This window comes from Paracoccus sp. NIOT.M2S5SZ12, from assembly GCF_057748165.1.
The window spans coordinates 1-52,572 of the sequence record NZ_JBYLFR010000013.1 but is presented as its reverse complement, the minus strand read 5'-3'; the positions used below and the strand labels follow the sequence as shown (position 1 = coordinate 52,572).

General features: G+C 67.3%; 64 protein-coding genes and 1 tRNA gene (1 of these 65 only partly in view). 50 read left to right on the top strand and 15 right to left on the bottom strand.

Annotated elements, in window-relative coordinates:
* The 5 genes from AC2SGK_RS12850 to AC2SGK_RS12830 form a co-directional block, all read right to left on the bottom strand.
* Window positions 1-50, bottom strand: partial view of a DNA recombination protein RmuC gene (locus tag AC2SGK_RS12850; RefSeq protein ID WP_488323945.1) — the 5' portion only. It extends 1,342 nt beyond the left edge of the window; 50 of the gene's 1,392 nt are visible here — the first part of the coding sequence; it begins with the start codon at window positions 48-50; its stop codon lies off the left edge, out of view.
* A 66-nt stretch (window positions 51-116) separates the two neighbouring features.
* Entirely contained in the window at window positions 117-542 is a 426-nt protein-coding gene (locus AC2SGK_RS12845) for a BLUF domain-containing protein (protein WP_488323921.1), read from the bottom strand.
* The gene (rpoD, locus tag AC2SGK_RS12840; protein ID WP_488323920.1) at window positions 532-2,505 is read right to left on the bottom strand and encodes an RNA polymerase sigma factor RpoD; all 1,974 of its coding nucleotides are present in this window, start codon (window positions 2,503-2,505) and stop codon (window positions 532-534) included. Before rpoD ends, AC2SGK_RS12845 begins: the two co-directional genes overlap by 11 nt.
* A 151-nt stretch (window positions 2,506-2,656) precedes the next feature.
* A complete protein-coding gene (gene dnaG, locus AC2SGK_RS12835; RefSeq protein ID WP_488323919.1) occupies window positions 2,657-4,564 on the bottom strand; it encodes a DNA primase in 1,908 nt (635 codons plus the stop codon).
* Between the two features lie 40 nt (window positions 4,565-4,604).
* A complete protein-coding gene (locus AC2SGK_RS12830; RefSeq protein ID WP_411838926.1) occupies window positions 4,605-5,189 on the bottom strand; it encodes a TetR/AcrR family transcriptional regulator in 585 nt (194 codons plus the stop codon).
* Between the two features lie 73 nt (window positions 5,190-5,262).
* Between AC2SGK_RS12830 and AC2SGK_RS12825 the strand changes: the two genes are divergently transcribed.
* Both AC2SGK_RS12825 and AC2SGK_RS12820 read left to right on the top strand, forming a co-directional pair.
* Window positions 5,263-5,523, top strand: a complete 261-nt coding sequence (locus AC2SGK_RS12825) for a hypothetical protein (protein WP_488323918.1) — start codon at window positions 5,263-5,265, stop codon at window positions 5,521-5,523.
* A gap of 59 nt (window positions 5,524-5,582) precedes the next feature.
* Window positions 5,583-6,752 carry an alpha-hydroxy acid oxidase gene (locus AC2SGK_RS12820; protein WP_488323917.1) on the top strand — a complete coding sequence of 390 codons (1,170 nt, stop codon included), beginning with the start codon at window positions 5,583-5,585 and terminating at the stop codon, window positions 6,750-6,752.
* Here AC2SGK_RS12820 and AC2SGK_RS12815 read toward each other — a convergent pair.
* Window positions 6,749-7,720 (bottom strand): acyltransferase family protein, encoded by a 972-nt coding sequence (locus tag AC2SGK_RS12815; protein ID WP_488323916.1) that lies wholly within the window; start codon window positions 7,718-7,720, stop codon window positions 6,749-6,751. The two genes, AC2SGK_RS12820 and AC2SGK_RS12815, sit on opposite strands and share 4 nt — an antisense overlap.
* Before the next feature lie 212 nt (window positions 7,721-7,932).
* On the opposite strand from AC2SGK_RS12815, the gene AC2SGK_RS12810 reads away from it, so the two are divergent.
* The 3 genes from AC2SGK_RS12810 (at window position 7,933) to gluQRS (ending at window position 10,810) form a co-directional block, all read left to right on the top strand.
* Window positions 7,933-8,565 (top strand): 50S ribosomal protein L25/general stress protein Ctc, encoded by a 633-nt coding sequence (locus tag AC2SGK_RS12810; RefSeq protein ID WP_488323915.1) that lies wholly within the window; start codon window positions 7,933-7,935, stop codon window positions 8,563-8,565.
* Between the two features lie 101 nt (window positions 8,566-8,666).
* Window positions 8,667-10,004: a methylenetetrahydrofolate--tRNA-(uracil(54)-C(5))-methyltransferase (FADH(2)-oxidizing) TrmFO gene (gene trmFO / locus AC2SGK_RS12805; RefSeq protein WP_488323914.1), complete on the top strand. Its 1,338-nt coding sequence runs from the start codon at window positions 8,667-8,669 to the stop codon at window positions 10,002-10,004.
* The gene (gluQRS, locus tag AC2SGK_RS12800; RefSeq protein ID WP_488323913.1) at window positions 9,986-10,810 is read left to right on the top strand and encodes a tRNA glutamyl-Q(34) synthetase GluQRS; all 825 of its coding nucleotides are present in this window, start codon (window positions 9,986-9,988) and stop codon (window positions 10,808-10,810) included. The genes trmFO and gluQRS overlap by 19 nt, the downstream gene beginning before the upstream one ends.
* Here gluQRS and hisI read toward each other — a convergent pair.
* Window positions 10,807-11,163, bottom strand: coding sequence for a phosphoribosyl-AMP cyclohydrolase (hisI, locus tag AC2SGK_RS12795; RefSeq protein WP_488323912.1), 357 nt, complete (start codon window positions 11,161-11,163; stop codon window positions 10,807-10,809). The genes gluQRS and hisI overlap by 4 nt on opposite strands.
* A 71-nt stretch (window positions 11,164-11,234) precedes the next feature.
* Here hisI and AC2SGK_RS12790 point away from each other — a divergent pair, with 71 nt between their 5' ends.
* Complete coding sequence (locus tag AC2SGK_RS12790; protein ID WP_488323911.1) at window positions 11,235-11,669, top strand: iron-sulfur cluster assembly scaffold protein; 435 nt, start codon at window positions 11,235-11,237, stop codon at window positions 11,667-11,669.
* A 286-nt stretch (window positions 11,670-11,955) separates the two neighbouring features.
* On the opposite strand, the gene recG is transcribed toward AC2SGK_RS12790, so the two are convergent.
* The 4 genes from recG to sciP form a co-directional block, all read right to left on the bottom strand.
* Window positions 11,956-14,079, bottom strand: coding sequence for an ATP-dependent DNA helicase RecG (gene recG, locus AC2SGK_RS12785; RefSeq protein ID WP_488323910.1), 2,124 nt, complete (start codon window positions 14,077-14,079; stop codon window positions 11,956-11,958).
* Window positions 14,052-16,229 (bottom strand): NAD-dependent DNA ligase LigA, encoded by a 2,178-nt coding sequence (gene ligA, locus AC2SGK_RS12780; RefSeq protein WP_488323909.1) that lies wholly within the window; start codon window positions 16,227-16,229, stop codon window positions 14,052-14,054. The genes recG and ligA overlap by 28 nt, the downstream gene beginning before the upstream one ends.
* Window positions 16,230-16,323: 94 nt before the next feature.
* A complete protein-coding gene (gene ctrA / locus AC2SGK_RS12775) occupies window positions 16,324-17,034 on the bottom strand; it encodes a response regulator transcription factor CtrA (RefSeq protein ID WP_488323908.1) in 711 nt (236 codons plus the stop codon).
* A gap of 98 nt (window positions 17,035-17,132) precedes the next feature.
* Complete coding sequence (sciP, locus tag AC2SGK_RS12770) at window positions 17,133-17,588, bottom strand: CtrA inhibitor SciP (protein WP_488323907.1); 456 nt, start codon at window positions 17,586-17,588, stop codon at window positions 17,133-17,135.
* On the opposite strand from sciP, the gene mnmA reads away from it, so the two are divergent.
* Complete coding sequence (gene mnmA / locus AC2SGK_RS12765; RefSeq protein ID WP_488323906.1) at window positions 17,587-18,759, top strand: tRNA 2-thiouridine(34) synthase MnmA; 1,173 nt, start codon at window positions 17,587-17,589, stop codon at window positions 18,757-18,759. The genes sciP and mnmA overlap by 2 nt on opposite strands.
* Here mnmA and AC2SGK_RS12760 read toward each other — a convergent pair.
* Entirely contained in the window at window positions 18,731-19,141 is a 411-nt protein-coding gene (locus tag AC2SGK_RS12760) for a SufE family protein (RefSeq protein ID WP_488323905.1), read from the bottom strand. The two genes, mnmA and AC2SGK_RS12760, sit on opposite strands and share 29 nt — an antisense overlap.
* Before the next feature lie 116 nt (window positions 19,142-19,257).
* Between AC2SGK_RS12760 and AC2SGK_RS12755 the strand changes: the two genes are divergently transcribed.
* The gene (locus AC2SGK_RS12755) at window positions 19,258-19,752 is read left to right on the top strand and encodes a hypothetical protein (RefSeq protein WP_488323904.1); all 495 of its coding nucleotides are present in this window, start codon (window positions 19,258-19,260) and stop codon (window positions 19,750-19,752) included.
* Window positions 19,753-19,865: 113 nt separating this feature from the next.
* Window positions 19,866-19,955, top strand: a tRNA-Ser gene (locus tag AC2SGK_RS12750).
* 1,276 nt (window positions 19,956-21,231) lie between these two features.
* On the opposite strand, the gene AC2SGK_RS12745 is transcribed toward AC2SGK_RS12750, so the two are convergent.
* Together AC2SGK_RS12745 and AC2SGK_RS12740 are read right to left on the bottom strand one after the other, a co-directional pair.
* A complete protein-coding gene (locus AC2SGK_RS12745; RefSeq protein WP_411836740.1) occupies window positions 21,232-21,537 on the bottom strand; it encodes a hypothetical protein in 306 nt (101 codons plus the stop codon).
* Between the two features lies 1 nt (window position 21,538).
* Window positions 21,539-22,108, bottom strand: coding sequence for a S24 family peptidase (locus tag AC2SGK_RS12740; RefSeq protein ID WP_488323903.1), 570 nt, complete (start codon window positions 22,106-22,108; stop codon window positions 21,539-21,541).
* A gap of 187 nt (window positions 22,109-22,295) precedes the next feature.
* Here AC2SGK_RS12740 and AC2SGK_RS12735 point away from each other — a divergent pair, with 187 nt between their 5' ends.
* Together AC2SGK_RS12735 and AC2SGK_RS12730 are read left to right on the top strand one after the other, a co-directional pair.
* Entirely contained in the window at window positions 22,296-22,547 is a 252-nt protein-coding gene (locus AC2SGK_RS12735) for a hypothetical protein (RefSeq protein ID WP_488323902.1), read from the top strand.
* Entirely contained in the window at window positions 22,547-22,819 is a 273-nt protein-coding gene (locus tag AC2SGK_RS12730; RefSeq protein WP_488323901.1) for a hypothetical protein, read from the top strand. Before AC2SGK_RS12735 ends, AC2SGK_RS12730 begins: the two co-directional genes overlap by 1 nt.
* Before the next feature lie 43 nt (window positions 22,820-22,862).
* Here the strand turns inward: AC2SGK_RS12730 and AC2SGK_RS12725 are convergent, their stop codons facing one another.
* Window positions 22,863-23,132 (bottom strand): hypothetical protein, encoded by a 270-nt coding sequence (locus tag AC2SGK_RS12725; protein WP_488323900.1) that lies wholly within the window; start codon window positions 23,130-23,132, stop codon window positions 22,863-22,865.
* Window positions 23,133-23,256: 124 nt separating this feature from the next.
* Between AC2SGK_RS12725 and AC2SGK_RS12720 the strand changes: the two genes are divergently transcribed.
* The 39 genes from AC2SGK_RS12720 (at window position 23,257) to AC2SGK_RS12530 (ending at window position 52,389) form a co-directional block, all read left to right on the top strand.
* Entirely contained in the window at window positions 23,257-23,421 is a 165-nt protein-coding gene (locus AC2SGK_RS12720; protein WP_488323899.1) for a hypothetical protein, read from the top strand.
* Between the two features lie 26 nt (window positions 23,422-23,447).
* On the top strand, window positions 23,448-24,359 hold the full coding sequence (locus tag AC2SGK_RS12715; protein ID WP_488323898.1) for a ParB/RepB/Spo0J family partition protein: 912 nt from the start codon (window positions 23,448-23,450) through the stop codon (window positions 24,357-24,359).
* Window positions 24,356-26,485 carry a transposase domain-containing protein gene (locus tag AC2SGK_RS12710; protein WP_488323897.1) on the top strand — a complete coding sequence of 710 codons (2,130 nt, stop codon included), beginning with the start codon at window positions 24,356-24,358 and terminating at the stop codon, window positions 26,483-26,485. Before AC2SGK_RS12715 ends, AC2SGK_RS12710 begins: the two co-directional genes overlap by 4 nt.
* A gap of 60 nt (window positions 26,486-26,545) precedes the next feature.
* On the top strand, window positions 26,546-27,289 hold the full coding sequence (locus AC2SGK_RS12705) for an AAA family ATPase (protein ID WP_488323896.1): 744 nt from the start codon (window positions 26,546-26,548) through the stop codon (window positions 27,287-27,289).
* Window positions 27,286-27,870 (top strand): hypothetical protein, encoded by a 585-nt coding sequence (locus AC2SGK_RS12700; RefSeq protein ID WP_488323895.1) that lies wholly within the window; start codon window positions 27,286-27,288, stop codon window positions 27,868-27,870. The genes AC2SGK_RS12705 and AC2SGK_RS12700 overlap by 4 nt, the downstream gene beginning before the upstream one ends.
* Window positions 27,867-28,238 (top strand): hypothetical protein, encoded by a 372-nt coding sequence (locus AC2SGK_RS12695; protein ID WP_488323894.1) that lies wholly within the window; start codon window positions 27,867-27,869, stop codon window positions 28,236-28,238. Before AC2SGK_RS12700 ends, AC2SGK_RS12695 begins: the two co-directional genes overlap by 4 nt.
* Entirely contained in the window at window positions 28,231-28,485 is a 255-nt protein-coding gene (locus tag AC2SGK_RS12690) for a hypothetical protein (protein ID WP_488323893.1), read from the top strand. Before AC2SGK_RS12695 ends, AC2SGK_RS12690 begins: the two co-directional genes overlap by 8 nt.
* On the top strand, window positions 28,478-28,693 hold the full coding sequence (locus AC2SGK_RS12685; RefSeq protein WP_488323892.1) for a hypothetical protein: 216 nt from the start codon (window positions 28,478-28,480) through the stop codon (window positions 28,691-28,693). The genes AC2SGK_RS12690 and AC2SGK_RS12685 overlap by 8 nt, the downstream gene beginning before the upstream one ends.
* Before the next feature lie 17 nt (window positions 28,694-28,710).
* Window positions 28,711-29,361, top strand: a complete 651-nt coding sequence (locus AC2SGK_RS12680) for a DUF3164 family protein (RefSeq protein ID WP_488323891.1) — start codon at window positions 28,711-28,713, stop codon at window positions 29,359-29,361.
* Between the two features lies 1 nt (window position 29,362).
* Complete coding sequence (locus AC2SGK_RS12675) at window positions 29,363-29,569, top strand: hypothetical protein (protein WP_488323890.1); 207 nt, start codon at window positions 29,363-29,365, stop codon at window positions 29,567-29,569.
* Window positions 29,569-30,243 (top strand): DUF7168 domain-containing protein, encoded by a 675-nt coding sequence (locus tag AC2SGK_RS12670; protein ID WP_488323889.1) that lies wholly within the window; start codon window positions 29,569-29,571, stop codon window positions 30,241-30,243. Before AC2SGK_RS12675 ends, AC2SGK_RS12670 begins: the two co-directional genes overlap by 1 nt.
* Complete coding sequence (locus AC2SGK_RS12665) at window positions 30,243-30,713, top strand: gp16 family protein (protein ID WP_488323888.1); 471 nt, start codon at window positions 30,243-30,245, stop codon at window positions 30,711-30,713. Before AC2SGK_RS12670 ends, AC2SGK_RS12665 begins: the two co-directional genes overlap by 1 nt.
* Window positions 30,710-30,952, top strand: coding sequence for a hypothetical protein (locus AC2SGK_RS12660; protein ID WP_488323887.1), 243 nt, complete (start codon window positions 30,710-30,712; stop codon window positions 30,950-30,952). The genes AC2SGK_RS12665 and AC2SGK_RS12660 overlap by 4 nt, the downstream gene beginning before the upstream one ends.
* The gene (locus tag AC2SGK_RS12655) at window positions 30,952-31,380 is read left to right on the top strand and encodes a hypothetical protein (RefSeq protein WP_488323886.1); all 429 of its coding nucleotides are present in this window, start codon (window positions 30,952-30,954) and stop codon (window positions 31,378-31,380) included. Before AC2SGK_RS12660 ends, AC2SGK_RS12655 begins: the two co-directional genes overlap by 1 nt.
* Before the next feature lie 94 nt (window positions 31,381-31,474).
* A complete protein-coding gene (locus AC2SGK_RS12650; protein WP_488323885.1) occupies window positions 31,475-32,335 on the top strand; it encodes an N-acetylmuramoyl-L-alanine amidase in 861 nt (286 codons plus the stop codon).
* A 10-nt stretch (window positions 32,336-32,345) separates the two neighbouring features.
* Window positions 32,346-32,696: a hypothetical protein gene (locus AC2SGK_RS12645; RefSeq protein WP_411836719.1), complete on the top strand. Its 351-nt coding sequence runs from the start codon at window positions 32,346-32,348 to the stop codon at window positions 32,694-32,696.
* Entirely contained in the window at window positions 32,693-33,037 is a 345-nt protein-coding gene (locus AC2SGK_RS12640) for a DUF2730 family protein (protein WP_411836718.1), read from the top strand. The genes AC2SGK_RS12645 and AC2SGK_RS12640 overlap by 4 nt, the downstream gene beginning before the upstream one ends.
* A complete protein-coding gene (locus AC2SGK_RS12635) occupies window positions 33,034-33,330 on the top strand; it encodes a VpaChn25_0724 family phage protein (RefSeq protein WP_488323884.1) in 297 nt (98 codons plus the stop codon). Before AC2SGK_RS12640 ends, AC2SGK_RS12635 begins: the two co-directional genes overlap by 4 nt.
* 1 nt (window position 33,331) lies before the next feature.
* Window positions 33,332-33,871 (top strand): phage protein Gp27 family protein, encoded by a 540-nt coding sequence (locus AC2SGK_RS12630; protein WP_411836716.1) that lies wholly within the window; start codon window positions 33,332-33,334, stop codon window positions 33,869-33,871.
* On the top strand, window positions 33,871-34,068 hold the full coding sequence (locus tag AC2SGK_RS12625) for a hypothetical protein (RefSeq protein WP_411836715.1): 198 nt from the start codon (window positions 33,871-33,873) through the stop codon (window positions 34,066-34,068). The genes AC2SGK_RS12630 and AC2SGK_RS12625 overlap by 1 nt, the downstream gene beginning before the upstream one ends.
* Complete coding sequence (locus tag AC2SGK_RS12620; protein WP_488323883.1) at window positions 34,065-35,486, top strand: terminase large subunit domain-containing protein; 1,422 nt, start codon at window positions 34,065-34,067, stop codon at window positions 35,484-35,486. Before AC2SGK_RS12625 ends, AC2SGK_RS12620 begins: the two co-directional genes overlap by 4 nt.
* Complete coding sequence (locus AC2SGK_RS12615) at window positions 35,486-37,048, top strand: DUF935 domain-containing protein (RefSeq protein WP_488323882.1); 1,563 nt, start codon at window positions 35,486-35,488, stop codon at window positions 37,046-37,048. The genes AC2SGK_RS12620 and AC2SGK_RS12615 overlap by 1 nt, the downstream gene beginning before the upstream one ends.
* 2 nt (window positions 37,049-37,050) lie before the next feature.
* Entirely contained in the window at window positions 37,051-38,349 is a 1,299-nt protein-coding gene (locus tag AC2SGK_RS12610) for a phage head morphogenesis protein (protein WP_488323881.1), read from the top strand.
* A complete protein-coding gene (locus tag AC2SGK_RS12605; protein WP_488323880.1) occupies window positions 38,342-38,530 on the top strand; it encodes a hypothetical protein in 189 nt (62 codons plus the stop codon). Before AC2SGK_RS12610 ends, AC2SGK_RS12605 begins: the two co-directional genes overlap by 8 nt.
* Window positions 38,531-38,700: 170 nt before the next feature.
* Window positions 38,701-39,711, top strand: a complete 1,011-nt coding sequence (locus tag AC2SGK_RS12600) for a phage protease (protein ID WP_488323879.1) — start codon at window positions 38,701-38,703, stop codon at window positions 39,709-39,711.
* 3 nt (window positions 39,712-39,714) lie between these two features.
* Window positions 39,715-40,116, top strand: a complete 402-nt coding sequence (locus AC2SGK_RS12595; RefSeq protein ID WP_488323878.1) for a hypothetical protein — start codon at window positions 39,715-39,717, stop codon at window positions 40,114-40,116.
* A 14-nt stretch (window positions 40,117-40,130) separates the two neighbouring features.
* A complete protein-coding gene (locus tag AC2SGK_RS12590) occupies window positions 40,131-41,030 on the top strand; it encodes a Mu-like prophage major head subunit gpT family protein (protein ID WP_488323877.1) in 900 nt (299 codons plus the stop codon).
* A 64-nt stretch (window positions 41,031-41,094) separates the two neighbouring features.
* A complete protein-coding gene (locus tag AC2SGK_RS12585; RefSeq protein WP_488323876.1) occupies window positions 41,095-41,508 on the top strand; it encodes an HI1506-related protein in 414 nt (137 codons plus the stop codon).
* A 2-nt stretch (window positions 41,509-41,510) separates the two neighbouring features.
* Window positions 41,511-41,936, top strand: a complete 426-nt coding sequence (locus AC2SGK_RS12580; protein ID WP_488323875.1) for a gp436 family protein — start codon at window positions 41,511-41,513, stop codon at window positions 41,934-41,936.
* Between the two features lie 3 nt (window positions 41,937-41,939).
* Complete coding sequence (locus tag AC2SGK_RS12575; protein ID WP_488323874.1) at window positions 41,940-42,449, top strand: phage virion morphogenesis protein; 510 nt, start codon at window positions 41,940-41,942, stop codon at window positions 42,447-42,449.
* The gene (locus AC2SGK_RS12570) at window positions 42,449-42,892 is read left to right on the top strand and encodes a phage tail terminator protein (RefSeq protein WP_488323873.1); all 444 of its coding nucleotides are present in this window, start codon (window positions 42,449-42,451) and stop codon (window positions 42,890-42,892) included. The genes AC2SGK_RS12575 and AC2SGK_RS12570 overlap by 1 nt, the downstream gene beginning before the upstream one ends.
* Window positions 42,893-42,904: 12 nt before the next feature.
* Window positions 42,905-43,834 (top strand): phage tail tube protein, encoded by a 930-nt coding sequence (locus AC2SGK_RS12565; protein ID WP_488323872.1) that lies wholly within the window; start codon window positions 42,905-42,907, stop codon window positions 43,832-43,834.
* A gap of 20 nt (window positions 43,835-43,854) precedes the next feature.
* On the top strand, window positions 43,855-44,202 hold the full coding sequence (locus tag AC2SGK_RS12560) for a hypothetical protein (RefSeq protein ID WP_488323871.1): 348 nt from the start codon (window positions 43,855-43,857) through the stop codon (window positions 44,200-44,202).
* A 77-nt stretch (window positions 44,203-44,279) separates the two neighbouring features.
* Window positions 44,280-44,567: a DUF1799 domain-containing protein gene (locus AC2SGK_RS12555; protein ID WP_488323870.1), complete on the top strand. Its 288-nt coding sequence runs from the start codon at window positions 44,280-44,282 to the stop codon at window positions 44,565-44,567.
* Window positions 44,564-47,692, top strand: a complete 3,129-nt coding sequence (locus AC2SGK_RS12550) for a phage tail tape measure C-terminal domain-containing protein (RefSeq protein ID WP_488323869.1) — start codon at window positions 44,564-44,566, stop codon at window positions 47,690-47,692. Before AC2SGK_RS12555 ends, AC2SGK_RS12550 begins: the two co-directional genes overlap by 4 nt.
* Window positions 47,689-48,105: a hypothetical protein gene (locus AC2SGK_RS12545; protein ID WP_488323868.1), complete on the top strand. Its 417-nt coding sequence runs from the start codon at window positions 47,689-47,691 to the stop codon at window positions 48,103-48,105. The genes AC2SGK_RS12550 and AC2SGK_RS12545 overlap by 4 nt, the downstream gene beginning before the upstream one ends.
* Before the next feature lie 23 nt (window positions 48,106-48,128).
* Window positions 48,129-48,626, top strand: a complete 498-nt coding sequence (locus AC2SGK_RS12540) for a hypothetical protein (protein ID WP_488323867.1) — start codon at window positions 48,129-48,131, stop codon at window positions 48,624-48,626.
* Window positions 48,623-49,078 carry an NlpC/P60 family protein gene (locus AC2SGK_RS12535; protein ID WP_488323866.1) on the top strand — a complete coding sequence of 152 codons (456 nt, stop codon included), beginning with the start codon at window positions 48,623-48,625 and terminating at the stop codon, window positions 49,076-49,078. The genes AC2SGK_RS12540 and AC2SGK_RS12535 overlap by 4 nt, the downstream gene beginning before the upstream one ends.
* Window positions 49,075-52,389 (top strand): TipJ family phage tail tip protein, encoded by a 3,315-nt coding sequence (locus tag AC2SGK_RS12530; RefSeq protein ID WP_488323865.1) that lies wholly within the window; start codon window positions 49,075-49,077, stop codon window positions 52,387-52,389. Before AC2SGK_RS12535 ends, AC2SGK_RS12530 begins: the two co-directional genes overlap by 4 nt.
* The last annotated feature ends 183 nt before the right edge of the window (window positions 52,390-52,572 follow it).

The window sequence follows — 52,572 nt, the reverse complement described above, 5'->3', positions numbered from 1 at the left end:
CCCAGGGCCGGACCCTGGCTCAGGTGGACCCCCGCCTCATCCACTGTCATCACGCGCGCCGATCTCCTTCGTCACGCGCAACGTTCACAGTTTGTGCCGGAATTGCAAGGCCGTGATCAGATCTCGAGGCCCAGCATGAAGGCCACGACGCCCCCCGCATAATCGCCGCGATGCACCGTGGCCGTGTCGGAGCGTGCGAACCAATCCATCAGCGAGGCCCGGTCGCGGTCCGAAAACCGCATCCGCCAGTCCTGGAACCGACGATGGTTCAGCGCGCCGCTGTCCAGAACCTCGATCCGGCTGTGCCGGCCGTCGGATTCCAGCAAGGCCATGACCTGCCGCAGGCCATCGGCCGGCCCCTCCAGCCACTGGAAGAACAGCCCGTCCTCATGGTGCAGGCAGCCGGTCAGGCCCAGCGACTGGTTGCGCGCGCGCGCGCTGCGCAGGATGTCCTGCATGTCCGATCCGTCCAGACCGGGACGGGCGGTGCTGCGATACAGCACGAAGCCCAGCCCGTCGACGCCCTCCAGATCACTGGTCAAGGAAGGACCGCAGCTTTCTGCTCCGCGAGGGGTGTTTCAGCTTGCGCAGCGCCTTGGCCTCGATCTGGCGGATGCGCTCGCGGGTGACGCTGAACTGCTGGCCGACCTCCTCCAAGGTGTGGTCGGTGTTCATGCCGATGCCGAAGCGCATGCGCAGCACGCGCTCCTCGCGGGGGGTCAGGCTGGCCAGGACGCGGGTCGTGGTCTCCTTGAGGTTCTCCTGGATGGCGCTGTCCAGCGGCAGGACGGCGTTCTTGTCCTCGATGAAATCGCCAAGCTGGCTGTCCTCCTCGTCCCCGATCGGGGTCTCGAGGCTGATTGGCTCCTTGGCGATCTTCATCACCTTGCGGACCTTCTCCAGCGGCATCTGCAGCTTCTCGGCCAGTTCCTCGGGGGTCGGTTCGCGACCGATCTCGTGCAGCATCTGGCGGCCGGTGCGGACCAGCTTGTTGATCGTCTCGATCATGTGGACCGGGATGCGGATCGTGCGGGCCTGATCCGCGATGGAGCGCGTGATCGCCTGACGGATCCACCAAGTCGCATAGGTCGAGAACTTGTAGCCGCGGCGATACTCGAACTTGTCAACGGCCTTCATCAGGCCGATGTTGCCCTCCTGGATCAGGTCCAGGAACTGCAGGCCGCGGTTCGTGTATTTCTTGGCGATGGAGATGACCAGGCGCAGGTTGGCCTCGACCATCTCCTTCTTGGCCTGGCGGGCCTCCTTCTCGCCGCGCTGGACCTGCGCCACGATGCGGCGGAACTCCTCGATGTCGACACCGACATACTGCCCGACCTCGGCCATGTCGGCGCGCAGACGCTCGACCTGATCGCGCGAGCGTTCGAACAAAGCCTGCCAGCCGCGCCCGGCCTGGCCCGACATGCGGTCCATCCAGGTCGGGTCCAGCTCGGCGCCGCGATAGGCGTCGATGAACTCGCGCCGGTTGATACGCGCCGCATCGGCCAGCTTGACCATGCCGCTGTCGATGGTGACGATCCGGCGGTTGATGCCGTAGAGCTGGTCGACCAGCGCCTCGATCCGGCCGCTGTTCAGGTGCAGCGAGTTCACCAGCACCACGATCTCGGAGCGCAGCTTCTGGTACTCGCTCTCGGCGCTGGCCGAGAAGCTGTTGTCCTCGTTCAGCGTCGCGGACATGCGCTGGTCCTGCATGTCGGCCAGGCCCTCGTAGTGATGGGCGATGGCCTCCAGCGTCTCCAGGACCTTGGGCTTGAGGCTGGCCTCCATGGCGGCCAGGGACAGGTTCGCGCCCTCGTCCTCCTCCTCGTCGTCCTCGACGCGCAAGGGGTTGCCGTCGGCGTCGTATTCCTCCCGCTTGGGGGCGGAGGCACTGGGCTCGCCCTCGACGGTCAGCTCGACCTCCTCGGCCTCCTCGCCGTCCATCGACTGGCCGAAGGTGGTCTCCAGGTCGATCACGTCGCGCAGCAGGATCTCCTCGTCCAGAAGCTCCTCGCGCCACAGCGTGATGGCCTTGAAGGTCAGCGGGCTCTCGCACAGCCCGGCGATCATGGTGTTGCGGCCGGCCTCGATGCGCTTGGCGATGGCGATCTCGCCCTCGCGCGACAGCAACTCGACCGAGCCCATCTCGCGCAGGTACATGCGGACGGGGTCGTCGGTGCGGTCCAGCTTCTCGGTCTCGCTGGTGGACACCGCCAGCTCGCGCGACCCCGATCCGGTCGCGACCACGGCGCCGCCCTCGGATTCCTCGGCCGCCTCGTCATCCTCGATGACGTTGATGCCCATCTCGGACAGCATCGACATGACGTCCTCGATCTGCTCGCTGCTGACCTGCTCGGGCGGCAGGACGGCATTCAGCTGATCGTAGGTGATGTAGCCCCGCTCGCGCGCCTCGGCGATCATCCGCTTGACCGCCGCCTGACTCATGTCCAGCGAATGGGCGTTGTCGTCCTTGTCGGTCTTGTCGTGGTCATCGTCCTTGGCGGCCATCCAGGGCTCCTTCTCGGCGAGAACATTTGGCGCGGTCGATTCGCCGAGGGTCGCGAATCAGCGCAAAATCGTGTCGGTTCTAGCGCGCTTCCCGGCCGATTCAAAGGCCGTGCGCGCTGATGATTCGCAACTGGCGACCGGGCGATTCGGCTCAGCGCCGCGGCGGCTTGCGCCAGATCTGCCCGGAAAGCCAGTCGGACAGCTGCGCCGATAGGGCGTCGCTGTCCTCGTTCATGTCGCCCGAACTCTCCATTTCGGGGCGCTCCGCGCGGTGACGGGCGCGGTTGATCTGGTTGAGGCGCCAAGTCAGGCCCTCGTCCGCCTCGCCCTGGATCTCGGATTCGGCGCGCGGCAGTTCGTGATGGGTGGCACGGGCAACCTCCAACTTGTCCAGCAGGTCCAGAAGGATCAGCAGGGCGGCCTCGTCGTCCTTCTGCTCGATCACCGCCGGCGTCAGGCCGAGATGGGCGTTGCGCCGCAGCGTTTCAAGGCCGCGCCGCCCCGCCGGGCTGTCGCCCCGCGTCAGCAGATCATGCAGCAGCGCGGCGCGGTCGGGGTCCGGCGGCAGCAGCCGTTCCAGCCGCGCCTCGATGCGCGCGACCACCGAGGGACGCAGCGCGCAGATCAGCAGCGCCGCGCCTTCCATCAGGTCGTCGCCCCGGTCGGGCACGTTCGGCGCGATGGCGGTGATCGGCGCCCGCGGGGCCATCGAGGCCCCTTGGCGCCGGGCCGGGCCGCGCCCGGCCGCACCCGGCCGCGGGGTCGTCCTGCGGGCCGCGCCGAACATCTCCCACTGCTTGCGGCGGATGTCCTCGGCATAGAGCGCGCGGGTGCGTTCGTCGGGGATGCGCGCGACGGCCTCGGCCAGGCGGCGGTCCAGCGCGGCCTTGCGCTCGGGGCTGTCGAAAACCTGGCCCTGCGTCTCGCGCGCCCAGAGCAGGTCCAACATCGGCCGCGCCTGATCCAGCAGCGCGCCCATCGCGCCGGGCCCGGCCGCCCTGATCAGGTCGTCCGGGTCCTGTCCCGCGGGCAGGATGACGAAGCGCAGCGCCTGCCCCGGCCCCGTCAGCGGCAGCGCCAGGTCGATCAGCCGCTGCGCCGCACGCTGTCCGGCCGCGTCCCCGTCCAGGGCGATCACCGGCTCGGGCGAGACGCGCCACATCAGCCGCAGCTGTTCCTCGGTGATGGCGGTCCCCAGGGGGGCCACCGCGCCCCCGAAGCCCGCCCGGACCAGCGCGATGACGTCCATGTAGCCCTCGGCCACCACCAGGGGGGCGCCCTTGGACACCGCACTGCGCGCGGGGCCGAGGTTGTAGAGGTTGCGCCCCTTGTCGAAGAGCGGCGTCTCGGGGCTGTTGAGGTATTTCGCCCGCGCGTTCGGGTCCATCGCGCGCCCGCCGAAGCCGATGCAGCGCCCCTGCCCGTCGCGGATCGGAAAGACGATCCGGCCGCGGAACCGGTCATAGGCCGCGCCGCCGCCATCCGGGCGGGCGGACATGCCGGCCTCGACGATCTGCTCCTCGGCGAATCCCTTGTCGCGCAGGGCGGCGGTCAGGGCGCTGCGCTGATCGGGTGCGAAGCCGATCTCGAACCGCTCCAGCGCGGCGGCGTCCAGGCCGCGGCGGTCCAGATAGGCCCGCGCCTCGGCCGCGGCGCCGGTCTGCAGCTGCAGGCGGAACCAGCGGCTGGCGGCCTCGGTCACCTCCAGAAGCTGGCTGCGCCGGTCTGTGCGCTCGCGCTGGCGCGGGTCAGGCTCGGGCATGGTCAGCCCGGCCTCGGCGGCCAGCATCTTGACCGCGTCCATGAACTCCATCCCGTCATGCTCGCGCAGAAAGCCGATGGCGTCGCCCTTGGCCTGGCAGCCGAAGCAGTAGTAGAACCCCTTCTGGTCGTCGCAGTGAAAGCTGGCGGACTTCTCCTGGTGGAAGGGGCATGGCGCCCACCAGTCACCGCGCGCCTGGTTCGACTTGCGCAGGTCCCACGTCACCTTCTTCCCGATCACGCGGCTGATCGGAACGCGGTTGCGAATCTCGTCGAGGAATCCGGGAGGCAGGGACATGGGCGCGATTATCCGGCATGGCGCGCGGGGCGGCAAGGCGTCACGCGCCGACCGCCCCCCGCGCCAGGCCCCAGTAGATCTGGGCGATCCGCGCCCGGTCCAGACGGCCGCCCTCGCGGTACCAGTCGGTCACGCCGGTCAGCATGGCGATCAGCGCCAGCGTGGTCAGCTTGGGGTCCTCGATACGCATGACGCCCGCGGCGATGCCCGCGCGCAGGATGCCCTCCAGCAGCCCCTCATAGGCGCCGCGCAGCCGGGCGATGCGGTCGAAATTCTCGGGCGTCAGATTGCGCAGCTCCATGTAGGAGAGGAACACCGCGTCCGAACTGTCCAGGCTGAAGTCGATGTGGAAGCGCACGAACCGCTCCAGCCGGGCCAGCGGGTCCAGGGCCGGATCGTCGCGCCACGCGTCCAGAAGGTCGCGCATGTGGCTCTCCAGCAGCTCCGCCAGCAGCGCCTGCTTGTCGGGCGTGTAGGCATAGAGCGCCCCGGCCTGCACGCCCACCGCCGCCGCGATCTGGCGCATGGAGACGGCGGCATAGCCCTGGCGCGCGAACAGCCGCCGGGCGGTGTCGCGGATCAGGGGGCCGGTGATCTCGGCGCGGGAACCTTGGGTGCGGGCCATGAGCCTCTCTAGCCCGCGCCCGGCGGCGAGGGAAGGCGTTGCCGGCCGCCCCGCGCCGGCGTATCGTCCGGCCATGAGACATGCGCTGATCCTGATCCTGATCCTGGGGGCCTGTTCGCAAGACGCGGCCTATCCCGCCCTGCTGCCCACCGATCAGGTGCTGGCGCCGCCCGCCCTGCCCGCCCATGCCGCCCCCGCCGCGACCAGCGCCGCACCGGTCGAGACCGCGACCGCTGCCCGTGCCGCCGCCCTGCAGGCGCGGGCCGAGGCGCTGCGCGGCCCGGTGGTGGAGGATGCGCTGGTCACCCGCGCCGGGGCGACGCACACAGAATGATTGCCAGGCCGCGGCGCGACTGGTAAGAAGTTTTAACCAGTTGTACGAAAGGCCCGCCCATGCCCGTCATCACCAGCATCGAAGACCTCAAGCGGATGCACCGCGCCCGCACGCCGCGGATGTTCTACGACTACGCGGAATCGGGCAGCTATACCGAGCAGACCTTCCGCGACAACACGACCGATTTCGCGCGGCTGAAGCTGCGCCAGAAGGTGGCCGTGGACATGTCGAACCGCAGCCTGTCGCGCGAGATGGCGGGCCTGCCCGTCTCCATGCCCGTGGCGCTGGCGCCCGTGGGTCTGACCGGCATGCAGCATGCCGACGGAGAGATCCACGCCGCCCGCGCGGCCGAGAAGTTCGGCGTGCCCTTCTGCCTGTCCACCATGTCGATCTGCTCGATCGAGGACGTGGCCGCCCATGTGACGCAGCCCTTCATGTTCCAGCTCTATGTCATGAAGGACCAGGATTTCCTGGCCGCGATCATCGAGCGGGCCAAGGCGGCGCGCTGCAGCGCGCTGGTGCTGACGCTGGACCTGCAGATCTTGGGCCAGCGGCACAAGGACCTGAAGAACGGCCTGTCCGCCCCGCCCAAGATGACCCTGCCCACCATGCTGGACCTGGCCACCCGCTGGCGGTGGGGCATGGGCATGCTGAAGACGAAACGGCGGTTCTTCGGCAATATCGTGGGTCATGCCAAGGGCGTGGGCGACACCTCCAGCCTGATGAGCTGGACGGCCGAGCAGTTCGACGAGCGCCTGGACTGGGACAAGATCGCACGCATCCGCGACATGTGGGGCGGCAAGCTGATCCTGAAGGGCATCCTGGACCCGGAGGACGCGCGCATCGCCGCCGATTTCGGCGCCGACGCGATCATCGTCAGCAACCATGGCGGGCGGCAGCTGGACGGGGCGCTGTCCTCGATCCGCATGCTGCCGCATATCGTCAAGGCGGTGGGCGACAGGGTCGAGGTGCATATGGACGGCGGCATCCGGTCCGGCCAGGACGTGCTGAAGGCGCTGGCGCTTGGCGCGCACGGCACCTGGATCGGGCGCGCTTGGCTGCACGGTCTGGGCGCGATGGGCGAGGCAGGCGTGACCCGCGCGCTGGAGATCATCCGCAAGGAGCTGGACATCAGCATGGCCCTGTGCGGAGAGCGTGACCTGAACCAGGTCGGCCCGCAGAACCTGCTGATCCCGCGGGACTTCCTGGACGAATACGCGATCGCCTAGATCAGCCGCAGCAGCCAGCGGTGGCGGCGTCCGGCCGCCACGACCGCCCAGACTAGGGCAAAAGGCAGCGCGATCCCCAGGATCACGCCCCAGCCCGGATGATCGACGCCCAGCATCGGCAGCCCCTGCAGCACCAGAACGTGCATGACATAGATGCCCGCCGCGGCCCGCCCCAGGGGCAGGTCGGTCACGGGTGCGCGCCAGCGCATGACCAGCATCAGCAGCGCCGGGCACAGCAGCAGATGGCCCAAGGGCATCTCCAGCAGCGGCTCCTCTCCGATGCGGCGCAGCCAGGCGTGGCTTTCCAGCACCGTCGCGGCCAGGCCGAGGCCGGCGATCAGCCACAGTGCGCCTGCGGACAGGCGGGGCGGCGACTGCGCCATCAGCCAGCCCATCGCCAGATAGGGATAGAGATAGAGCGGGCCGTTGCGGTAATGCTCGACCGGGACATCCGAGAGGCCCGCCATGCGCAGATATTGCAGCCCCATGCCCGCAGCCCCCAGCACGATGGCCGATCCGATCACCGCCCCGCCCCCGAGGCGCACCATCGCGGCCAGAATGATGCCGGCGATGGCCAGCCCCTCCAGGAACCACAGATGCATGAAGCCCAGCAGCAGCTCGCTCAGCGTCAGCGACAGGGGGCGTTCGCTGTAGTAGAACCACAGGAACAGCAGATAGACCCCGCTCCAGACCGCGTAACGCGCCAGAAGGCCGCCCGCCCAGGGCGAGATCCGCCCGTGCCGGATCACCTGGCCCAGAAACAGCCCCGCGATCAGCGTGAAGACCGGCACCGCGACGCGCAGCGTGCTGTTGCCGAGCGCCAGGCCCCAGAGCCCGGCCGCGCCGGCATCGCGCAGCGTCTCGCGCGCGAGGCCCGAATGGGCCAGCACCACGAAGGCGGCCAGGACCACCCGGAGATAGTCCACCGACATCAGCCGCGCCTGCGCGCCATCCGTCCTTGCCGTCACCCTGCGCCTCCCCGAGCCCCGCCGTCCGCCTGCCGGGACGCGCCGCCCCGGTCGGTCCATGGGCCATAGCGGCCCCGGGCCTGGCAAGTCAATTCGCCCGCGGGCGCGGCTTTTTACGGCTTCACATCGGGGTCGGGCTGGGGTATGGGCACCGCTTGGCGCCACGCACCCTTGGAGGGTGGCGCCGTCAACACTGTTTAAGGATTACAGCAATGGCCAAAGAGATTCCGAATCTGGTGGCCGAGGCACGCGCGGGGTCAGGCAAGGGGGCCGCCCGCCAGGCTCGCCGCGACGGCAAGGTGCCCGGTATCGTTTATGGTGACGGCAAGGACCCGGTCACCATCCAGTTCGACTTCAACAAGCTGCTGACCGCGCTGCGCGCCGGCCGCTTCAAGTCCACCCTGTGGAACCTGCAGGTCGAGGGCCAGGACGACGTCCGCGTCATCTGCCGCGGCGTGCAGCGCGATGTCGTCAAGGATCTGCCGATCCACATCGACTTCATGCGCCTGCGCCGGACCTCGAAGGTGAACCTGTTCATCCCGGTCGAGTTCGTGAACGAGGACAAGTGCCCCGGCCTGAAGCGCGGCGGCACCCTGGTGACCGTGCGCCCCGAGGTCGAGCTGGTCGTGACCGCGGGTGACATACCCGATCACATCACCGTCGATCTGGAAGGCCTGAACGTCGGCGACACGATCCACATCGAGGACGTCAAGCTGCCCGCGGGCGTCAAGACGACCATCGACCGCAACTTCGTGATCGCCAACATCGCCGCCCCGTCGGCGCTGCGCGCCGAGGACGACGAGGCCGAGGCCGAAGGCGAAGCCGCCGAGACCGCCGAGGCCTGATCCCGCGCGGATCGGTCGCATGACCCTGGGGGCGGTGCCATCGGCGCCGCCCCTTTCCATTCCGCCCCCGCCTTGCTAGCCCAGACCGCATGGAGACACGCATGGAACCCGTCCACATCATCGGCGCCGGCCTGGCCGGGTCCGAGGCCGCTTGGCAGATCGCCCGCATGGGCGTGCCCGTCGTGCTGCACGAGATGCGCCCCCAGGTCGAGACCTTCGCCCACAAGACCGGCGACTGCGCCGAGATGGTCTGCTCGAACAGCTTCCGCTCGGATGACGACGTGATGAACGCGGTGGGCCAGCTGCATTGGGAGATGCGCGCCGCAGGCGGTCTGATCATGGAAATGGCGGGCCGCCACCGCCTGCCCGCGGGCGGCGCGCTGGCCGTGGACCGCGAGGCCTTCTCGGCCGCGGTGACGGCCGCGATGCAGGCCGATCCGCTGATCACCATCCAGCCCGGCGAGATCACCGAGCTGCCCGATACCGGCAACTGGATCGTGGCGACGGGGCCGCTGACTTCGGACGCGCTGGCCGGCGCGATCCGCGGCGTGACAGGGACCGAGGCGCTGGCCTTTTTCGACGCGATCGCGCCCATCGTGCATGCCGACACGATCGACATGTCGATTGCCTGGGAGCAGTCGCGCTATGACAAGGGCGAGACCCTGGCCGAGCAGAAGGCCTATATCAACTGCCCGATGACGCGCGACGAATACGAGGCCTTCATCGACGCGCTTCTGGCCGCCGACAAGACCGAGTTCCACGAGGGCGAGACGGCGGGCTATTTCGACGGCTGCCTGCCCATCGAGGTGATGGCCGAACGCGGCCGCGAGACCCTGCGCCACGGCCCGATGAAGCCGGTGGGCCTGACCAATGCGCACAAGCCCGAGGAGAAGGCCTATGCCGTTGTCCAGCTGCGCCGCGACAACGCCTTGGGGACGCTTTACAATATCGTGGGCTTCCAGACCAAGATGAAATACGGCGCGCAGACCCAGGTGTTCCGCATGATCCCCGGCCTGCAGGAGGCCAGCTTCGCGCGCCTTGGCGGCATCCACCGCAACAGCTTCCTGAATTCGCCCACCCTGCTGGACGACCGGATGCGGCTGCGGCTGCGACCGAACCTGCGCTTTGCCGGACAGGTGACCGGGGTCGAGGGCTATGTCGAAAGCGCCGCGATGGGGCTGCTGGCCGGCCGCATGGCCGCGGCGCAGGCCCTGGGCCGCGACCTCGCGCCGCCGCCCTTCACCACCGCGATGGGCGCGCTGGTCAACCACATCACCGGCGGGGCCGAGGCCAAGACCTTTCAGCCAGTGAACGTGAATTTCGGCCTGTTCCCGCCGCTCCCCGACACGCGGTCGGGGCGGCGCGGCCGCAAGGACCGCTATCCGGCCTATACGCAGCGCGCCAAGGACGATTTCGGCGCATGGCTGGCCGCCCAGTAACGCGCTTTGCGCCCTCGCCCACGGGGCTGCTGCATCTCGGTCATGCCTTCTCGGCCCTGACGGCGGCGGCGCAGGGAGACTTCCTGCTGCGGATCGAGGATATCGACCGCGACCGCTGCCGCCCCGAATACGAGGCCGCGATCTTCGAGGACCTGGCCTGGCTGGGCTTGAGCTGGCCCGTCCCGGTCATGCGGCAATCGGACCGCATGGCGGCCTATCGGGAGGCACTGGAGCGGCTGTCGCCGTTGACCTATCCCTGCCGGTGCCGCCGGGGCGACATCCGCGCGGCCCTGTCGGCCCCGCAGGAGGGCGCCCTGCCCGCCGGGCCGGACGGGCTCATCTATCCCGGCACCTGCCGGGGGCGCAGCCACGCGGAGGCCGGGCCCGATGACGTGATCCGCTTGGATGCGGCCCGCGCCTTCGATGCGCTTGGGCGGGACGCGGTGGCCTTCACCGATCAGGGCAGGCGGCATGTCCTGACCCGACAGCAGTTCCTGGACGGGATCGGCGACGTGGTCCTGTCACGGCGCGGGATGGGCACGTCCTATCACCTGGCGGTGGTGGTGGACGATGCGGCGCAGGGGGTGACGCTGGTCACGCGGGGGCTGGACCTGTTCGCCTCCACCCATATCCATGTCCTGCTGCAGCATCTGCTGGACCTGCCGGTGCCGGACTATCTGCATCACCGGCTGATCCGCGACACAGCGGGGCGGCGTCTGGCGAAACGCGACGATGCCCGCGCCATCCGGCAGTACCGTGCCGAAGGCGCGAGCCCCGCCGACATCCGCCGGATGGTCGGGCTCTAGGCGATGGGGTCGGTCAGCACGACCTCGGCCCCGTCCCGGATGCCGGTGAAGAAGCAGCTGCGCCGGTTCGTGTGGCAGGCGGGCCCGGTCTGGTCGACCAGCACCAGCAGACAGTCGCGGTCGCAATCGACCCGCATCTCGATCAGCTGCTGGACATGCCCCGAGCTTTCGCCCTTGATCCAGAACGCCTGGCGCGACCGCGACCAATAGGTCACGCGCCCCGTCTGCAGCGTGCGGGCCACGGCATCCGCGTTCATCCAGGCCATCATCAGCACCTCGCCCGTCGCGGCGTCCTGCGCGATGGCGGGGATCAGCCCGGCCGCGTCGTATTTCAGGCTGGAGGGGTCGAACATCGGGTTTCCTTTCGGCATGGCCGTGCCTATCTAATCCCCGATCAGCGCTGATGAAACCCCAGGGACCACGCATGGCCGAGACCGATCTGATGCAGCTCTACTCGCGGCGCATCCTGGCGCTGACCACGGCGATCCCGCATCAGGGACGGCTGGAGGGCGCGCAGGCCAGCGTCCAGCGCCGCTCTCCGCAATGCGGATCGTCTGTGACGGTGCATCTGTCGCTGGCCGACGGCCGCATCAGCGGTTTCGCGCAGGAGGTGCGGGCCTGCGCCCTGGGGCAGGCCTCGGCCTCGGTTCTGGGCCAGGCGGTGATCGGGATGGACCGCGCAGGCATCGCGCAGGCGCGCGACCAGCTGCTGGCCATGCTGACCGGGGATGCCCCGGCCCCCACCGCACCCTTCGCGGATCTGGAGGCGCTGACCCCGGCGCGCGCCTATCCGAACCGGCATGCCTCGATCCTGCTCGCGTGGGATGCGACGCTGGAGGCGATGGACAAGGCCGCCTGAAAGGGCCGCATGAAAAGGGCCGACCCCTTGCGGGGCCGGCCAGGTGCGCGAGCTTTGGGGACGGATGGCGCACAGGCGGGGCGCCATCCCTGCGTCGCGGGGCAGTCGGTCAGACCTGCAGGATGGCGGGCAGCCACAGCAGGGCTATCATGGTCAGGCTGAGCGTGGCGGCACCGATGAGGTCGATGGCAGTGTCCTTGGTCATGGCGGCAACTCCTCTCTGTTGCTTTTTTGTTCTCATGTTCTTTCGATTCGGTAAAGAACTTTTTAAGAACATTTTGCTTTGTCAGCCGACCTGTATCAATCGAATCGCCTGATCCTGCTGCATCAGCCACATCAGCAGCCGCAGCGCCTGCCCGCGCGGGCTCTCCAGCGTCGGGTCGCGCTCCAGAAGCGCGCGGGCGTCCTGACGCGCCACCGCCATCAGCCCGGCCTGATGTTCCAGATCCGCGATGCGGAACCGCGGCAGGCCCGACTGCGCGGTGCCGATGACATCGCCCGCGCCGCGCATTTCGAGGTCAACCTCCGCAATGCGGAACCCGTCCTCAGTGTCGCGCAGCGTGGTCAGGCGGCGGGCGCCGGTCTCGTTCAGCGGCCCGTGATACATCAGCAGGCAGGTCGAGGCCCCCGCCCCGCGCCCGACCCGCCCCCGCAGCTGATGCAGCTGCGCCAGGCCAAAGCTCTCTGCGCGTTCGATCACCATGATCGTGGCCTGCGGCACGTCCACGCCCACCTCGATCACCGTGGTGGCGACCAGCAACTGCGCGGTGCCATCGGCGAAATCGGCCATGGCCGCGTCGCGTTGGTCAGGGGGCATCTGGCCGTGGATCAGCCGCACCCGCTCGCCGAAGATCGCGCGCAGATGGGTGAAGCGCGCCTCGGCCGCGGTCAGGTCGGTCACCTCGCTCTCCTCGACCAGGGGGCAGACCCAATAGGCGCGCGCGCCCTGCGCCATGGCAGCCCGCAGGCGGTCGGTCACCTGATCCAGCCGCGTGTCCGCGATCATCACCGTGGTGATGGGCTGGCGTCCGGGGGGCTTTTCGTCCAGCACCGACAGGTCCAGATCGCCGTATTGCGACAGGGCCAGCGACCGCGGGATGGGCGTCGCGGTCATGATCAGCATGTCGGGCGGCACGTCGCCCTTGGCCGACAGCTCCAGCCGCTGCGCCACGCCGAAGCGGTGTTGTTCGTCGATGATGGCCAGGCGCAGGTCGCGGAAGGTCACGTCCTTCTGGAACACCGCATGGGTGCCGACCAGGATATCGATGGTTCCCTCCGCCAGATCGGTCAGGATCTGGCCGCGCAGGTCGCGCTTGTCGCGCCCGGTCAGCGCGGCCAGCCGCACCCCCGCCGCCCGCGCCAAGGGCTCCAGCGCGCGGGCATGCTGGCGGGCCAGGATCTCGGTCGGGGCCATCAGCACTGCCTGTCCCCCGGCCTCGACCGCGACCAGGGCAGCCATCAGCGCGACCAGCGTCTTGCCCGCGCCGACATCGCCCTGCAGCAGGCGATTCATGCGACGGTCGCTGGCCATGTCCTCGGCGATCTCGGCGATGGCGCGGCTCTGGGCGCCGGTGAGCGGCCAAGGCAGGCTGTGCAGCACGCGCGCGCGCAGGCGGCCGTCACCGGCGCTGGCCCGGCCCTTCAGCCGCCGCCGGTCGCGCCGCACCAGGGCCAGCGTCATCTGATGCGCCAGGAATTCGTCATAGGCCAGCCGCGCCCGCGCCGGGCTGTCGGGCGACAGATCCGCGGGCGAGGTCGGCGCATGGGCCATCCGCAGGGCCTGGACGAAACCGGGCCAGCCGCGCGTGGCCACGACCTGCGTGTCGATCCACTCCTCGACCGCTGGCACCCGCTCCAGCGCGGCGGCGGCGGCCCGTGCCATCATGCGCTGCGTCAGACCCGCCGAGAGCGGGTAGTGCGGCTCGAACCCCGCCGGAAGGGGCTGAGCTTCGGGCAGGACGTGATCGGGATGGATCATCTGCGCATGGCCGTCGAACAGCTCCAGCTTGCCGCTGAGGACACGACGCTCGCCCAGGGGCAGCTGGCCCGCGATCCAGGCCTCATGCGCGCGGAAGAAGACCAGCGTCAGGTCCTGGCCCGCATCGTCCGTGCAATGCACCCGGAACGGGCGGCCCCGGACCTGCGGCGGGTGGTGGCGGATCACGGTGACGGTGATCGTCACGATCTCGGGCGGGCGCGCCTCGGACAGGGTGGCGATGCGGCGGCGGGTAACGCCGCTGGCGGGCAGCGTCAGGACCAGATCGCGCGGCTTGTCGATGCCCATCTGCTCCAGCGCGGCGCGACCCTTGGGGCCGATGCCGGGCAGCGTGTCGATGGCCGCGAACAGCGGAAACAGCACGGGCGGGCGGCCCTTGGGCGCGGTCATCCGGCCCCCGCGATGCGCAGCCATTCGTCCTCGTCGATGACGGTGACGCCCAGGGCCTCGGCCTTGGTGGCCTTGGACCCCGCCCCCGGCCCCGCGATCAGCAGGTCGGTATTGGCGCTGACGGAGCCCGCGACCTTGGCGCCCATCGCCTCGGCCCGCGCCTTGGCCTCGGCGCGGGTCATCCGCTCCAGCGTGCCGGTGAAGACCAGGGTCTTGCCCGAGATCTCGGTCTGCGCCCCGCCGCGGTCCTGCACGGGCAGGATCTCCAGCATGCCCGCCAGCCGGTCGATCGAGGCGCGTTCGCTGGGCTGGGCAAAGGTCGTGACCAGCGACGCGACCAGCACCGCGCCGATTCCGTCGATGCCGGTCAGCTCGGCCCAGTTCGGGCTGTCGGGCAGGCTGGCGCGGCGCGCCTTGTCGTCGGGGGCGGTGAAGGCGGGCTCGGAGGCGGCCCCGTCGATGGCCGCGACCAAGGCGGGCCAGTCGTGGAAGTGGCGGGCCAGCGTGGCCGACGCGACCTCTCCGACATGGCGGATGCCCAAGGCAAAGATCAGTCGCGCCAAGGGGATGCGGCGGCGCTCCTCGATGGCCGCGAACAGCTTTTCCGCAGACCGTTCGCCGAAGCCGTCGCGGTTCTTCAGCTTGGTCAGGTTCGCCCCGTCGCGGGCGGCGAGGGTGAAGATGTCGGCAGGCTCGCGGATGGGCAGCTGGTCGTCGGCGAAGAACATCTCGATCTGCTTCGCGCCCAGCCCGTCGATGTCGAAGGCCGCGCGGCTGACGAAATGCTTCAGTTTCTCGACCGCCTGCGCGGGGCAAATCAGCCCGCCGGTGCAGCGGCGCACGCTGTCGCCCGGCTCGCGGATCGCGTCCGAGCCGCATTCGGGGCAATGCGTCGGAAAGACATAGGGGCTGTCGCCGCGCCGGCGCGACAGGTCCACATCCGCGATCTTGGGGATGACGTCGCCCGCGCGATAGACCTGGACCCAGTCGCCCTCGCGGATGTCGCGACCCTCGCGGATCGGCGCGCCGGTATTGTCGCGCCCGGCGATGTAATCCTCGTTGTGCAGCGTCGCGTTGGACACCACCACCCCGCCCACGGTCACCGGCTCCAGCCGCGCGACCGGAGACAGCGCGCCGGTGCGACCCACCTGGATCTCGATCCGCTCCAGCCGCGTCCAAGCGGTCTCGGCCGGGAACTTGTGCGCCAGGGCCCAGCGCGGTGTCGTCGACCGGAATCCCAGCCGCGCCTGCAGCGCGAGGTCGTTGACCTTGTAGACCACCCCGTCGATGTCATAGCCCAACGTCGCCCGCTGCTGCTCAATCTCGCGCCAGACGGCGATCAGCCCCTCGGCGTCCTGGCAGAGCCGGGTCAGCGGATTGGTCATGAAACCCAGCGCGGCCAGGCGCTGAACCGCCTCCATCTGCGTGCCCGCCAAGGGCTGGGACAGCTCGCCCCAACCGTAGGCGAAGAAGCGAAGCGGACGGCGGGCGGTTACCGCAGGGTCGATCTGGCGCAGCGATCCGGCGGCGGCGTTGCGCGGATTGGCAAAGACCCGCGCCGCCCCTTCGGCGTTCAGGGCGGCGAAGTCGTCATGGCTCATGTAGACCTCGCCCCGGACCTCCAGGATGGCGGGGGCGCCAGGCGGCAGGGTCTGGGGAATGTCGCCGATGGTGCGCGCGTTCGCGGTGACGTTTTCGCCCACCGCGCCATCGCCGCGGGTGGCCGCCTGGATCATCACGCCGTCCTCGTAGCGCAGCGACAGCGACAGGCCGTCGATCTTGGGTTCGGCCGTCAGAGACAGGGGCTGGTCCGGCGCCAGGCGCAGAAAGCTGCGGATGCGGGCGATGAAGTCGCCCACGTCCTCTTCCGTGAAGGCGTTCCCCAGTGACATCATCCGTTGGGCGTGGACGACCTTGCCGAAGCCCTCGGCCGGGGCCGCGCCGACCTTGCCGGTGGGGCTGTCGGCGGGCGCGAGATCCGGGAAGGCCCGCTCCAGCGCGCCCAGCCGCGCCTTTATCGCGTCATAGGCCGCGTCCGAGATCGTCGGCCTGTCACGGCCGTGATAGGCCTCGTTCGCCTCGGCCACCCGCGCGGCCAGATCCGCGATCTCGACCGCCGCGGCCTCCGGCGTCATCGTCTCGACCGGCTGCGTCTCAGGAAACTCTGCTGCCATCGCCGCCCCCTTCGTCCTGCGGGCCGGTCGCATCCGGCCCCGTCAGGTGCGGGTATCGCCCAAGGGACCGCGCAGGTCCAGAAGGGCCGTGCGCTCAGGCGCCGATGGCCAGACGTTCCTCGTTTCCGGGCGCGGGATCGCGCAGCACATAGCCGCGACCCCAGACGGTCTCGATATGGCTCTCGCCGCCCAGCGCCTCGGACAGCTTCTTGCGCAGCTTGCAGATGAACACGTCGATGATCTTAAGCTCGGGTTCGTCCATGCCGCCGTAGAGATGGTTCAGGAACATCTCCTTGGTCAGCGTGGTGCCCTTGCGCAGGCTCAGCAGTTCCAAGATCTGGTATTCCTTGCCGGTCAGGTTCACCGGCTTGCCCTTAACCTCGACCGAGCGCGCGTCCAGGTTCACGGTGATCTCGCCGGTGCGGATCAGGGCCTGGCTGTGCCCCTTGGAGCGGCGGATGATCGCCTGGATGCGCGCCTGCAGCTCCTCCCGGTTGAAGGGCTTGGTCATGTAGTCGTCGGCCCCGAAACCGAAGCCGCGCAGCTTGCTCTCGGTGTCGTCCGAGCCGGTCAGGATCAGGATGGGCGTGTCGATCCGCGCCAGGCGCAGATGCCGCAGCACCTCCATGCCGTGCATGTCCGGCAGGTCAAGGTCCAGCAGGATCAGGTCGTAGTCGTAGAGCTTGGCCAGATCGATGCCTTCCTCGCCCATGTCGGTGAGGAAGACGTTGTAGCTGGCCGCCGTCAGCATCAGTTCGATCGCGCGGGCGGTGCTGGGATCGTCCTCTACCAGAAGAATTCGCATGGCCTGATCTTTCCCTGATTCGTCAAAAGGTCCTGTTCCGACAATCCGCTGAACTGGTTAAGATGTCGTTACCGTGCCCCGTTTCTGACAGATGCAACCTATGGTTGTCTATACTTTTGCAGGGCGGTGACCTTCAGCGCCGCCTTTCCGTGGCGCATGACGGCTGTGCACCAGCCGTCGAACTCCTCCTCCGACAGACCGTAGCGCCGCAGCGCCTCGTCCCGCGTGATCAGGCCGTGAGAGACCGCCAGCACGACCGTCTGTTTGCGGCTGGCGACCCAGCGCGTATCCGCCAGCGGCAGATCGGCGACGCTGAGGATGCGCCCGTCATCCAGGGTGACGATCCGCGGGCCGGAGGTCTTTTTCACGAACATTGAAGGTCCTTCCATCTCGTCCTGCCAGTTCTGCGCCAGATCGCTTAAGGCCGGGTTAGCCGTGGCGATGGAATCGCTGTCGTCCGGGGTTGAGAATGAGGCCAATTTACCTATATTTTGACGCATTCCGCATTGTGCCGCCCGTTCACGCATGCCCACCGGGCCGAAAGTCCTATCCATGATCCCGACCCCTGCCCTGCGCGCCGACGCGCCGTCCGCCCCGTTGAACAGCCTCGGCTTTGCCAAGCCGCCGTCGCGGACCCGCGTCGTGGTCGCGATGTCGGGCGGCGTCGACAGTTCCGTGGTGGCCGCGCAGCTGAAGGCGGAGGGCTATGACGTGATCGGCGTCACGCTGCAGCTCTACGATCACGGCGCGGCGTTGGCCAAGAAGGGCGCCTGCTGCGCGGGCCAGGACATCCACGACGCCCGCCGCGTGGCCGAGCGCATGGGCTTTCCGCATTACGTCCTGGATTACGAGAACAAGTTCCGCGAATCCGTGATCGACGAATTCGCTGATGCCTACCTGTCCGGCGCGACGCCCGTGCCGTGCATCCGCTGCAACGAGCGCGTCAAGTTCCGCGACCTTCTGGAGACCGCGCGCGATCTGGACGCCGACTGCATGGCGACGGGGCACTACATCCAGCGCAAGCCCGGCCCCCACCGGGCCGAGCTGCACATGGCCGCCGATCCGAACCGGGACCAGAGCTATTTCCTGTTCTCGACCACGCAGGAGCAGCTGGATTTCCTGCGCTTTCCATTGGGCCATCTGGTGAGCAAGGCCGAGACCCGCGCGCTGGCCGCGGAATACGGGCTGGCGGTCGCGGACAAACCCGACAGCCAGGACATCTGCTTCGTGCCCAATGGCGACTATGCCGCGGTGATCGAGAAGCTGCGCCCCGGCGCGGCCGATCCCGGCGAGATCGTGGATCAACAGGGCAATGTCCTGGGCCGCCATCGCGGCGTCATCCATTACACGATCGGGCAGCGCCGCGGCCTAGGCATCGGGGGACTGGGCGATCCGCTCTACGTCCTGCGGCTGGAGCCTGAAACGCGGCGCGTCGTCGTCGGCCCGCGCGAGGCGTTGTCGACCAGGTTGATCGGCGTGACCGAGGTCAACTGGCTGGGCGATCAGCCCTTCGAAGGCGAGATCCCCTGCCTGGTGCGCATCCGCTCGACCCGGCCGCCGCGGCCCGCGATCCTGCGCCCCCTGCCCGGCCGCCGCGCCGAGGTCGAGCTGATCGACCCCGAGGACGGCGTCAGCCCCGGCCAGGCCTGCGTGTTCTATGCCGAGGACAGCACCCGTGTCCTGGGCGGCGGCTGGATCAGCCTGCGTCGGCGGCCAGCTGCCTGATCCGGGCGATCATCGCGCGCACCCCGTTCGAACGCTGCGCCGACAGGTGTTCGTCCAGGCCCAGCCGCGCCAAGGCGGCGGGCGCGTCGATGCGGTCGACCTCGGCCACCGGGACGCCCGAATAAAGTGCATGCAGCACCGCGATCAGCCCGCGCACGATCAGCGCGTCGCTGTCGCCCTGAAAGTCGAAGCGCCCGTCCGCGATCTGCGGATGGATCCAGACCTGGCTGGCGCAGCCGTCGACCTTGGTGGCCGGAACCTGCAGGGCCGCGTCCATCGGCGGCATCGCCTTGCCCAGTTCGATGACGTGACGATAGCGATCCTCCCAGTCGTCCAGGAAATCGAAGGTTTCGGCGATGTCCTCGAAGGCGGCGGTGGCCATGGGATGCTCCTCTGTGCGGTGCCTTGGCCTATCGCGGCGCGCCGGTCAGGTCAAAGAGGCTTTTCCGCGCGGGCCGGATCGCCTATCACGAAGCAGGACTGCCAGAGGGATGCGCCATGACCAGACTGACCCTGCCGCTGCTGATCGGTGCCCTGATCCTGTCGGGATGCGGGCGTCTTGGCGACAGCGGCTGGAACCCGCTGGCTTGGGGTCCGGGCCGCGCCCAGCCCGACACGCTGACCCCGGAGGGCGGCTATGCCCGCGCCCGCGATCCGCGTCCCTCGGTTCCCCAGATCATCGCGACCGAATGGCAGCCGCTGACCGACGGCCGCCTGCTGGTCGTGCGTGGATTCGCACCCTACAAGGGCTATCATTCGGCAGAGCTCGTCCGCGCGGAGCTGCGCCCCGGCGATCAGTTGCAGCCCGACGCCGACGGCGTCCTGCGCCTGCGCTTCGTCGCGGTTCCGCCCGCGGCCGATGCGACCCTGCTGCCCGCGGACCCCGTCACCGACCCGATCACGGTCGCCCTGCCCTTCAGCGCCCTGCGCCTCTCGCGCATCTCGGCGATCCAGATCGAGGCGGCGGACCGCGTGATCACGCTGACCCGCTAACCCGCTGACCTGCTGACCTGCTGACCTGCTGACCTGCTGACCTGCTGACCTGCTGACCTGCTGACCTGCTGACGCTTGCACCCGCCCTCCCGCCGCGCTAGTCCGTTGTGGTCGGAGGCGTGGCAGAGTGGCTTAATGCACCGGTCTTGAAAACCGACGTGGGTGCAAGCCCACCGTGGGTTCGAATCCCACCGCCTCCGCCATCATCCCTGTTGGGAACACGGACCGGCGCCCATCGCGGCGCGGAAATAGTCGTGTTTTCAAAGGGCTTTGCCTCCCCCATGCGAACCTCTGAGACTGCGCGCCGGGCCCTTTTCGGGCTCTGAACGCCGCTCTGTCTCTGTTCGGGCGAACCTCGTTGAATTCGGTTCGGTCGAATTTTTTCACGCATTTCCAATCGCCTGAGTTTCCACCGCGCCAAAACTTCGGGCCTTGTGTTGATCCCCTCGAGGGGAACAGAGCCACAATGTTGAGGGACAGAGATATCTGCAGGGAAGTGCGAAGAAGCCCGAAGAGCAGCGAAGATGTGCGAAGGGCCAACAATACAAGGGTGTGAGAGCGTCTGAGTCGATTTGCGAGGGCATGATGTCCGTGTCCTGCAGTGAAACTTAAATGGGGGCTTAAAGCCGACTTGAGATGAGAGTTCGGAGCATTGCCGAGCGCATCGAACGCGCCAAAGTGGCCAGCAATTGCAGGGGTATTAGGTAGGCGGCACCGGAAACCGGTGTGATCGGCCGCCATCCGAACCTACAAATCAAGCCGTAGCTTAGACATGCCAGTTGTAGGTTCGGAATTGTTCAATGATAACTGTGACTTACAAACTCACATGCATGGCAGGCACCATGCCCAAACCTACAACTGATTTCAGGTAAAAATGGGCGGTTTCCGATCAGCAGTTATGCTCAGGTGACGCCGTCCGCACCCGTCGCATTGCGCAATCTCGGCTGATGCTTTCCGCAGTTAACGCGCCCTATAACGCTGCGAGACACCGCTATACGTCAATCTGTTGCGTAGGGCAGAGCGATAGCGGCTACATGAAGCGTAGGAACAGATCGCTAACATCTAGACTCCGCACCGGCAGCGCGGTAAATGAATAGCCGCAGGGTGGTCTAGACCCTGCGGCTTAAGCAACCCGCCGTTGGCTGGCGGACTTTTAGGATATCCTGAAGCGGTGTTTAAGCCGTTCAGAGTCTGCGGTCAAGTCCAGTCAACGGCACTTCACGAGAAGTGACGATGAAAAGTAATCGAAACCCGAGCTATAAGCTCACATTTGATGACGCTCGTGTGATCTGGCAGCGCTACCGACGAGGAGACTTTCAGAATCGGATCGCTGCTGACTTCGACGTCAATCCAGGGCGTATTAACGAAGTGATCAAGGGCAAGCTGTTCCCTGGTAGTGACAGCGAGATCTGAACGCTAGTGAGACTGTGTCGGGCGGGGAGGTTTCCCCGCCCGATCTCATGTAGCACCTATCTCGTTCTATTTTTCCCGACGGGTGACGGCGTCCAAGATTGCGGCCAGGTAACGAAGCAGCAGCGAAAAGCCGCCGAGTCCCATTCCTAACAGGATGAGCCGGAACAGAAGGGCCCAATCTGCTTCGGTCACCGATCCATCGACGACATACCCGACGGTGTTAATGCCCTGCCACGTCGCCAACGCGTAACAAATCCAAGACGCTACCAACATGCCGACTGAGACGTCTAGCCGACGTGGGATAAGCATGCCGCTGGTTCGACTATTCTGACGCGCTGAACGAACTTCTGCGGAGGTGCTCTCGACCGTCATATCATTCCCTCGCTGTATGCCCCCACCACACCACTTGACCCAGGATGCGGATGCGATCCGCGTCGGCGGGGGCCACGAGCTCGGTCGGGAAGCCATCATTGTCTGAGTGTAGTAGAAGTGCCGTAGGAAGGCGTTCTATGCGCTTGACGCGCGCCTCTCCGTCCGGGCCGATCATGGCATAGATCTTGCGGCCTGTCGGAGTGACCTTTCTGCGATCGATCATCACCAGGTCGCCGTCGCAAAGGGTGGGCGCCATGCTGTCACCCTTGACCGGTAGGACCATCGCCGATGCAGGCGAGATGCCCTCTCTTGCCAGCCAGTCCCTGCGGAATGCAATCGCCCCGGCGGAGAGCTCGCCATCGTAGTCTGCGCCTGGTCCCGCTGACAGCTGCGCACTGTAGCGAGGCACAGCCGCGAACTCGTGCCCATCGATTTCGGCAGCAGATCCGCCTGCGTCGACACGCGGTGGCCCGATGTAGAGCTCAAGCCCCAGCGCCTCACAAATCTCGCTGACACGGTTCAGCGTAGGACCTGCTTTGCTTCGTCTGAGCACGTTGCGGAGCGCATCCACCGGGAGGCCATGCTTAGTTTCCACAGCAAAGGGACTGGTCCCGAGCTCGCTGAGCCTGGTCCTTACTGTCTCAGCGAAGGTCTCATCTGCACGGCTCATAGTTCGGGATATTTACCGAATAGCCCTTGCTTGACAATCGGGAACGTTACCGGCACAAATATCGGTAATGAAACCGAGAGAAGTGGCAATGAGCATCGAAGCAGTGCTGAAGCTCGCAGATCTTTACGTCGAGCATAGCGGCCTGAAGCAGTCGACCGTTTCGACATACGCCGCAGGCGACGGGAAGTTCTTCGGCAGTCTGGAAAGCGGGATAGCCGGATGCACGTTCCGGCGAGCTGACAAGGTGACGGCCTGGTTCTCTGAGAACTGGCCCGCCGACCTTGAATGGCCGCGCGACATTCCGCGCCCGGCGAAACCCAAATCCAAAGAGGCAGCATGATGAACAGGGACCGCCTGGACCTGCGCGATCTGGCACGCGGGGTTCTTACCGAGATGAGCGATGGCGACCGTGTCGCGCTGATGGCCGAGATGCTGACAGAACTGCGCGGGCCGCGCGCGCTGGACCTGCTGTCGGTGGCCCGCGCCTCTGCCAGCCTGCGGATGCAGGAGATCATCGACGCGCGCTATCCGCTGCACGAGCTGGCGGAGGTCTATGGCGGCCCGGCGGCAGTCAGGGCGCGGGTCTCCGGTGCTTGCGGAGAGCTGGCATGATCGGCGCGCAACAGGTCAAGCAGGCATGGGACAAGGCGCGACGTCAGGAAGGCGACGCGTCGTCCAGCCCCTCCTCGCTCAGCTGCGAGAAGGTCTCGATAAAGCTCTCGAACGCTAACCGTGTGACCCTGTCGGTGTCGGGCGACGATGCCAATGTGTCGATCACGTTGGTGATGCGCTCTCTGGCGATCGGGTCGTCCCGGACGGCGGCAGCACCAACCACCGACAGCAGCATCCCGAAGGCGCTGGTCAAGGTTTGGGCGGTATCCTCCAGCCGCTTGATGCGCCTGCGCAGATCATCGTTTTCGGCCATGAAATCCCTCCATCAGGTTGTTGGCACGGCTGATGGTAGGGGCCACCCGGCCCAGCCCAAAGCGGAAAGCGCGGGCCGGCCGGGTGGCGATCCTCTCTGCGCTCGGACGGCTGCGGCTGTCGAGATGCGAGAGCCTGCCCGCCCGCGCGCCCTCTCCTCCTCCCTGCGCGCGGGCTGGCAGCGTCTGAGCCGTCTTCGGCGGCGGCTGGATGACAGCCCCCTGGGCGATCTGATCGGAGCGGTCAGCATCTGGCTGATCGTGATCCTCTTCCTTCTCGGCACGGCCTGACGGCCCAAGTACATCGGACAGTGAGCATGAGCGACCCCATCCTGATCCAGAGCAAGACCAGCCTGCCCATTGACCAGATCGAGGTCACCGGGCGGCTGCGCCCCGTCAGCCCCGCCGGGGTGGCCACCATCGTCGCCTCGATCCGCGAGATCGGGCAACTGGCCAACCCGGTCGTGGTGCGCCAGCTGCGCCGCAAGGGCGAGGTGAACTGGCACGTCCTGGACGGCGCGCACCGTCTGTCCGCGGCGATCGAGCTTGGCTGGACCGAGGTCCCGGTGCGTGTCTTCGAGTGCACCGACGATCAGGCGCGGATCATGGAGATCGACGGGAACCTGTCGGGGGCCGAGCTGAACCCGCTGGACACCGCCGTCTTTCTGGCCACCCGCAAGGCGGTCTATGAGCGCCTGCACCCCGAAACCAAGGCCGCAACTGGTGCAGAGCTGGTGGCAAAGCGGTGGGGCGATACGAGCGACATCGTGTCGTTCGTAACCGCCACCGCGGAGAAATTCGGTCTGTCCAAGCGCCATGTTGAGCGGTTGGTTTCGGCTGGCAGCAAGCTGGGGCCGGATGAGATCGTGCGGCTGCGCAAGGCCCCCCGGCAGGTCACCCTGAAGGACCTGCAGGACATTTCGAAGATCAACAGCCCGTCGGATCGCTATGACGTGGTCGATGCGCTGGTCGAGGGATCGGCCAAGTCGGCCAGCGCCGCGCTGAAGGCCCGGCGCGGACCTGCCGCGCCCGTAGAGGCGGACCCGCTTGAAGAGCAGTTCAAGGCCCTGTCAAAGGCCTGGTCCCGCGCGGGTGTCGCAGCCCGGCGGCGGTTCATCGCCGCGCATGTGGACGATCTGACCCCCCTGATCCTGGACGAGGCCGCGCGGCATGACGATCCCGCGATCGTCGCGATGCATGCCCGACTGAGCGCGGTGGCCGCAGAATGACACGTATCACCCCTCAGCAGGAATGGTGGACGGCGGGCGAGTTGGCCGCCTCGGGCCTGCCGGACCTGCCCAGCACCCAACAGGGCGCTGATGCGCTGGCCAAGCGCCTGGACTGGCGGGCCAATCCGCAGTTCGCGCGACGGCGGGCCGGGCGCGGCGGGGGTTGGGAATATCATTGGAAGCTGCTGCCGTCGCGCGCGCAGGCCGCGCTGCTGCGGTCGGTCGCCACCCCGGCTGAGTCCGAGGATGCCGGGCGCATGGACCGCGGTGCGGCTTGGGCCTGGTTCGACGGTCTGCCCGCGCCGGTCAAGGACGAGGCGCGGGACCGTCTGCGCATCATCCAGCTGGTCGAGGCGCTGCAGGGCGCCCTGGGCAAGTTCATGGCGGTCGAGACCATCGCCCGCAATGAGAAGAAGGCCGCCCGGACCATCTGGAACTGGTTCGAGATGATCGGCTGCGTCGATGAGGCCGATCGGCTGCCCTATCTGGCCCCACGCCACCGGGCCGCCAAGCCGCGCCGTGAGCGCGCCCAGTGCAGCCCCCAATTTCTGGACTGGCTGAAGGCGGATTACCTCCGCCTTGCGGGGCCGAGCTTCAACAGCAGCTATGAGCGGGCCGCCAAGCTGGCCAAGGCCCATGGCCTTGCGGTGCTGACGCTGCGCACCGCGCGCCGGTGGATGGAGGAGAATGTGCCGCGGGTGACCCAGATCTTTGCCCGCGAGGGTGAGAAGGGTCTGGCGCGCTGTTTCCCGCCGCAGATCCGCGACCGGACCCAGCTGGAGGCCATGGAGGCCGTCAACGCCGACTGCCACAAGATCGATGTCTTCGTGCAGTGGCCCGGCATCGACAAGCCCGTGCGCCCGCAGATCGTGGCCTTCCAAGACCTATATTCCGGCAAGATCCTGTCCTGGCGCGTCGACCTGGACCCGAACAAGGTGGCGGTCATGTCCGCCCTGGGCGAGCTGGTCGAGGCCTTCGGGGTGCCGCGTCACTGCCTCTTCGACAACGGCCGGGAATTCGCCAACAAGTGGCTGACCGGCGGAGCGCCCACGCGGTTCCGGTTCAAGGTCCGCGCGGACGATCCCCTTGGCGTTCTGCCGATGCTGGGCATCAAGGTCCACTGGGCCACCCCTGGCCATGGTCAGGCCAAGCCGATCGAGCGGGGGTTCCGCGACTTTGCGGACCGCATCGCCAAGGACCCGCGCTTTGCCGGGGCCTATGTCGGCAACCGCCCGGATGCCAAGCCTGAGGATTACGGCAGCCGCGCCGTGGCGCTTGAGGATTTCCTGACCGTCCTGGACGAGGGCATCCGCGACCACAACGCCCGCCAGGGGCGTCTGTCTGACACGGCGCGGGGCCGCAGCTTCGATGACACCTTTGCCGAAAGCTATGCCCGCGCGCCCATCCGCAAGGCCACGCCGGAACAGCACCGCCTGTGGCTGATGGGTCAGGAGGTCCGCAAGCTGAACGCCAATCACGGCGGGCTGCTGCTGTTCAAGAACGGCTATTGGTCGGACTGGATGAACGAGCATGCCGGCCGCCGCGTCGTGGCCCGCTTCGACCCCGAGAACCTGCATGCCGGGGTCTTCCTCTACACCCCCGAGGGCGAGTTCCTTGGTCAGGCAGAGTGCCGCGAGAAGGTCGGCTTCTTCGACATGGTCGGCGCCAAACTGCACCAGCGGCAGCAGCGTCTGCGCCGCAAGGCCGAGAAGCAGCTGCTGGAGGCGATGCGCCCCGTCGGCGTCGGCCATCTGGCGGATGCGCTGAACGCGCTCGATCGGCCCGAGACGCCGCTGGTCGAGGCCAAGGTGGTCGAGATGGCCCCGGTGCGTCGGCAAAGGCCGGTCTTCGAGCGCGAGATGCCCGTCCCGGAGGTCAGCGATGAGCTGGAGGAGCGCCGCGCCGGTGTCCTGCTGAGCTTTCGCCAGGCAGAGGCACAGCCGGTCGAAACAGAGGAGACGCCTGCCGACCGGTTCCGGCGCGCAATCGACATCCTGGTTCGATCGGAGGCGGGGCTGCCTGTCGGCAGCGCCGAGGCGGACTGGGTCGGGATTTATCAGAACACCCCTGAATTCACGCGGCAGCGGATGCTGTTCGAGGATTTCGGGGAAGAGGGGCTCGGTTGAGCCAGGAAGAACGCCGCGGGCGTGCAGACCCGCGGCGCAAAGAGACAACGTGAGGCAACGATGACAGAAGAACGCACCCTCTACAATACCGTCGCGCCGCTGAGGAATGTCGGCGCCCTGGTCGAGCTGATCGACCGCGTCCAGAAACGTGGTTTTGGCCTGCCCGGGATGGCCACCTTCTATGGCCCCTCTGGCTATGGGAAGACCACCGCCGCCGTCTACGCCGCGAACCGCTACCGGGCCTATACGGTGCAGGTCAAATCGGCCTGGACGGCCAAGAAGCTGTGCAGCGCGATCCTGCAGGACCTCGGCTTGCCGCCGGCCCGCACCATCGCGGACATGATCGACGACATCGCGGGCGAGATCGCCAAGTCGGGCCGTCCGCTGATCATCGACGAGGCCGATCAGCTGATCGGGCGCAACATGATCGAGATCGTCCGCGACATCTATGAGAGCTCGGGCGCGACCGTGATCCTGATCGGCGAGGAGCTGCTGCCGCAGAAGCTGCAGAAATGGGAACGGGTCCATGGCCGGATGCTGGACTGGGTGCCCGCGCAGCCGGGCGATCTGGGCGACGTCAAGCACCTGGCGCGCATCTATTGCGCAGGTGTCGATCTGGATGAGGAGTTGCTGGCCTATCTGCTGAAGGAGAGCAACGCCTCGATCCGGCGGATCTGCATCAACCTGGACCGCGTCCGGGAGTTCGCGCTGACCAAGGGCCTGAAGGCGGTGACCCGGAGGGACTGGGGCAAGGCGGGCTTCTTCACCGGCCATGCCCCCGCACCCCGGAGGATCTCGGCATGAGCGGCGCGCGCAAGGCGGGGCGCCGCCCGGCCGGATCGGCGACACCCGGCCGTCAGGAAATCTGGCAGGCGATCCGCAGCCATGGCGACAAGGTCTTCACGGCCGAGATGCTGGTCACGGCAACCGGTGCAGATCGCAAGACCACAGCCGATTATCTGCGGTGCCTGGTTCCCGGCAGGGTTGTCGAGGCGCTGGATGAAGGCGGCTTCAGGCTGATCGACGATCGCGGCTTCCATGCCCCGCGCCTCAACCGTGCAGGCCAGCCCGTGACGCAGGGGGCCGGTGTCGAGAACCTATGGCGCTCGATGCGGGGGCTGGCGGAGTTCAGCCCCCGCGATCTGGCCGCCCATTCCACGACCACTGATGTCGAGGTCACCGAATGGACGGCCAAATCCTATTGCCAGATGCTGCTGAAGACCGGGTTCCTGCGCGTCGTCCAGAAGGCCGAGCCCAGCAAGGGGCGGCAGGCCGTCTATCGTCTGATCCGCAACTCGGGACCGCTGCCGCCTCAGATCCAGCGGGTCAAGCATGTCTTCGACCCGAACACGCAACAGGTGCATGTGCCCGGAGGCGGTCGATGATCGGCCCCGTCGAGAAGGCGCGCGCCGCTTGGGGTGACGAGATGCCGGACTGGGTTCTGGGGCTGGCCACGGCCTGTGCATCGACCAGCCAGAGCAAGGTCGCGACGCGGATGAACCGTTCGGCATCGCTGGTCTCGGCCGTGCTGGCCAACAGCTACAAGGGCAGCCTTGAGGCCGTCGAAGAGGTCTATCGCGGCGTCTTCGAGCTGGCCGTAATCGAATGCCCCGCCCTTGGCACGCTGCCCACGAACGAGTGCCGCGACTGGCAGGCCAAGGCCAGCCGCTTCGTGAACGTCAATTCGCAACGGGTGCGCATGTATCGCGCCTGCCATGCCTGCCCCCGCTACAGGAGCAAGACCGATGCCTGACGCCGTTCCTGCCATGGATGCCGAAACGGTCGCGGTGCGCGACATGGCCCATTTCATCCTGGCCTTCATCGAAGGCCATTCGAGCGGCTATCTGGCCTGCATCCATGCCGCCACCATCGTCCTGACATCCATGTCGGTCGAGCAGGCCGATCCGACCGCCACACTGGACGAGCTGCTGGCCGAGATTCGCGCCGAAGGTCTTGCCATGATCGAGGTCATGTCCTCGGGGGCGGTGCATGATGCCTGATCATGACGAGATCATGGCTGACATGGCATCCGCTCGCCCGATGCTGGCCAGCGCCGTCATCGCCCGGCTGCAGGCGATCATGCGCGACCATGGCGATCTGCCGGTGATCCTGGCTGACCGCGACGTGACCCTCCGCGAAATCATCCCCTACGACGCCGACGGAAACACCGTCGGCAAACCCACCGAAATCGGCCTGCGCGGCTGGTGAGAGAAGGAAGAAGTCCGATGACCCAATTCACCCCCCATCCCATCCCCGACGGCATCGTCCAGGTCGGCGCCAAGCGATACATGCCCGACGCAAAGGGCGGCCTGGTCCCGGTCGAGCTGATCAAGCCTCAGGTCCAGCTGGAGGACGAGACCGTCCGCCGCATCATGGGCTTTGCCCTGGCGCTGAGCGACCAGATCGGCCGGTTCAAGGGCCACACCGTCTCGGACCTGGGCGAGTTCGACGCGCTGCTGGCGCAGGAGTATGACACGCGCAAGGGTGGCCCCAAGGGCAACCGCAGCTACAAGACGCATGACGGCCTGTTCGAGGTCGAGGTCCGCGTCCAGGATCAGGTCGAGTTCGGCCCCGAACTGCAGATCGCCAAGACGCTGGTGGACGAGTGCCTGAACGAATGGGCCGAGAACGCACGCGCCGAGATCCGGGCCATCGTCACCCGGGCCTTCAACACCGACAAGGAAGGCCAGATCAACCGGTCCGAGATCTTCATGCTGCTGCGCCTGGACATCGATGACGAGCGGTGGAAGCGGGCCATGCAGGCGATCCGCGATGCCATGCGCATCACCGGATCGAAATCCTACATCCGCTTCTGGATGCGGGACAGCCATGACGCCCCGCGCCGGGCGGTCACCATCGACCTGGCGAGTGCGTGACATGGAGATCGGTCTGTTCATTCTGGCCGTGACCCTGTCGGCGCTGTCCGGCCTTATCCTGCGGGTCGTCGGCGCTACGGTGGACTGGGAAGAACCCTGCACCGTCAAGCTGCCGTCCTGGGACAACACCCTCGCGGCTGTCGGCATTTTGATCGCCCAGGCGGTCTGCTGGGGCGTCTGGGGCATCCTGTATGCGGGGGGCGCTTGATGGATGACGCGCTCCGCAAGCGCCTTGCAGCCCTGCGCGCCACTGCGCAGGGCAAGGGCACCGCGGAAGCCGAGGCGATGGCCGCGGCTGCGAAGATGGCCCAGATCCTTGCGGAATGCGGGCTCAGCGAAGACGAGATCGAGTTCGAAGAGGCGGAGGCCCCCCTTCGAACCAAGCGCCCCACATCGCGCACCTCACTGATCGGTGTGATTGCCGTGTGCACCAACTGCGCCGGCACGATCAGGTCGGACTGGACCCCTGCGGTGATCTATTTGGGCCGCGCGCCAGGTCCGGAAATCGCGGTCTATCTGACCACCGTCTGTGACAGGGCAATCGACCGTGCCGTCGAAGACTTCAAAAAGACGTCCGAATATCGGCGCCGCCGGACGCTGACGACAAGGCGGAAGGCTGTCCAGGACTTCACCATCGGTATGGTCGAGCGGCTTGAAGGGCGTCTGTTCCAGATGTTCCGATCAGGTGTGGACAAGGCAGCACGAGCAAAGGCCGTCGCTGTCCGCGACCAGCGGATGCCTGTATGCGCGCCGGTTTCGATGCCGCAGCAATATGTCCGGTTCGCATCGGCCGCGGCGTCCGGGTCTTTTGCGGGCGGTCAGGTGCAGCTGGCCCACGCGATGAATGGCGGGCACAAAGCCCAGCAGATCGGGAGGCTGTGATGAGCGCCCTGAGCCTCAAGCGTATGATCCATGTCGCCTGCAAGCAGCTGGGGCTGGATGCCGATACCCGCCGCGACCTGCAGCTCGTCGCCACCGGCAAGGCAAGCATGTCCGGCATGACCGAAGACGAGCTTCGTCTGGTGATCGAGGCTTTGAAGAGCCGGGGCTTCAAGCCCTATGGAAGCCCCCATTTCACCAGCGACAAGGGCCGTGCGCCCGGGCGGGGGCATGCCCCCGCCCCGCGTTCGGACCTGCGGTTCCTGCATGTCCTGTGGCGCAAGCTGGGCGAGGCCGGAGCGCTGAGAACGCCAGGCCGCGCAGGGCTGAATGCCTTTGTGCGGTCGCGCTTCGAGGGCAAATGGCAATCGGTGCCCATTGACGTCGATGCGCTGCGGGATGCGGGTCAGATCAACGACGTGATCCGGGCACTGAAGGACATGTGCGAGCGCGCAGGGGTGGTGATCCGATGAACCAGCGCCTGGGTGTCACCGACCACGCCGTGATCCGCTATCTGGAGCGAGTCGGCGGCTTCGAGATCGAGGCACTGCGTCGCGACATCGCGCATCGCCTGCAGCCGGCGTCCGATGCGGGGGCGGCATCGGTCGTCATCGACGGGCATGTCTACCTGATCGGCCGGGCGGATCCCCGCGGCCCGTCTGTGGTGACCGTTCTTCCTGTGAGCATGAGCCTTCGGAGGACCCTGCGCTGATGTCACCCGCAGGCCGCCCCATCGACGCGTGGATCGACGAGCTGGAAGCTGATCTCGGCGCAGCGGCCGCATTGCGGCTGTTGGCCAATGCCGGGGGACAGCGCCGCCAGATCCCGGCCTCGGCTTCAGGCTCGAAGCTGGCAATCGAGGTCGGCGAGGATGTCGTGGCATGGTTGTCTGATCGGTTTGCGGGCATGGCCGTCGACATCCCCAACCCCGCCGCGCGTGACCGTGAGGCGGGCGCCAACCGCCTGCGCGCAGCAATTCTTGAGGCCGGATTGACCCAGCCCAAGCGCTCGGCCAATGTGATCGCGGCCGAGTTCGGCGTGACCGCCGCCTGGGTCCACAAGCTGCGGACCCGAATGCGCCAGGAGCTGGGCTCAGAGGACCAGCTGACGCTGCCGCTGTTCGACGACCAGGCGCACTGAGCCTCTGGACTGCATCCCCCCGCCTGTTTGCCGCGCCCCATGGCACTCCCGATCATGATCGGGACCGTGACGGGCCCGCCAGCGGAGACAGTGGATGCGCGTCAAGAACCACAGGATCGAGGGCATTCCCTATCGCGCCGCCAAGTCCATTGGTGGCGCGATTACGCCCGAGATCGTCATCCTGCATGACACGGCCGGCCGTCTGACGCCGGGCAACAGCGCGGCCTATTTGCGCGACAACCCGGCTGGGGTCAGCGTCCATTTCGTTGTCGAGCGCGACGGCTCGATCGAGCAGCAGGTGCCGACCAACCGCCGCGCGGGGCATGCCGGAAAGTCCAGCTATCACGGCCGCGCCGACTGCAACGCCTTCTCCATCGGCATCGAGATCGTGAACCCAGGGCGGATGGTCTGGGCAGATCGGGCGAACCGTGAGGCCCGCGCATGGTTCGGCCAGATGTTCGCCGATAGCGAGGACCGGGCGGACCTGGTCGAGATGACGACCCCTGAGCACGGGCCAGGCGTATGGATGTCGTATTCCATCGCTCAGATCGAGGCGCTGCAGGAGCTGCTGTCGGCCCTGTTCGCCGGCATCCCGACGCTGAAGGACATCACGACGCACTGGTATGTCTCGCCTGGCCGGAAGGTGGACACGAACCCGCTGTTTCCGCTGGAACAGCTGCGCAGCCGCATCCTGGGCCGCGATGATCCCGCCGATCTGGTGGCCGAGGCGGCATCCGAACCGGTTCCGACTGCGACCATGGTCCGCGTCATTGCGGCGGCGGGGCTGAACATGCGCCGCTGGCCCAGCTTCAACCCCAACGTGATCCGCGCCATTTCGACCGGAACGGTGGTCCCGGTGCTGCGGACCGGCCACTTCGATGGCCGGGCGTGGTCCCTCGTGATGTTCGACGGCCAGGAAGGCTGGATCGTCGACGCCTACACCCAACCCTGCTGAGGTATTTCAGATGGACGCATTGCTCGCCGAAATTTCCGCCGCCGTGATCCCCGCGCTCGTCGCGCTGTTCGGCACCCTGCTGACCATCATCCTGAATGGCGCAGCAAAGGCCGCCCGCGAGCGTTGGGGCATCGAGATCGAGAGCCGCCACCGCGAGGCGCTGCACTCGGCCGTCATGTCCGGCCTCATGGCGGCGCTGGCCCGCGGGCTGCCCCCCGCCATGGCCGTGAACGCTGCCATCGATCATGTCGAGACCAGTGTGCCCGACGCTTTGGCGAAGCTGGCGCCGGGACCGGGTGTCCTGCGGTCGATCGTCGAGGCGAAACTTCGGGCCGCGGGCGCGGGGGCCGCGGAGCAATGAACTTCACCTTCGATCTGACCATCACCCTTGGCCTGATTGCGACCTTGGCCCTCGCGATCCTTGGGGCTTGGCGCATGCGCAACAAGACGGTCGATGCGCGGATCGACGGATGCGGGGAGCGCCTTGATCGCCAGGAGCAGCGCATCCACTCGGTCGAGCAGGCCCTTCAGAGCCTTCCACGCAAGGAGGACCTGCACAGCCTCTCACTGTCTCTTTCGGACATGAGAGGCGAAATGCGCGAGATCCGCGCCTCGGTCCAGGGCCAATCCCAGATCATGTCGCGGCTTGAGGCGGTCGTGAGCCGCCAGGAAGACCATCTGATGCGTGGAGGCAAGTCATGAGCTATGCGGAGGATGTCAGCCGCCACCGGCGCCTCGCGGTGCTGCGTCACTTGGCCGATGTGCCAGAATACGTCTCCAATGCGTCGATCCTCCAGGATGTCCTGGCCAAGCTGGGGCTGCCGCTTTCGTTCGACGCGCTGGTGACCGAGCTGGCCTGGCTGCGCGAGCAGGGCTTTGTCGATTGCGATCCGTCCGCCCCCTTCATCGTGGTCACCGCCTCCCGGCGCGGCGTCGATCTGGCGCGTGGTCTGGCGACCCACCCCGGCGTGCAACGCCCCCGCCCGAGGATCTAACATGCCCCCGCCCCGGAAGGTCGACCAGCTGCCCCCGGAGATCCGGGCTTGGCTGCAGGACACGCTGCGGGAGCGCGGCTTCGCAGATTACATCGCCGTCACTGAGGAGCTGAACGACAAGCTGGCAGAGGCCGGCAAGGTCGTGACCTTCCACCATGCGACGGTGCATCGCTTCAGCCAGGAATACCGTGCTTTCGTGAAGACCCAGGAGACCGCCAGCGCCTGGGCGCAGGAATGGATGACCGAGAACGGCCTGGAGGAGGAGGCCAAGCGCCACAACGTCCTGTTCCAGATGGTCACCGCCCTGGCCTTCAAGGCCATGGAGGCCAAGATGGAGAAGGACGGCGACGAGATCGACCCCAAGGAGCTGCATTTCATCGGCCGCATGCTGAAGGACATCATGGCCTCGGCCGGGATCCGGCAGTCGATGATGGCGGCAGAGCGCAAGGCGCAGGCCGAGCGCCTTGAGGCGGCGGTCGTGTCGGGCGACATCGACGCCGAGGCTGCCGAGAAGGCCCGGCGCATCATGGGCTTTTCGTGATGGCCTCATCGCGCCAGATCGTCAACGACCTGCGCGCGCAGGCCGCGGCGCTGGACGGACGCCATGTCCAGGGCAGCATGATGGACGGCGCCTGTCGCAGCATGCGCCGTGGCGCGGATGAGATCGAGCGGCTGCTGGATGACCTGACCTATCTGCGCGGCTTTGCCGAACTGGTCCGCGAGGAGGATCGCGCATGAGCCTGCCCTTTGCGCCGGTCGTGAAGTTCCTACCCTATCAGCAGCGCTGGATCCAGGACGAGAGCCGCTTCAAGATCGGCATGTTCAGCCGCCAGACCGGCAAGACCTTCACCACGGGGGGCGAATGCGCCGATGACTGCTTTCGCGGTTGGGCCGAGGATCGCCGCGCGCGCTGGGTGATCCTGTCGCGCGGCGAGAGGCAGGCGGCCGAGATGATGACCGAGGTCATCAAGCCGTTCACCAAGGCGCTCTACGAGGTCTACAATACCGTCCTGAAGGGGGGCGAGCCGACCTTTTCCGAAGGAGAGTTCCGCGCGCCCCAGGAGAAGGGGCCGGACGCGGTCTACAAGGCGCTGGAGGTCGCGTTCCCGAATGGCAGCCGCATCACCGCGCTGCCTGCGAACCCCGATACCGCCCGCGGCTTCAGCGCCAACGTCATCCTGGACGAGTTCGCCTTTCACGCCAAATCGCGCGACATCTGGGCTGCGCTGTTCCCCGTCATCTCGAAGGGCCGTCAGAAACTGCGGGTCATCTCGACCCCCAACGGCAAGGGCAACAAGTTCTACGAGCTGATGACTGCCGAGGGCAGCGTCTGGTCGCGCCATGTCGTGGACATCTATCAGGCGGTGGCCGAGGGCCTGGAGCGCGATGTGGACATGCTGCGCCAGGGCATGGCCGATGAGGATGCCTGGGCGCAGGAATACGAGCTGAAATGGCTGGATGAGGCATCGGCCTGGCTGGACTATGACCTGATCTCGGGCATCGAGCATGACGAGGCGGGCAAGCCCGGTCTCTACAAGGGCGGCATGTGCTTTGTCGGCGTCGATATCGCGGCGCGCAACGACCTCTTCGTGATCTGGGTGATGGAGCTGGTCGGCGATGTGCTGTGGACGCGCGAGATCATCGCGCGCCGCAGGATCAGCTTTGCCGAGCAGGACGCGCTGCTGGCGGAAGTGATGCGGCGATACCGCGTCGTGCGGCTGCGCATTGACCAGACCGGTATGGGCGAGAAGCCGGTCGAGGATGCCAAGCGTCGGCATGGCGAGGATCGGGTCGAGGGCGTCCTGTTCTCGGCTGCGGTAAAGCTGGATATCGCGACCAGCCTCAAGGAGAAGGCGCAGGACCGCCGCATGCGCATTCCCGCCGGTGATCCGGTTCTGCGGGCCGACCTGCACTCGATCAAGTCGCAGGTCGGTCTGACCGGCACGCGACGACTGATCGCCGATGGTGACAGTGATGGCCATGCCGACCGGTTCTGGGCCGGCGCTTTGGCCGTGTCCGCGGCCGACATGGGCGAGAGCAGCTACGAATATCAGGGCGTGCCGGGCGCGCGGTCGCGCTGGGCCGCGCCCGATCGGGACGATAACGAGGAAGACGCCCCCGGCAGCCGCTGGGGCAATGGCGAAGGAGCATGGTGATGGCGGTTCTGGATCAGTTCGGGCGGCCGATGCAGCGGATCCCCGAGACGGAACTGCTGGAGCGGCAGGCCGTGCCCGCGTTGGGATCTGTGCGCCAGATCCAGACGGGCCACCCTGCAGATGGCCTGGCGCCTGTGCGTCTTGCCTCGATCCTGCGCGAAGCGGAGACGGGGGATGCGACGGCCTATCTGGAACTGGCCGAGCAGATGGAAGAGAAGGACCTGCATTATTCCGCCGTGCTGGGCGTCAGGAAGCGGGCCATCCGGTCCCTGGAAATCCATGTCGAGCCGGGCGATGAGAGCGGGGCCGCGGCCGATCTGGCCGAGATGACCCGGACGGCGCTGAACTCCGCCGGGGTCCGGACGTCGCTGATCGACATGATGAACGCCCTGGGAAAGGGCTATTCCGTCTGCGAGATCGTCTGGGAGCGCCAGGGCAAGCAGCTCGCGATCGCCGATCTCGATTGGGTCGATCCGCGTTGGTTCGAGTTCGATCGAGACAACGGTCGCCATCTCTATCTGCGCGACAATGCCGGTCCGCAGCCGCTGCGGCCCGACAGCTATGTGATCCACATGGCCAAGGCGAAATCCGGCCTTCCGATCCGGGGCGGTCTGGCGCGACTTGCCGCCTGGGCCTTCATGTTCAAGAACTTCACCGTCAAGGACTGGGCCATCTTCTGCGAGGCCTATGGGCATCCACTTCGCTTGGGCAAGTATGACAGCTCGGCCACGCCGGCCGACCGCCAGACCCTGCTGCGCGCAGTCCGGCAGATCGGCGTCGACATGGCGGCCATCGTGCCGAAGTCGATGGAGGTCGACATCGTGGCGGCCACAGCCACCGGTGCCGAGAAGCTCTATGAGGGCAAGAGCCGCTGGTGGGACGAGCAGCTTTCGAAGGGCATCCTGGGACAGGTAGCCACCACGGATGCCATCGCGGGCGGGCACGCAGTGGGCAAGATCCACGAGAACGTGCGCGACGATATTCGGGACGCCGATGCCGAACAGCTGGCCGCAACCCTGCAGCGTGACATCGCCGGGGCGATCCGGCGGGTCAGCTTCCCCGCCGGACAGGCCATTCCTCTGCCCAACATCCGCTTCGAGAGGCCCGAGACCGTCGATGCGGACAGGCTGCTGAAGCTGATCGAGCGCCGTCCGCCCGGCCTGCGGATCGCCACGGCCGATGTCTATCGCGCCTTCAACCTGCGCATCCCGGAAGATGGGGAAGAGGTGCTGGGTGACGCGCCCCCGGCCGCGCCGCCTATCTCCCTGTCCGAGCCGGAGCCTGTGGTCCGGATTGCCGCGTCGGCCGTCCCGCAGCAGGCCGCCGACAGCGTCGATGGGCTGATCGATCAGCTGATCGCCGAGGGTGACATGCAGCAGGCCGTCGAGGGCGAACTGGGGGCGATGCTGGAGGCCCTGCGCAAGGCATCGAGCCTGGACGAGGTCCGGGACATTCTGGACGCCTTCGATCAGGGCGGGCCGGGCCAGATGCGCGAGCTGCTGGGCCGTGCCACCCTGGCCGCGCGCCTGGCGGGTGAAGTCGGCGCCGGGATCAGGGACTGATCATGGCGCGCATCGAGCTGGCCCCGCTGCCCCATCGTGAGGCGATCGAATACCTGCGCTCCAAGGGCTATGCCCACGAGCTGCAGCGCTTTCATCACCTGGACCACTTTCGCGAGGAGCATGCGCGCAACTGGGTCGTGGCCAAGGCGATGCGGGACGACGTCACCCGCGCGATCCGCGCCGAGGTCGAGAAGACCCTGGAGGAAGGCCGCACCCTGACGCAGTTCCAGCAGTCCCTTGCGCCGCGGTTGGTCGAGATGGGCTGGTGGGGAAAGGGCCTGATGGAGGATCCCGTCACCGGCGAAATGGAGGAGGTCCAGCTGGGTTCGATGCACCGCCTGCGGACCATCTTCGACACGAACATGCGCACGTCCCACGCCGCCGGCCATTGGGCGGCGATCTGGCGCACCCGGCAGGCATTCCCCTATCTGGAATATGTCCAGATCGAGCGGCGCACCAAGCGGCACGATCATGCGCGGTTTCACGGCAAGATCTGGCGCGTCGATGATCCGGTTTGGCAGCGCATCTATCCCCCCAACGGCTATTTCTGCGGCTGCACCGTGATCCAGCGAACCGAGGGCTGGATGCGCCGCAATGGCCGCCAGGTCGATGCCCCGCTGGATCTGGACGAGGTCGCGTGGACGAACAAGCGCTCAGGCGAGATCTCGGACGTGCCGAGAGGCATCACGCCCGGCTTCGACACCAACCCCGGGGCGGTCTGGCTGGACGGTCGCGCCGCCTGGGACCGGGTCGCGGCCGATCTGCCGCAGGAGCGTCGGAGCGCGGAGTATGGCTTGATCGAGGGGCTGCGACTGCGCGGCATGATCGACGGCCGCGAAGGCCTGTTGATGGTCGATGGCAGCTCACAGCCGGTGCAGTGGTGGCGGGCCGATCTATCACGGCCGGACTTCGTTTCGATGACGGATCTGGCCCCGACGGAGCTGCCGAGCTTTCTGCACAACCACCTCACCGATGCCAGCCTGTCCTCCCAGGACATCATGACCCTCTTCGACACGGCAGGTCAGGCGATCACTGCCGTCACGCCAGGCGGGAGCATGTGGCGGGCAGCGCGCATTCCGGGAGGCGCATTGAGCCCGTCTCTCATCGTGATGCGCGATCGCTTGTCTGACCATTGGGACGAGCTGAAGGCTACGGAGCATGGAGCCGAGATCTTCATGCATGCCCGGATGCTCTATCTTGAGAAGCGGGGCCTGGTCACCTATTCTTGGCACATGTCGGAGCGCGTGCGTCAGATCATGGACGCCAATGCGGATCTGATCGCGAGGTTGAGCGATGGCTGATTTCTTTATGCGAGCTGAGCCTGATCTGTTCGATGCGGACGCATGGATGGCGTTTCTGGCCGAGTATCGGAACGACCCCCCGTCCAGCTTCCGCGACATGGTGATTGCCGACGCCGAGGCGCATCTGCGCGCTCTTGGCGTTGACCCCCAAAAAATCGCCGCTGAGGCCCCTTCCGCCTGATGACGGGCGTGGGGCGGCGAAAAGGCGTTGATGGCCTTTTTGAACGCGCTCCGGGCGATTTGAACGCGGTTCCGTTCCGGTCCTGATCCACCCGCCGCGATCCCGCGCCGATCCGGCCCCCGGACTGCATCCCCCCGCCGCTTTTTCCCTGGTCATGGCACAGCGGGTCCATGACCAACCTGATCCGAAATATGTGCGCCCTTGCGGCGCTGTCCGCCGAGCCCCCGGCCGAGATCGAGCTGCTGCCGGTCGGCGCATTCCGCCTGGGCGATGCCCGGTCGCGGCTGTCGCTGCGGACCGATGACCCTGCGGACCTGATTCAGCGCAGCCTCGCTTCGGCCGCCGGTGGGGTGTTGCCGATCGATTTCGACCACCGCAGCTTTGCCAAGCAGGGCGAACAGGACAGCCGCGCGGCCGGCTGGATCACCGCCCTGCGCGTCGAGGGCAGCCGGATCATGGCATCGGTCGAATGGACCGCAGAGGGCGCCGCCGCGATCCAGGGGCGCAGCTATCGTTTCCTCTCGCCGGTCTTCAAGAACACGCCCGATGGTCGGGTCGTGCTGATCGAAGGCGCCGGGCTGGTCAACGCGCCGGCCCTTCCGCAACTTCGTCAACTTGCCTCCAAGGAACATGACATGGACCCGATCGAGCAGATCGCGGGCGTGCTCGGCATTGCCGCCGACAAGCCCGAAGACATCGTGGCGCGCGTCACCGCGCTCGCCACGGCCGAGACCCAGCTGGCCTCCATCAAAGCGGCCGCTGGCGTCAGCGGCGATGACGCAGCCACGCAGATCTGCAGCAAGCTGACCGCCACCAAGCCCGACCCGGCCCAGTTCGTGCCGATGTCGGCCTTCCAGGATGTGCAGACCCAGCTGGCCTCGCTGCAATCCGATCTGGCCAGCGGCAAGGCCGAGGCCGCGCTGGAGCGCGCGCGCGACGCGGGCAAGCTGACGCCCGCGATGGAGGGCTGGGCCACCCAGCTTGCCTCGAAGGATCTGGGCGAGTTCGAGGCCTGGGCCGCCGCCGCGCCCGTGGTCGTCGCCCTGGGCGAACGCCAGCTGGCCGGCCGCGAGCCGCCCGCGGCCAAGTCCGACAAGCTGACCCCAGTCGAACGCCAGATGGCATCCGCGCTGGGCGTCTCCGAGGAAGCCTTCCTCGCCACCCGCAACAAGGAGGCCTGATCCATGGCTGCTCTGACCAAGAATTCCGGCCGGACCCGCGTGGGTGATGGCCGCCGGTTCGCCGACCCGCTGGCGGCCGATGTCCGGATCTTCACCGGCGCCCTGGTCGCGCTGAACGCGCAGGGGCAGGCCCTGCCGGCCGCGCCCAATGCCGCCCGGATCCGCGGGGTCGCCCTGCACGAGGCCGACAACACCGACGGCGCGGCCGGCGATGCCACCGTCGAGACCGAGCGCGGCCCCTTCCTGTTTGCCAACGATGGCAACGTCACCCGCGCCCATATCGGCGGGAATGTCGTCGTCGTCGATGACAACACCGTCGCCCCGCCGCCGGGCAGCGGGACGCCGCTGGTCGCGGGCAAGTGCCTGGACGTCACGCCTGCCGGCGTCGTCGTCGAAATCCTCTGACCCGGAGTTCCGAGATGGACATCAACCGCGCATCCCTTCTGGCCCTGAACACGGCCTTCACGACCGCCTTCAACACCCGTTTGACGGGGGTCGAGACCACCTATGGGCGCATCGCCATGACGGTGCCCTCGACCACGCGCAACCAGACCTATCCCAAGCTGTCCGAACTGGGGCCGATGCGGGAATGGATCGGCGAACGCCATATCGAGCGTCTGGAAAAGGACGGCTTCACGATCACGAACCGCAAGTTCGAGAAGACGGTGGCCGTTTCGGTCGACGACATCAGCGACGACCAGATCGGTCTCTACACCCCGATCATCCAGGACATGGCCCAGGTCGCGGCCGAGCTGCCCGACGATCTGGTCTGGGAGCGCCTGGAGCAGGGCTTCACGACCGAGCACTATGACGGCCAGATGTTCTTCGACACCGACCACCCGGTCGTGGGCGAGAATGGCAACGAGGTCTCGGTCTCGAACTTTCAGGGCGGGTCGGGCGCGGCCTGGTATCTGATCGACGACAGCCGCGCGATCAAGCCGATGATCTTCCAGGACCGCGAGGCAGCCCGCATCACGGCCAAGACGAACCTGAACGACGACAACGTCTTCCACAATGACGAGTTCATCTGGGGTGCGAAGCGGCGCTGCGCCTCGGGCTTTGGCGCGTGGCAGCTGATCTATGCCAGCCGCCAGCCGCTGACGGCCGACAGCTATGAGGCGGCGCGGGCCGCCATGGGGGCGATGCGCGGACACAAGGGCCGCAAGCTGAACCTGCGCCCCCGCCTGCTGGTCGTGCCCTCGACCCTGGAGGGCGCGGGCCGCGAGATCCTGATGGCCGAGCGCAACGCTGCCGGTGCCACCAACGTCTGGCGCAACTCGGCCGATCTGCATGTCGAGAATCGTCTGACGCTGATCTGAGGCGGTCATCTTCCCGTGGGGGCGCGAGCTGCGCCCCCATTGATGAGCTGACAGGAGGCCCACCATGGCACGCAAGCCCGCGAAACCCACCGCCGCCCCCGAGGGCGATCAGACCGAAACCGACGCTACCAAGGTGGCGCAGGATGCGACGACCGAACAGGTCCAGGCCGAGGCGACGGCGGACGCCGGGCACGATGACGACCAGACCGTCTCGTCCGAAGAGAGTTCGGATGCCGCCGCCCAGGCCGGGTTGCCCGATGCGCCCAGCCCGGCAGGTATCGATGACGAACAGGAAATCGTCCGCGAGAGCGAGGCTGCCCTCATGGTCATCTGTCATCGCGCGGGCGGGCGCCGCCGCGCCGGACGCCGCTGGCCCGAGGGCGAGACCCCCGTGCATGCCGATGAGCTGACCGCCTATGAGCTGGCGCTGCTGCAGGGTGATCCGCAGTTCACCGTCGCCGTGATCGAGCGGGGCTGAACATGTATGCGACCGTGGCGCAGCTGAAGGCGGTGATCACCCCCCGTGACCTCGAACTCCTGACGGATTTCGAGCGCGGGGGGGCGCCGTCGGGTGCGCGCTTGGAACAGGCGCTGGCCGATGCCACCGCCGAGATCAACAGCCATATCGGCAAGGTGGTCACCCTGCCGATGGCAGAGCCGCCGCACATCCTGACCGTCCTGTGCCGCGATCTGGCCATGCACCGGCTGTATGTGAACCTGGGCCACGACATGACCGCCTATCAGCATCTGCGCAAGGCGGCGCTGGAGACGCTGAAGAGCATCGCGCGTGGCGAGACCGCCATCGGCGATGACGGCGACGGCCCCGGCAACCTGACCTCGCCCGGCGTGGCGATGACGGACGGCCCCGAGCGCCTGTTCACCCGCGACCGGCTGCGGGGGTATTGAGCCATGGGCGGCGTCACGATCCGGTTTGCCCTGGATGACCTGCCCGTCGTGGCCGCGCTGGACCGTGCGACGATGGAGGGCAAGGACCTGTTTCCGCTGATGGATGCGATCGGTCGCGTCCTGGTCAACGGCGCCCGCGAGCGGATCGCCGTGACCAACGAGACCCCCGACGGCGTGGCATGGCTCAAAAGCCTGCGCGCCAAGGAACAGGGCACGCCGACCCTCTTTGACAGCGGGCGGCTGATGAACTCGATCACGGCACTGCCCGAGGAGCGGCAGGTCACCGTCGGCAGCAACCTGATCTATGCCGCCGTCCACCAGGTGGGCGCCACCATCCGGCCGGTCACCGCCAAGGCGCTGTTCTTCACCTTGGCCAATGGCAGTGCCGTCACCGCAGGCGCAGTCACGATCCCGGCGCGGCCCTATCTGGGCATCTCGGCCGAGGAAGAGGCTGACATCGGCGATATGACCGTCGCCTTCTTCGACGACCTGCTGTCGGGGCGGCCGCAATGATGCATCTGGACACCATCGCCGTGGCCGAACACTTGGCTGCTGCCATGCCCCAGTTCGTCCGGGTCGATCAGGCACGCGACCTGGCCACCGCCACCAGAGAGACGATCCGGTTTCCATCCGCCTGGATCGTCCTGCTGGCCGAGACCGCGACCGAAGCCCGCTACGCCTCGGATGATGCCGTCGAACAGGCGGTGACCGCGCGGATCGGCGTCATCATGGCCGTGCGCGATCTGGCCGATCGGACCGGGGCACGGGCCAGCGAGGATCTGGGCGCCATCCGGCAGGGGGTGCTGCTGACCCTGGGACGGCACGTTCCGCCCGGCGCCGACCAGGCCTTCCGCTTTGCCCGGGGCCAGCTGCTCAGCGGCGTGGACAGCCGCGGTGGGCTGTTCTGGCAGGACGAATTCACGCTGCGCTTTGACCGGCGCATTCAGATCACCTGAAAGGAGACCACCATGGCCCGCTATGCGCAGCGCCTGATCCGAGAGAAGCTGGAGGTCACGCCCGGCACCGCCGTCGTCACCGCCCCCGCCGACGCGCTGATGGCGCGCAATGTCACCATCCGTAACCTTGAGGCCGAATATCAGGCCCAGGATTTCGCGATCGGCATCGAAGGCGCCCAGGGCGAGGACATCTTCAACATCCATTCCGGCGCCGAATACGACATCGAGGCCGCGCCCCCCACCGCCCCAGGGCAGCCGCCGCTCTATGCGCATCTGCTGCAGTCCAGCGGCTTTGCCTTGACCGATGACGGTGGCGACAGCGTCTTCACCCCCCTCGACGAAAGCGCGGTCATTCCGACCACCACCCTGCAGCTGCGCAATGGCGCGCTGATGCAGGCCGTGGCCGGCTGCCGGGGTGCCGTGTCCTTCACGGCCGAGACCGGCCGCAAGCCCTTCTTCCGCTTCAACCGGCGCGGCCGCTATGGCGCCCCGGTCCCCTTCGTGGCCGAAGCGCATGACTTCGGCGACTGGCCGCGCGCCCTGACCTGCACCCCCGAGACCATGTTCGCCCATACCCTGGGCGGGGTCACGCTGCCGGTCCGCAGCTTCACCTGGACCGATGGTCGCCAGCCGCGCGTCGACACCTACATGAACCTGGAGGGCACCACCCTGGGGCCGCGCCGGGTCACCGGGTCGATGACGGTGAAATGGCCCGCCCTGGCCGCCAAAGACATCCTGGCTAACATCCGCGACGGCGTCACCGAACCGCTGGTCTGGACCCTGGGCCGCGAGACCGGAAAGACCCTGACCATCAGCGCGCCGCAGGTGCAGATCAAGTTCGCCGGCGAGCAGGACATCGAGGGCGATCTGGGCGTCACGCTGGACCTGGTCTTCCTGCCCACCGGCGCGGGCAATGACGATATCGAGATCCGCTTCTCCTGACCGCACAAGGACCATTTCGCATGTTCACCTATACCGACCGCTTCACCTTCGACTGGCCCGTCCGCGTCAAGCTGCCCTCGGGCGGCAATGACGAGGTCCATGAGTTCACCGGCACCTTCATGCTGCCGGCGGACGAGATGGAGATATTCGAGCCGCGCAAGGCCGAGGACATGGCCGAAATGGTCACCTTCGCCCGCGAGCGCCTGTCGAAATACTGGGTCGGCTGGAGCGGCATCGCGGTCGAGAACGGGGGCGATCTGCCCTTCAGCGAGGCCAACCGCGAGAAGCTGTTGCGCCAGCGGGCAATCCGCATCGCCGTCGATCAGGCGCTGACCGAAGCGGTGCTGGGGATCCGCGAAAAAAACTGATCCGCGCCGCCCAGGCCATCTGGGGCGGCGCTGCGATCGGCGAGGCCCTGGTCTCGGACCTGATGGCTGAAGGCGGGTTGACCCGCAAGCAGGCCGTGACCACCGCGCGGCGGATGATGGGGCTGGAGGATCAGGTAATCACCCTGCCTGCCGCCGAGCGACCGCTGATCCGGCTGGTGCTGGCCTCGGCGGGGCAGTGGCGGATGGGACCGGCAGGTCTGGGCGGCATGCGACCCATCGCCCTTGATCTGGTCGCGGTGGATGTCGCGGCCCGCTGGCTGGGCATCACACCAGATGCCCGCCTGTTCGACGGTCTGGCGATCATCGAGCGCGAAGCCCTGAAGCAAATGAGGACCGAACCATGAGCACTGATCTTCGCGCCCGCCTGACGGTCACGGCCGATGCCAGCGCGCTGGTGGCCGAAATGCGCCGGGGCAGCGAAGGCCTGCGCGAGATCCGCCGTGAGACCGAAGCCGCCTCGGCCGCCGCAGCCCAGGCGGCGACTGAACAGGGCCGCATGGCCGAGCGGCTTGGCCGGACCTTCAACAACTTCAACGCCGCGCCGCGGTCAGCGCGCGACAGCTTCGGCGCGTTCGAGGCGGCGCGAGAGTTCCAGGCATTCGAGCAGGAGCAGGCCGCCAGCGCGGCCCGCGCCTATCGCGTGCTGGAGGAGAGCCTGAACCCGGTCATCCGCGCACAGCGCGAACTGGCTGATGCACAAGCGGTGGTCGCCGCAGCGCTGGCTTCGGGTGACGTGACGAACACGGCCGCCGCGCGCTCGCTCCAGCAGCTGGAGGACCGCTATCAGTCGTTCGTTCGTGCCCACAATCCTGCGGTGCAGAGCGCCCAGGCCATGGAGCGCGCGATTGAGGCCGAAGAGGCCGCCATCCGGCAGTTGACCATCGCGGTCGATCCGGCCGCGCGGGCGGCGCTGGAAATGACGCAGGCGCAGGATCAACTGACCCGTGGCGTCCGCATGAACATTATCACCCAGGAGGAGGCCACCCGCGTGATGGGCCTGCTGGAGGCCCGTCAGAAGGCGATCGGCGCCAGCGGTGTGACCATGGGCATGGGGGTGCAGAACGCCAGCTTTCAGCTTGCCGATTTCGCCGTTCAGGTGCAGGCTGGGCAGTCGGCATCGCTGGCCCTGGCCCAGCAGCTTCCGCAGCTCTTGGGCGGCTTCGGCGTCCTGGGTGCGGTGCTGGGCGCCGTGGTCGCGGTCGGGACGCCGCTGATCGCAATGCTGTTCAAGACCGGAGATGCCGCTAAGGCAGCAGACGAACGCATCAATGCACTGGATGCCGCGCTACAGAGGGTCAGTGACTCGCTCGAGCTGCTGCGAGATGAAGAGCTGTCCCAGAAGTTTGGCAATCTGACAGATTCGACACGGGAGGCTACCGAAGCACTCCTCAAGCTTGATCGGGCCGCGCAACTGAAGACGCTTCGGTCCAGCCTCGATGGCGCACTCTCAGCTCGGGATCCGGGATATTTAGCACGGTTCGGTGCTGCGCTGCTAACCCCCGGCAGTGCCGTCAACGGCGAGAGCGCAGCAGACGTTCAGTCGCGGCTAAATGAGCGCCGATTCGGAGACTATGGCTCAGCCATGTCGTTCACCGAATTCGATGAGCGGCGCACACGCATTGATGAGAGCCTTGGGAGCGGCAATGCGAAGGCCGCGATCGAGGAAATCAACGGCCTTATCTTGGCGCTGACGGATAACGGCGGCATCCCGGAAGTGAATACCCAACTTCAAGGACTGCTGGACGAGCTCCGGGGGATTGCAGAGAAGGCAGCAGAGGTCGAGGCGCAGTTCAACGGGACCGCTCAGGCCGCCGAGTTCTGGTCGACCCTTGTCGAGGGCGTTCAAGGGCATTTCAAGGCGGCCGTCGACCGCGCGCGCGAGCTGCGGGCTGAAGGCGAGGATCGCATTCGCGTCGCGCAGGACGAGCTGTCGCTGAACCAGGTGATCGCCCGGTTTGGGGCCGACAGCCAGCAGGCCGAAACCGAACGGGCGCGCGTCGCCCGCGAGGCCTATGAGATCGAGCTGGAGCGCGCCGGCATCATGGGGGACCAGCGCGACCGTCTGATGGAGATCCACGACCAGAATGTCGCCGTCACGGCTGCCACCGCTTCATGGGCGGGCGCTATGGCTGATGTCCGCGCAGAGGCGGGTGGCATCGTGACCAACCTTGGCGCGGCCATGGCGCAGTTGAACCAGGTGGTCGCGGGCATGCAGGGCGCGCAGCGTCAAGCTATCGCCACCGCACGCATCCGCATGGAGACGGTCGGCGATCCGGAGGGGCGTGCTGCTCATCTGGCCCGGCAACAGTATCTCGAAGAAAGCGGCAGCGCGGCCTATGCCGCGATCCGCGGCGGCAACCCTGCCATGCTGGGCGCCATCAATGGCCAAGCCGGGATGATCGCGGACGGCGCGCGCGAATTGGCCGCGATTGAGGAGCAGGTTGCAGCCGCAGAAGCCGCCTATCGCGAGAGCCAGCGCGACGCTGCCAGAACCGGATCGACCGGCGGGGCCGCAGGCGCAGGCGGGCGCGGACGATCCGCAGCATCTGCCGGCGCGTCCATCACGGCCGAGCTGGCCCGCCTTGCGCCATCCTATGAGGCGGATGTGGCCGCAGCGGAGGCCTGGCGGGAGAAGGCACTGGAGCAGCTGAACGCCACGCGCGGAGGCTACGCGCAATTCGCCGAGGACGTCGAGCGCATCTATCAGGAGCGCCTGTCGAAAGCCTATGAGGACGATCTGAAGCGCCGCGACGACTGGAACGCCGGAGTCGAGCGCGGGCTGCTGGATGTCCAGGACAAGATGCTGTCCTGGGCCGATGTCTCGGAGAGCCTTGTGACCGGATGGGCGAAGGGTGCCGAGGACGCTTTCGTCCGCTTTGGGCAGAGCGGCAAGGCGAGCATGCAGGACCTGGTGGACTTCACCATAGAGCAGTTTCTCCGCCTCAGCTATCAGCAGACCATTTCCCCGGCCATCAATGCCTTTGCGAACTGGGCCACCAACGCCCTTGGCAGCGCCTTCGGCATGCCTATGCCGGGTGCTGGCGGAGCCGCCCCGATCAGCACCAACCACACGGGATCGCCGGGCGTGATGCGCAGCTACGGCCTCAACGGCTTTGGCGACCGTATGCGCGCCGATGAGAAGCTGGCCATGGTCCGGGATGGCGAGGAGATCATGACCTCGCGGGCCTTGGAAAATGCCGGCGCGCTGATCTCGAACCTGTCCGCCATGGCCTCGAAGTCGCAGCAGCCCGTGGTGATGGGCCAGGGTGGAAGCGGGCCGATGACCGTCATCGTCAAGGACTATTCTGGAGGGGCCCAGGCAGAGGAAGGCACAGACAGCCGCGGCAACCCGACCCTGACCATGACCATCGGCCGCCAGATGGCCGCCGCTGCCGGCCAGCCGGGCAACCCGTTCGGCCGGGCCTTCGAGGCGCGCTATGGCGTGCGCAAGCAGGGGATCGCCCGATGATCGACTGGCCCGAGACCCTGACCCGGTTCGAGCGTCCCGGCTGGCAGGTCCAGCCCCAGGAGACGCGCATCCGCCGGCCGAATGAGGCAGGCCCGCCCAGCTATCGCCGCCGGTTTTCCTCGGTCGCGCGCGGCGTGGCGCTGTCGCTGGTGCTAACGCGGAACGAGAAGGCGATCTTCGATCAGTTCTATGAGGTCACCTGCGCCCATGGCACCCGCGAGTTCCGCATGCCCGATCCGACGACGAATGGCTGGAAGCTGCTGTCCAGTGACGGCATCCCCCTGCTGAATGGGGCGACCAACCTGCTTCTGTCCGAACGCTGGCTTTGCGTCTTCGGCGACCCGCCCCCGACCGAGACCATCGTGGGCGACCTGCGGTTTCGGAAGACCTTCAACGTCTGGGTGCTGCCATGAGGCGGATTTCGATGAACGCGCGAATGGCGCAGGAGGACCTGACCACCGATGAGGTCTATGTCGCCCTGTTCCGCATCGACCATCCCAGCCTAGCTGCACCGATCCGCCTGTCAACCGACCCAACCGAACGGCTGGCCGAAGACCCGGTCATCTATGGCACGCGCTCTGCCTGGGCAGGCGCGAACCCGCTGCTGGAGCCCCATCTGTGGGCCATCGCCGACGCGATCCTGCCGAGCGATCTGGAGGATGCCCCGGCCACCGCGCAGATCGCCATCGAGGCGCTGGATCACGCCATCATCGAGACTGTGCGCAGCATCACCAGCCCGCCCACGATCCGCATGGCAGTGGTGCTGGCCTCGACCCCGGATGTCGTCGAGGCCGAATGGTCGAACCTGCTGATCACGACCGTCGATGCGGATGCGGGCGAGATAATCCTGACCATCAGCCGCGAGGAGATCGAGAACGAGTTCTTCCCGGCCGGGCGCATGAGCCGCGACCGTTTCCCGGGGCTGCACCTGTGAGCTGGTCTAACCGCTTCGTCGGCATCCCCTACGAGGAGTTCGGCCGCAGCCGCGCGGGCTGTGATTGCTACGGCCTGGCATGCATCATCTATCATGAGGAGCTGGGCATCAGCCTGCCGGATTATCTGGGCAGCTACAGCTCGGCCGACGAGCATGCCGAGATCGCGGCGCTCATCGCTGGAGAGGAGGCATCCCCCCTTTGGGTGCCTGTTTCCGGGACGGCGCTGGCCTTCGACATCGCGGTCTTCCGGCGCGGCCGGCTGTCCAGCCATGTCGGCATCGTCATCCGCCACGGACTGATGATCCACATGCAGGAGGAGGATTGCGCCAAGCTGGCCGACTATCGCAGCGGCCCCTGGGCGCATCGCTTGCAGGGCCATTGGCGCCACTGTTCAAGCCCCCTTCAAGCCGCCGCGCAGCCGGTCCAGATCATCACCGAGGCCCGCCCATGACCCCCACCATCCCCGTTCTGGCCGCCCCGCATTTCGACCCCGGTGCGGGGCGGGTCGAGATGCAGTGCAGCGCGGGCATGTCGATCGCCGAGATCCTTGACAGCACCCTGCCGGCCATTGACTCGACCGAGCGGCGCAGCTGCCGGGTCACGCTGGTGACGGATCGTGGTGCCGAGGTCATTCCCGAGGCGCTCTGGAGCCGCGTCCGGCCGCGTCCGGGCGTGCGGGTCGTGGTCCGGGTGATCGCGGGCAAAGGCGCGATCAAGGCGGTGCTGTCCATCGCCATCGCCGTGGCAGCCTTCGCCATCGGGACGATGTTCGGGGCGCCGTTCGCCGCGGCCCTCGGCCTGTCGGGAAAGTTCGGGGTCGCTATCGGGACCGCACTGCTTTCCACCGGCGTCACGTTGGTCGGGAACCTGCTGCTGTCCGCGCTGATCCCGCCGGTGAAGCCCGAAAGCCGTGACGTCCAAGCCCGCTATTCCATCGCTGGCTGGCAGAATCGCCTGGACCCGGACGGCGCGGTGCCGGTCGTCATGGGGCGGCATCGCTACGCGCCCCCCTTCGCGTGCTTCAGCCATTCCGAGATCGTCGGCGACGAGCAATACATCCGTGCCGTCTTCTGCCTGGGTGAAGGCCCGCTGCAGATCAGCGACCTCCGCATCGGCGAGACCTCGATCGATGAGTTCGAGGACGTGCAGGTCGAAATCCGCGACGGCCGCGCCACCGATCTGCCGCAGACGATCATCACGCGACAGATCCTGGAGGAGGCCGTAGGCGTCGAGCTGGTCCGCCCTCTGCCGCGCGACAGCGCCGGAGAGGTCATGCCGGGCGGCGGCGAGGAGAAGCCGATGGTGCGCACGACAGGCGGCGATGCCTTGGGCGCGTCGATCATCCTGTCGTTTCCGGGTGGCCTTGTCCGCTTCAACGATGAGGGCGATCAGCGCCATGAGAGCGTCAGCATCAAGATCGAGCAGCGGCGGATCGATGCAGAGGAATGGCAGCTGGTCACAACGCTGGAGATCCGCGCCAAGAAGCTGGAGATGTTCTATCGCCAGCACAGCTGGACCTTCCCGTCGCGTGGCCGCTGGCAGATCCGGCTTACGATGATGACCGACGAGACAACCGATAGCAAAGTCCAGCGCCGCGCGACCTGGGCAGCCCTGCAGACCCACCGTCCGGAATACCCTCTGAACTATCGCCGCCCGCTGGCGCTGGTCGCGATCCGGGCGCGGGCCACCCACCAGCTGTCCGGCAACCTCGACAGCTTCAACGCCATCGCGCAGGCGCTGTGCCTGGATTACGACCACACCTCCGGCCAGTGGGTCGAGCGGGCCACGTCCAACCCGGCCGCCCTGTTCCGTCACGCCCTGCAGAGCCCGTCGAACCCGCGCCCCGCCACCACGGCCGAGCTGGACCTGGATCAGCTGGAGGACTGGCACGATTTCTGCCGCATCAAGGGACTGCAATACGACCGGGTGCTGGACCAAGCCGGCACCACCCTGCGCGAGATCCTGACCGAGATCGCGGTGGCCGGCCGCGCATCGCCCCGTCATGATGGCCTCAAATGGGGCGTGGTCATCGACCGCCCCGCCGACCTGGTGGTCGATCACGTCGGCCCGCGCAACAGCTGGTCCTTCTCGACCACCCGCACTTATGTCCGCCCGCCCCATGCCTTCCGGGTCAAGTTCCTGGACCGAACCAATGACTGGAAGCCTGCTGAACGGCTGGTCCGCTGGCCGGGCTACGGCGGCCCGATCATCGAGACCGAAGCGCTGGAAATGCCTGGCAAGACCGACCCGGCCGAGGTCTGGCGCGAGGCGCGCCGCCGCATGTATGAGGTCATCCATCGCCCCGACCGCCACCAGGTGACGCAGGATGGACCGGCCCGGGTGGCCACGCGCGGCGATACCGTGGCCCTCAGCCACCGGATCCTGGACAAGGTCCAGACGGCGACCCGTATCCGTGCCGTGGCGGGCGCGCAGATCCATCTGGAGGATCCAGTCACCTTGGCGCCGGGCGACAGCCACGCGATCCGGTTCCGGGTCTTTTCCGGCCCCGACGACAGCATCGGCACCTCGGTCGTCAGGCCCGTCGCGGCGGAGCCGGGCGAGACCGACGTGCTGCTGCTCGACGGTTCCGGACCGGCGCCGCAGGCTGGCGACCCGGTCTATTTTGGGCGCGAAAGCCTTGAGACCTTCAGCTGTGTCGTCACCGGCGTCGAGGCGGCCCAGGACATGGCTTCAATCCTGCACCTGGTGGACGCCGCCCCCCAGATCGACAGCCTGCTGGAGCAGGACACAATCCCTGCCTGGTCGGGCCGCGTGGGAGCCGAGGTCAACGAAAGCCTGCTGGCCCCGGCCGCGCCGCGCTTCACCTCGATCACCGCCGAACCGACCATCGCCGGATCGGTCAGCTATCTGATCGAACCCGGCCCGAGCCCGGTCAGCGCCGAGGCGTTCTCGATCGAGCATCGCCCCGAGGGCGCAGGCAGCTGGACCGTGGTCCAGATCCCGGCCGCCAATGGGGGCGGCGTCATCACTGGCTATGCCAACGGGGCGTCGATCCAGATGCGCGCCCGGGCCATATCGTCGGCTGGCGTCGCGGGTGCCTATGGCGCGACGATCCCGCTGATCGTCGGGGCGCAGGGAACGCAAATCCCCGCGGCCCTCGATCCCGAGGCGATTCGAATATCGACCCGGCTTGGAGGGGCCATCGTCGAGGTCGCAACCGGGTCTGACCCCGCGACCGAGCGCCTGCAGGTCTATCGGTCCCGGACCCCGGTGCTGGACCGCAACCTTCACCGGGTCCGCACGCCGGTGACCGTCCAGCCGCTGCAGACCGTCTCGATCCCGGTGGGGGACACCAGCCGCCAGAGCCTTCTTACCGGAACATGGACATTGGACAGCGGTTGGACGCGCAGTGGCGAGACCCTGTTCCACACGGCTGGCACCACGGACGTGGCGTCGCAGCCGATGACGACTATCGCGGGGCGCTGGTATCGAGTCGGCCTGCGCATCGCCGATCGCAGCGATGGCAACCTCAGCCCGCGCCTTGCCGGCGGCACCTTGGTCACGGGGCCGGTCCTCAATTCCAACGGTCGCCAGACCGCGCGACTGCAGGCGGCCGAAGGCAACACCAGCTTCCAGCTGTTCGCGGGCAGCCTGTTCGACGGCGCGGTCTCCGAAATCACCGTCTACCTGGAGACCGCCGCGACCCTTGCCGCCGGACTGCACTATCTCTGGGTCGAGCCGCAGAACCGTGATGGCGTTCCCGGCCCCGTAGCAGGCCCGTTCGTCATAGACGTGATCTGATCCATCGGACCGCATCCCCCCGCCACCGGGTCGCGCGCGCGCGTAACGCTCACCTCGCCTGCAGCAAGGAGAGACCCGAATGGCCGGAGTTGGCACGAATAACCTTCCCGTCGCCACGATCATTGATGATCTGCTTGGCAATGCGGGGGGTAACACCCGGCGCATCCCGATCGACCGCCTGGT

What these genes read in the sequence shown, in the direction of transcription:
- AC2SGK_RS12700 (WP_488323895.1), top strand. Translation starts at nt 27,286, where the DNA reads ATGAGCGGCGCGCGCAAGGCGGGGCGCCGCCCGGCCGGATCGGCGACA.
- rpoD (WP_488323920.1), bottom strand. Translation starts at nt 2,505, where the DNA reads ATGGCCGCCAAGGACGATGACCACGACAAGACCGACAAGGACGACAAC.
- AC2SGK_RS12660 (WP_488323887.1), top strand. Translation starts at nt 30,710, where the DNA reads ATGAACCAGCGCCTGGGTGTCACCGACCACGCCGTGATCCGCTATCTG.
- AC2SGK_RS12745 (WP_411836740.1), bottom strand. Translation starts at nt 21,537, where the DNA reads ATGACGGTCGAGAGCACCTCCGCAGAAGTTCGTTCAGCGCGTCAGAAT.
- AC2SGK_RS12590 (WP_488323877.1), top strand. Translation starts at nt 40,131, where the DNA reads ATGGACATCAACCGCGCATCCCTTCTGGCCCTGAACACGGCCTTCACG.
- AC2SGK_RS12610 (WP_488323881.1), top strand. Translation starts at nt 37,051, where the DNA reads ATGGCGCGCATCGAGCTGGCCCCGCTGCCCCATCGTGAGGCGATCGAA.
- AC2SGK_RS12550 (WP_488323869.1), top strand. Translation starts at nt 44,564, where the DNA reads ATGAGCACTGATCTTCGCGCCCGCCTGACGGTCACGGCCGATGCCAGC.
- AC2SGK_RS12635 (WP_488323884.1), top strand. Translation starts at nt 33,034, where the DNA reads ATGAGCTATGCGGAGGATGTCAGCCGCCACCGGCGCCTCGCGGTGCTG.
- AC2SGK_RS12640 (WP_411836718.1), top strand. Translation starts at nt 32,693, where the DNA reads ATGAACTTCACCTTCGATCTGACCATCACCCTTGGCCTGATTGCGACC.
- AC2SGK_RS12665 (WP_488323888.1), top strand. Translation starts at nt 30,243, where the DNA reads ATGAGCGCCCTGAGCCTCAAGCGTATGATCCATGTCGCCTGCAAGCAG.
- AC2SGK_RS12585 (WP_488323876.1), top strand. Translation starts at nt 41,095, where the DNA reads ATGGCACGCAAGCCCGCGAAACCCACCGCCGCCCCCGAGGGCGATCAG.
- AC2SGK_RS12735 (WP_488323902.1), top strand. Translation starts at nt 22,296, where the DNA reads ATGAGCATCGAAGCAGTGCTGAAGCTCGCAGATCTTTACGTCGAGCAT.
- AC2SGK_RS12710 (WP_488323897.1), top strand. Translation starts at nt 24,356, where the DNA reads ATGACACGTATCACCCCTCAGCAGGAATGGTGGACGGCGGGCGAGTTG.
- AC2SGK_RS12655 (WP_488323886.1), top strand. Translation starts at nt 30,952, where the DNA reads ATGTCACCCGCAGGCCGCCCCATCGACGCGTGGATCGACGAGCTGGAA.
- sciP (WP_488323907.1), bottom strand. Translation starts at nt 17,588, where the DNA reads ATGGATAGGACTTTCGGCCCGGTGGGCATGCGTGAACGGGCGGCACAA.
- AC2SGK_RS12680 (WP_488323891.1), top strand. Translation starts at nt 28,711, where the DNA reads ATGACCCAATTCACCCCCCATCCCATCCCCGACGGCATCGTCCAGGTC.
- AC2SGK_RS12615 (WP_488323882.1), top strand. Translation starts at nt 35,486, where the DNA reads ATGGCGGTTCTGGATCAGTTCGGGCGGCCGATGCAGCGGATCCCCGAG.
- AC2SGK_RS12705 (WP_488323896.1), top strand. Translation starts at nt 26,546, where the DNA reads ATGACAGAAGAACGCACCCTCTACAATACCGTCGCGCCGCTGAGGAAT.
- AC2SGK_RS12630 (WP_411836716.1), top strand. Translation starts at nt 33,332, where the DNA reads ATGCCCCCGCCCCGGAAGGTCGACCAGCTGCCCCCGGAGATCCGGGCT.
- AC2SGK_RS12670 (WP_488323889.1), top strand. Translation starts at nt 29,569, where the DNA reads ATGGATGACGCGCTCCGCAAGCGCCTTGCAGCCCTGCGCGCCACTGCG.
- ctrA (WP_488323908.1), bottom strand. Translation starts at nt 17,034, where the DNA reads ATGCGAATTCTTCTGGTAGAGGACGATCCCAGCACCGCCCGCGCGATC.
- gluQRS (WP_488323913.1), top strand. Translation starts at nt 9,986, where the DNA reads ATGGCTGGCCGCCCAGTAACGCGCTTTGCGCCCTCGCCCACGGGGCTG.
- AC2SGK_RS12620 (WP_488323883.1), top strand. Translation starts at nt 34,065, where the DNA reads ATGAGCCTGCCCTTTGCGCCGGTCGTGAAGTTCCTACCCTATCAGCAG.
- AC2SGK_RS12625 (WP_411836715.1), top strand. Translation starts at nt 33,871, where the DNA reads ATGGCCTCATCGCGCCAGATCGTCAACGACCTGCGCGCGCAGGCCGCG.
- AC2SGK_RS12730 (WP_488323901.1), top strand. Translation starts at nt 22,547, where the DNA reads ATGAACAGGGACCGCCTGGACCTGCGCGATCTGGCACGCGGGGTTCTT.
- hisI (WP_488323912.1), bottom strand. Translation starts at nt 11,163, where the DNA reads ATGTTCGACCCCTCCAGCCTGAAATACGACGCGGCCGGGCTGATCCCC.
- AC2SGK_RS12810 (WP_488323915.1), top strand. Translation starts at nt 7,933, where the DNA reads ATGGCCAAAGAGATTCCGAATCTGGTGGCCGAGGCACGCGCGGGGTCA.
- AC2SGK_RS12695 (WP_488323894.1), top strand. Translation starts at nt 27,867, where the DNA reads ATGATCGGCCCCGTCGAGAAGGCGCGCGCCGCTTGGGGTGACGAGATG.
- AC2SGK_RS12820 (WP_488323917.1), top strand. Translation starts at nt 5,583, where the DNA reads ATGCCCGTCATCACCAGCATCGAAGACCTCAAGCGGATGCACCGCGCC.
- AC2SGK_RS12530 (WP_488323865.1), top strand. Translation starts at nt 49,075, where the DNA reads ATGACCCCCACCATCCCCGTTCTGGCCGCCCCGCATTTCGACCCCGGT.
- AC2SGK_RS12725 (WP_488323900.1), bottom strand. Translation starts at nt 23,132, where the DNA reads ATGGCCGAAAACGATGATCTGCGCAGGCGCATCAAGCGGCTGGAGGAT.
- AC2SGK_RS12575 (WP_488323874.1), top strand. Translation starts at nt 41,940, where the DNA reads ATGGGCGGCGTCACGATCCGGTTTGCCCTGGATGACCTGCCCGTCGTG.
- trmFO (WP_488323914.1), top strand. Translation starts at nt 8,667, where the DNA reads ATGGAACCCGTCCACATCATCGGCGCCGGCCTGGCCGGGTCCGAGGCC.
- AC2SGK_RS12545 (WP_488323868.1), top strand. Translation starts at nt 47,689, where the DNA reads ATGATCGACTGGCCCGAGACCCTGACCCGGTTCGAGCGTCCCGGCTGG.
- AC2SGK_RS12645 (WP_411836719.1), top strand. Translation starts at nt 32,346, where the DNA reads ATGGACGCATTGCTCGCCGAAATTTCCGCCGCCGTGATCCCCGCGCTC.
- AC2SGK_RS12760 (WP_488323905.1), bottom strand. Translation starts at nt 19,141, where the DNA reads ATGGCCACCGCCGCCTTCGAGGACATCGCCGAAACCTTCGATTTCCTG.
- AC2SGK_RS12675 (WP_488323890.1), top strand. Translation starts at nt 29,363, where the DNA reads ATGGAGATCGGTCTGTTCATTCTGGCCGTGACCCTGTCGGCGCTGTCC.
- AC2SGK_RS12830 (WP_411838926.1), bottom strand. Translation starts at nt 5,189, where the DNA reads ATGGCCCGCACCCAAGGTTCCCGCGCCGAGATCACCGGCCCCCTGATC.
- AC2SGK_RS12685 (WP_488323892.1), top strand. Translation starts at nt 28,478, where the DNA reads ATGCCTGATCATGACGAGATCATGGCTGACATGGCATCCGCTCGCCCG.
- AC2SGK_RS12690 (WP_488323893.1), top strand. Translation starts at nt 28,231, where the DNA reads ATGCCTGACGCCGTTCCTGCCATGGATGCCGAAACGGTCGCGGTGCGC.
- AC2SGK_RS12715 (WP_488323898.1), top strand. Translation starts at nt 23,448, where the DNA reads ATGAGCGACCCCATCCTGATCCAGAGCAAGACCAGCCTGCCCATTGAC.
- ligA (WP_488323909.1), bottom strand. Translation starts at nt 16,229, where the DNA reads ATGGCAGCAGAGTTTCCTGAGACGCAGCCGGTCGAGACGATGACGCCG.
- AC2SGK_RS12580 (WP_488323875.1), top strand. Translation starts at nt 41,511, where the DNA reads ATGTATGCGACCGTGGCGCAGCTGAAGGCGGTGATCACCCCCCGTGAC.
- mnmA (WP_488323906.1), top strand. Translation starts at nt 17,587, where the DNA reads ATGATCCCGACCCCTGCCCTGCGCGCCGACGCGCCGTCCGCCCCGTTG.
- AC2SGK_RS12570 (WP_488323873.1), top strand. Translation starts at nt 42,449, where the DNA reads ATGCATCTGGACACCATCGCCGTGGCCGAACACTTGGCTGCTGCCATG.
- AC2SGK_RS12605 (WP_488323880.1), top strand. Translation starts at nt 38,342, where the DNA reads ATGGCTGATTTCTTTATGCGAGCTGAGCCTGATCTGTTCGATGCGGAC.
- AC2SGK_RS12600 (WP_488323879.1), top strand. Translation starts at nt 38,701, where the DNA reads ATGACCAACCTGATCCGAAATATGTGCGCCCTTGCGGCGCTGTCCGCC.
- AC2SGK_RS12560 (WP_488323871.1), top strand. Translation starts at nt 43,855, where the DNA reads ATGTTCACCTATACCGACCGCTTCACCTTCGACTGGCCCGTCCGCGTC.
- AC2SGK_RS12790 (WP_488323911.1), top strand. Translation starts at nt 11,235, where the DNA reads ATGGCCGAGACCGATCTGATGCAGCTCTACTCGCGGCGCATCCTGGCG.
- AC2SGK_RS12720 (WP_488323899.1), top strand. Translation starts at nt 23,257, where the DNA reads ATGCGAGAGCCTGCCCGCCCGCGCGCCCTCTCCTCCTCCCTGCGCGCG.
- AC2SGK_RS12650 (WP_488323885.1), top strand. Translation starts at nt 31,475, where the DNA reads ATGCGCGTCAAGAACCACAGGATCGAGGGCATTCCCTATCGCGCCGCC.
- AC2SGK_RS12540 (WP_488323867.1), top strand. Translation starts at nt 48,129, where the DNA reads ATGGCGCAGGAGGACCTGACCACCGATGAGGTCTATGTCGCCCTGTTC.
- AC2SGK_RS12595 (WP_488323878.1), top strand. Translation starts at nt 39,715, where the DNA reads ATGGCTGCTCTGACCAAGAATTCCGGCCGGACCCGCGTGGGTGATGGC.
- recG (WP_488323910.1), bottom strand. Translation starts at nt 14,079, where the DNA reads ATGGCTGCGCATCGCGGGGGCCGGATGACCGCGCCCAAGGGCCGCCCG.
- AC2SGK_RS12565 (WP_488323872.1), top strand. Translation starts at nt 42,905, where the DNA reads ATGGCCCGCTATGCGCAGCGCCTGATCCGAGAGAAGCTGGAGGTCACG.
- AC2SGK_RS12825 (WP_488323918.1), top strand. Translation starts at nt 5,263, where the DNA reads ATGAGACATGCGCTGATCCTGATCCTGATCCTGGGGGCCTGTTCGCAA.
- AC2SGK_RS12755 (WP_488323904.1), top strand. Translation starts at nt 19,258, where the DNA reads ATGACCAGACTGACCCTGCCGCTGCTGATCGGTGCCCTGATCCTGTCG.
- dnaG (WP_488323919.1), bottom strand. Translation starts at nt 4,564, where the DNA reads ATGTCCCTGCCTCCCGGATTCCTCGACGAGATTCGCAACCGCGTTCCG.